Raw genomic sequence first — 57,671 nt, forward strand, 5'->3', positions numbered from 1 at the left:
ACGAGCCGGGTTACCTGATCGGATTGGTCAAAGAAAACCTGATCAATAGTTTCAATGAGGTAAACATTCAGGGATTTATCAACCAGGTGATTTCCACCACCAGCAGCTTTTTTATCAGCATACTGGCCGTGGGATTTATCACCTTTTTTCTTTTGCTGGAAAACGGCCTTCTCCGAAGAAACCTGCTCAATTTCATTCCCAACAAGTATTTCGAGCTTTCGGTAGCGACGTTTCACAAGGTTGAGCGCTTGCTATCCAATTACTTGCTGGGTTTGTTGATTCAAATGTCGGTGATTTTCTCCATTGCCTCTATAGGCCTGACCCTTGCCAATGTAGATTATGCGATGACGATTGCGGTGTTTGCTGCGGTAGCAAATTTGATTCCCTATGCCGGACCGCTTCTGGGAACAATCTTTGGTGTTTTAGTGGGGCTGTCTACAGGTGATTTCAATGCGGCCAATGAGGTGTATTTTTTTCTATTTAAGGTTTTAGCCGTTTTTTCAGTGGTTCAGCTTAGCGATAATGTCATCTTGCAGCCATTTATTTTTTCTAAATCTGTAAAAGCACATCCCCTTGAAATTTTTGTTATTATCTTTGCCGGTGCAAAAATTGCGGGTGTGCTCGGAATGATTTTTGCGATACCTGTGTATACCATTTTCAGGGTTTCGATACAGGAGTTTTACAAAGGATACAAAGAATACCGAATATTTAAAATAGATAAGATTTAACGTTCATGGGATTAAAATGTGGGATTGTTGGCCTGCCTAATGTGGGGAAATCAACTTTATTCAATGCCTTATCAAGCGCAAAAGCCGAAGCGGCAAACTTTCCATTTTGTACCATCGAGCCCAATGTAGGGGTGGTGACGGTTCCGGATACCCGGCTGAAGGTATTGGAAGACTTGGTTCATCCGCAAAAAGTCATTCCGACGGTGATTGAATTCGTGGACATTGCAGGTTTGGTAAAGGGGGCTAGCAAGGGAGAGGGCCTGGGTAATAAGTTTTTGGCCAATATACGGGAGGTGGACGCAATCATCCATGTAGTGAGGTGCTTCGAAGACCCCAACGTAGTCCATGTGGCGGGTTCGGTTGATCCGGTTTTTGACAAGGAAGTCATTGATACGGAATTGCAACTGAAAGACCTCGAATCGGTGGAGAAGAAGATTCTTCGCATCGAAAAAATAGCCAAAAGCGGGGAAGCGAAGGCCAAAAAGCAGATGGAAAGCCTGTTAAAGTACAAGGAAGCACTCAAGGCAGGGAAAAATGCGCGGGCGGTAGAAGCGGACGAAGACGATCTTGAAGCCTTGCAGGACATTCATTTATTGACCATCAAGCCGGTATTGTACGTGGCGAATGTGGACGAAGGCAGTATCCAGGAGGGGAATGCCCACGTAAAACGACTAAAGGAAGAAGTCGTCCTGGAAAATGCCGACGTGATCGTGCTTTGTGCGGCGCTGGAAGCACAGATTGCGGAGTTTGAAGATGTAGAAGAGAAAAACATGTTTCTGGCTGAATACGGGTTGGAAGAAAGTGGGCTCAACCGCTTGATTGCCGCCGCCTACAGGCTATTGAATTTGATCACCTATTTTACAGCGGGCGTGCAGGAAGTTCGGGCCTGGACCATCAAAAAAGGATGGAAGGCTCCGGCTGCTGCGGGTGTGATTCATACCGATTTTGAGAAGGGATTTATCAAAGCCGAAGTAATCAAACTAAAGGACTACGAACAGTATAAAACGGAGGCGGTTTGCCGTGAACACGGGAAAATTGCAGTTGAAGGTAAGGAATATGTAGTTTGTGACGGAGATATTATGCATTTTCGATTCAATGTATAAATAAATTGAAATATTATTGTTATGTTTGCTGCAACTTATTTACCCATAAATTAGTTTGTTCTGTAGTAATGTTGTAATAACTTATTGTTTAACTTTTCATTTTTAATGTCGTGAGAATTAGATTAATATTTTCCTTAAAGAACAAGGGTGCTTACTTACCCTTCCACCACCAGTACATCCTGGCGCAGTTTCTCAAAGGTCTGATCGTAAAGGGAGGACAAGAAACGTTTTTTAACTACAATTACTTCAACTTTTCTGGTCTCAAAGGTCAGACCAAAGTGAGTAGAAGTGGGTTGCACTACTATTCCAGCTTAGTCACCCTGGTCGTATCCGCTCCCGATGAAGCGTTTATCGACTATTTGTTGGAGCAGGTGTTTAAAACCCCGAAAATTGAGTTGGGAAATCTTATTTTATCCCCGGAGTACACAGAAAAAGAGATTGAGCCGCCGTTGGAGACTTCCAACAAGTTCGTATGCATCTCGCCCCTGGTGTTATTAACGCCCACGTTCGATGATGAATCCGGCAAACGGTTTATCAATCCGGACACGGACGAGTTTTCCGATCTGCTTTACGAGTCTACGCTTACCCGAATGGAAAAGTCGGGCTGGTACAATCAGGAGCAGATGGAGTCGTTCTACAAATTTCAGGTTGTGCCGGACATGAATTACGTGAACAAACTGCGTGAACAACAGAAGAAATTCGCCAGAATCTATTCGGTGTATGACATGGACGTAAAATACGAAGTGAGAGGATACACACTCCCCTTTACCTTGTATGCAGCCGAAGAAGTGCAGGATTTTGTGTTCAAATGTGGACTGGGGGCCTTTACCCACAAGGGTTTTGGTATGTTGGATTTGGCCAATAACATGCCCAGCCAGCGAACCGAGCCGTACAAATTCAAGCGAGAGGGTTTTGTCCCCTACCGTTCTCAATCCCATGAGCCCAGACGAAACGACGAGCGGGCAACCGATGACAAAGAGGAATCGTCGGCGTCGGATGATTGAAACAAAAAAACCCGGAGTCATCCGGGTTTTTTTGTTTCAATCATCACCTAAAGCCGTCTTTTGTTTGGGTTTACGACACTGTACCCGATTAATTCATCGTAACGAGAACCCATGTCGCGGTAATAAAAAAAGATTTCGTATTCGTTTTCCGTTTGAAAATGATTCCCTTCAAAAGGCTCCGTTTCCCAGCCCTCCTCGCCCGGAAGCCCATATATGTAGTCGTACCAGCCTTGTTTCAGAAACAACGACGCCTGGTACCGGCCTCCTTTGGCATCGTAGGTCATTTTGGACTCCGGTTTGTTTCCCCATTGGCTCAAGGCTCCCAACACGTACGGTGGACGCGCAAGTTCTTCGGATTTTAGGTTGAACGTAAGCAATACGTATTCGCTTTCCAGGTCGTGGTTTTGCCGCTCGATATTGAATACCCCAAATTGCCCGTTGATATCCAGGTACTCGAGGTAGCCCTGGCCTTTTCTGGACTCATCCATGCCCGCTTCGGCAAACACCACATCTTCTTCCATGGTGATCGCTGCGATGTTTCTTCCTCGGGTGCGCACGTAGCGGAGATCAACAAAACGAAATTCGTTGCCCGCAGGAAAGGTATTACTCCCGTCGAAGAGGCGGTACTGCAACTGCTTCCGATCTTCCCGGATTTGGGTGTAGGGCAATCCGTTAATGGCATTGCCCCAGCGCTGGTTTTGCCGAATCACTAGCCGGGTTTGGTTCAACGGGTCTATTACTTCCCGGTTACCGTAATTCACCGTGACGTCAAGCTGCTGTCGTTGCAACCGGTCTTCATTTAAGCTGGTAGGGACGACCTCTGCTCCAATGGCCACTTGGTTTTCGTACACCATAAATCGTTTGGTGAACAGTGTGGCCGATTTGTCCCTGCCCCGGTATACCTGAATGACGTAATTGCCGCTTCGGATGACTCTGGGAACCCGGAATGTGTAATGGATATACGGAATCCGCGTATTGATGCTGTATTCGTAGGAATTTACATTAAACTCGTTGTATTGTTCCAGAAAATCCGGATCTCGTAGGCCGGATTGCGTCCAGTCTGCATTGCAGTGAATCAGTTTGGCGGAATACCGGTCGGCTTCGTAGGCAATGTCGTCGAACTGCAAGGTTAGGGTAAGTCCGCTGTTTAGCGCGATTACCGGAGCGGTCATCTGCGCTTGAAAATCCCCTGTTTCCGGATACAGCTGTACGGTATGAATGTTTGGATCGACTACCTGGTCTTCGTATACCTGCTGGGCACTCGCCGAGGGCGATGCAAAAGCAAGTCCGGAAATAAACAGCAACATCAATACTACCTGCTTCATGGTAAGGGGGATTGGTACGGCATTATTCCTGCAGATTATCGATCTCTTCGGCCAGGGTTTCCCATTTTTTGTTCAGGCTGCCCTCTATCTTCAAGAGCGATGCGTAGTCCGTCTGCAATTCCTGCATGCGTGCCTCGTTTTCGTAAACGGTGGGATCAGCCATAAGATTTTCCAATGCCGATTTTTTAGTTTCCAGGGCAGTGATTTCTTCTTCCAGTTTTTCCAATGCCATCGCGTTTTCCCGCATGCGTTTTTTTTGCCCGGGATCGGTTGGTGCCCTATCACTTCCTGCCGATCGGGTATCTTTTTTAGGAGGAGCCGCTGCTTTTTCTTCTTTGGGTGCCTGCTGCGAACGCCAGTACACGTATTCGTCGTAGCTGCCCGGGTATTCCTTGATTTTATGGTCTTCGATGTACCAAATTTTATTGGCTACGCCCTGTATAAATAACCGGTCGTGAGATACCGTGACAAAGGTCCCCTCGTACTGTTGAAGGGCCTGTATCAGTATGTTGACGGATTGAATGTCCAGGTGATTGGTGGGTTCGTCGAGCAACAGGAAATTCGCCTCGGAGATCAGCGTTTTGGCCAGGGCTACCCGGGATTTTTCGCCACCGGAGAGTACCTTTATTTTTTTAAATACATCGTCGTTGGTAAAGAGAAAGCAACCCAATACGTTGCGGAGCTCTGTCTCCGTTTTTTTACTACCCGCCTGGGAAAGTTCCTGGAGGATTTCGTTGTTAATGCCCAACGCTTCCAACTGGTGCTGGGCAAAGAAGGATTTGATTACATTGTATCCCTCTTCCCTGCGGCCATCGATGGGCTCCGAACCGTCGATGATCCGTAGCAGCGTGGACTTGCCTTTTCCATTGGCACCGATAAGTGCTATCTTATCTCCCCGTTCGATGCGGGCATGGGCGTTATCGAGTATTTGAAGGCTGCCAAAGGATTTGGAAACCCCGTCCAATACGACCACGTCCCGGCCGGATTTTTGGGAAAATTTGAACTTAAAATTGACGGATACCTCATCCCGAACCACCTCAGAAACCCGATCCAGGCGGTCTAATGCCTTAACCCGGGATTGTACCTGATTGGATTTGGTCGCCTTGGCACGGAAGCGCTCAATAAAGCGTTCCGTTTGCTTGATCATTTGCTGTTGGTTTTCGTAGGCATTTTGCTGGATCTCCTCACGCGCTACCTTTTCCTTTTTGTAGAAAGCATAGTTACCGGCGTAGCTGGTGAGGTTTCCCTGGGATACTTCTACGGTGGTTTCGGTGCAGTTATTTAAAAAGGTTTGATCGTGGGATACGACCACTACGGCGCCTTCATAGGCCTTTAGGTAATTTTCTACCCATTGAATGGAGGGAAGGTCCAGGTGGTTGGTCGGTTCATCCAACATGAGTAGGGAAGGTTTTTCCAAAAGCAGTTTGGATAACATGACCCGCATTCGCCAGCCTCCGGAAAAGGTCCGCAGGGGACGCGCCAGGTCTTTCGTCTGAAAACCAATCCCTTCCAACACTTCCTCTGCCTTTGCTTTGATGGTGTAGCCTTCGTTGGCTTCAAACCTGTCCTGCAAGTGTGCCAACTTTTGTAGAATCTGATCCGAATAGTCTGTCTCCATCTGTTTCAATACCCGGTCAATCTCCTCTTGCAAAGATAGTGTCTCTTTGAACGCCTCCAGCGCCACATCCAAAATGCTGTCTTCGGACTGATACGAAAGCAAATCCTGATTTAAGAAGCCGATACTGCAGTCCTTGGCTTTTTGAATTTCGCCGCCGCTTGGCTGAAGGTCGCCATGGATGATTTTCAGCAGGGTGGACTTGCCCGTGCCATTCAAGCCCACCAGGCCGATTTTGTCCTTGGGCTTGATGTGCAGGGAGGCATTTTCATACAGGGGACGTCCCCCAATGTAATACGATAGGTTGTTGATGGATAACATGGCGCAAAATTAATAAATCTATGCGGTATATGGCAGCCAATACAGAAAAAGGATGTTGCCGGTGGGTGATTTTAATCAAATAGCGTCAGGCCAAACCCCACTTCCTGTACCCCTCCGGGAGAAAGCAACTGCATGCCCCGCTTGTTTTGAAGCTGGCCATCGTGGTCCCAGGCATCGGCAATCCCATTCCAGGGCTCCAGGCATAGAAAACCCGCATTCCGTTGTTTGGTCCATAGGCCCAGCCAGCAAAACTCAGCAAACTCCATGCCGTAGCCTCTTCCCGTCTTCCGGCTACGGACGGAAAGGGAGGTCACCGGACCCACGTCGAAAATCAACGCGTCGTTTTGGAATAGTTCCCAATGCAGGTCCAATTTGCCCGCGTTTAACGAAACTGCCTCTTTTTTTCTTCCGATCAACCCATTTTCAAGGGTATATAGGGAGAGGGAGGACAGGTTTGGCTGCCCGAAATCCAGTTGGTAGTCCTCCAATGATTCGATTTTTGGCTCAAGAGGGCAGTTGAAGCCCGGGTGGGCTCCGATGCTGTACCATAGGTCCGCTTCCGGGTCCGGGTTGCGGACACGGTAGGTTACGTGCATGCCGGTTTCGGTCAGTTCATAAGCAATTTGCAGCGCAAAGGCGAAGGGATAAACGGATAGACTTTGTTCGTCGGATTCGAGCGTGAATACCAGACGGTCTGTAGATTGCTCCAAAACGGAAAAGTTCCGGTCTCGGGCGAAACCGTGTTGCGAGAGGGGATAGCTCTTTCCCTGGTAGCTGTACTGGTCGCTTCGTAGACGTCCAACAATCGGGAACAAGACCGGCGCATGTCGTCCCCAGATCGACGGATTTGCTTGCCAGAGGTATTCCAGCCCGCGAAGGCTGAGACTGGTGCACTCGGCTCCCTGGCTGGAAAAACGGGCTTCAATGGGGCCTTTTTTCAATTGAAACGATTGCGTAGCATTCATGCGGAAGGAAAATTCGGAAAATTTCTGTTCAAAAAAAAACCTTTCCCAAAAAGGAAAGGTCGGGGTGCGCACGAGAAGATTCGAACTTCCACACCCGAAGGCACCACCCCCTCAAGATGGCGTGTCTACCAGTTTCACCACGTGCGCGAAATAGAGATGCAAAAGTAGCAAGATATCACTACCTGTGCAAACAAAATAGCGGACAAAATTTTGGCTTGAAAAATACCAGGAAGCGAAAACACCGGATGCCTGCACCCGCTATCGGGAAAAACGGATGTTTGCGCAGGTTTTGCCGGTATCGCTTTTCATTCGGAGATTCGCTTGGCCAAACTCCCCTGGACTATCGCTGGGTTTGTGGCACGATGCCGGCAACCCCAAAAACAAGGCCACAGGCTCCCGAAGACTGGAATCGATTCAATCATTCGGAGGCATCCCAAGATTCATTTGTAAGGCGCTACGGATATTTTGGTAAAAATTAGACAAGGCTAACATAATTATTCACCCAATAATAAACTTGTATTAGGTAAAGATAAAAATAATTTTTTATCTTTACCGCGAGGTAGTTGGGCCCGGAAAAACCGATTGAATACCTTGACGCAATTTGTCATCCGGGCTGGGCTGCGATCGGATTCGAGCCTCACAGTTGGTCCGCGTAGCCGGGTAATGTGGCGCCGCTACCTGTACAGGAGCGCATCCGATGCCAGCAAATGCATCGAGAGGCGCCGATAAAAACTCCGGCGGAAATACCCGATAAGCAAGTGATAATCAATAACACCTTGAATCTCGGAAAAAAAAACCAATGAAAATCAAACCAACATACCGTAGAAAACTGGCCGTCTGGGCGGTTTTGTTGGTGTATTTTTTTTCCCTTAGCTGCCATGTGGTTTTTGTCCACTCGCATTGGGACGGGGGTCAATTGGTCGCCTTACATGCGCATCCCTATAACCTGGGTACCGAGGGAAACACTAGCAAAAAGAACGATACCCATTCCGAGGAAGAGTACGAATTATACAAGTTGATTTTCGCAAGTCCCCTTCTGGAATTGGGATTTTACGAGGTCATCATTGAGCCGGTTGTCCCTGAGCCATCGGTTACTCCCGCGTTTTTGCCGCGTTTTCATCAGGAGACCTTTCGGTCCCACCGCCCGGTAAGAGGACCCCCATTATTCGTTTAGTTTTACCATGCCTTTCTTTTGCTGCGGTACCGGGGTAACGCGGTAGTCGTAGACCTGCCTGCTTCGAGCAGCGGCACCAATCTTATGTAAACGTTGGGTGAGGGGACCCCTATTCACAGGCATTCACCCGTTTTTAAAAACAAAACAATGAATAAACGAATAGTTCAATTTTACCTGGTGTTTTTTGTGGGTTGTTGTGCGATGGCACAGCAGTCCGGTACGATTCACGGCCTGGTCAGCAGTCCGGAAGGTCCGCTGGTACAGGCAACCATTCTGGTTGTGGATACGGATTTTGGTGCGGTAGCAGATTTTGAGGGACGATTCACCATTCGAAACCTTCCTGCAGGGGATTACAAACTGCAGATTCGGGCGGTTGGATACGCGACCACCACGGCGGATGTAACGGTGGAAGCTGGCAAAACCACCGTGGTTGAGCGGATGATCAACGAAGACCGCTTTGGGCTCAATGAGGTGGTGGTCAGTAGCAGCCGGTACGAGCTCAGCAAAGAAGATGCACCAAGTCTGGTATCCGTGGTGGGTTCAAAGCTATTGCAGGCCACACAGTCCCTGTCGATGGTGGAGGGCCTAAGCTATCAGCCGGGTGTGCGGGTAGAGGCCAATTGCCAGAATTGTGGATTCACGCAGTTACGGATGAATGGATTGGAGGGGCCCTATTCGCAAATCCTGGTAAACAGTAGGCCCATATTCAGTACGCTTACCGGAGTATACGGGTTGGAAATGATTCCTGCCAACGTGATCGAGCGGGTAGAAGTCGTCCGGAGTGGAGGTTCTGCCCTGTATGGGTCGAATGCGATCGCCGGCACCGTAAACGTGATCACAAAGGACCCGGTCGAAAACAATTGGCAAATCGGATCGAATATTGGTCTACTCCGCGGGGAGGTACCGGACCAATCGACTAATTTTAATGCCTCCGTGGTCAGCGAAGACCTGAACAGTGGGGTGACGTTTTATGGCATGCGGAGAGACCGGGAGGGTTTTGACGCAGATGGCGATGGATTTACCGAACTGGTGTCACTCAATAACCTGACATTTGGAGCCAAGGCTTTTTTTAAAGCATCCGAATACAGCAAGCTGACCCTGGACATCAATGCTATCGAGGAGTTTCGCCGAGGGGGGGACCAATTGGATTTGGCACCTCATTTGGCCGACATCGCCGAGCAATTGGATCACAGCATTCTTAACGCAGGACTGACCTACGATCGATTCAGTAAGGACAAGCGAACAAAAGTTTCCACCTACGGCAGCATGCTTACCGGTACACGTAGAAGCTATTATGGAGGACTTGGTGGAGAACGGACACTGGCAGATAGCCTGGCGGCAACCAATGCCTACGGTCTAACCGACGACTTTGCAGGGGTACTGGGCTCGCAAATTACCCATAATTTCAATGGCAGCACTACTTTTGTTGCCGGGATGGAATACCAGGGGAATGCCGTGGAAGACGAAATCTCCGGGTACGAAAAATTAATCGATCAACGGGTGAATACCGGTGGTTTTTACGGACAATTTGAATGTAAGACAAGCGATAAACTAACCGTATTTATGGGGACGAGGTACGATCTGGTAGGGGTTGACGGAATGTATGAAATCGGGGAAATATCCCGGGAGGTCGATTTTAACCGAGGTGTTCTCAGTCCCAGATTTACCCTCCTCTACGACCTGCTCCCGGAAGCCCAGCTCAGAGCTGGCTATGCCCGGGGTTTTCGCGCCCCGCAGGCATTTGACGAAGACCTGCATATTTCTTCGGTGGATGGGGAACAAAAATTCGTTGTGCTGGCGGAGGATCTCGCCATGGAAACCTCGGATGCCTATACGCTTTCCCTGAATATGGGCAATAATACGGGACTTGTACAAAGCAATTTTCTCGTCGAGGGCTTCTATACCAACTTGTATAACCAATTTCAGCGCGTGAATCTGGGTCAGATGGAGAACGGAGCATTTTTGGAAGAGACCAGGAATGGAAGCGGAGCCACTGTTTCCGGTATCAATGTGGAATATGCCATTTCTCCCTCCAGCCGTTACTCCTTTCAGGTGGGAGGGACCCTCCAACAGGCGCTTTATAGCGAGGATGAGGTTCTTTTCGAACCCGAGGAAGGCTCAACGGAGTTTCCGGCAATTACGGTCTCGGAATTTATTCGGACTCCCAACGCCTATGGTTTCCTGAACGCCAGTTGGACCCCAAACAAGGTTTTCGGTCTTGATATCACCGGTTTGTACACCGGCCCCATGCTGGTTCCCCTATTGGTAAATGAGGAAGAATTTATCGAACTGACAGAATCCCCTGCCTTCTTGGATGTGAACATTAGGCTTTCGTACAGGTGGATGTTGGCAAACCGGTTTACTTTGGAAGTGAGTGGTGGCGTTCAAAACATCTTTGACAGCTATCAGGAAGCGTTCGATACCGGCCCCACGCGGGATGCGGACTTTGTGTACGGCCCCTTGCGGCCCAGGACCTTTTTTTTAGGTATAAAAATTGGTAATTTCCTTTGATGAAAGGGCTTATATTCCTAGTGATCTTTTCCCTCCTGAGCGGGTACCTTACCGCTCAGGAGGAACGAAACACCTTTTGGCTAAGCTTTACACAGTTGGAGGATTCTTTGGCGGCACATCCCCGGCCGGTATTGCTGTATTTCCAAACAGACTGGTGCACCTATTGCCGGAAGATGGAGGCGGAAGTCTTTAGCAAACCCGGGATCGCTGCCCTACTTTCAGCCAGGTTTTATGCCGTAAAATTCGATGCCGAACATCCGGATGATGTGGTCCTCGGCAACCGGGTCTTTTCAAACAAGCAATTGGAAACATCCAGAACGCCACTCCACGAATTGACTCTTTTGTTCAATGGAGGTAGTACGACTTTTGCTCCGCCCTTGATTTTGCTTTTTGATGATGCATTCGTTTTGCGTAAGCGAGTCAATTCCTACGTGGATTCCAACAGGTTAGAAGAATTGTTGAATACGGGTCTCTGAGATACCGGAGAAGCTCAGGTCTTGGAAAAGCCCAGGCTAATCCTCACCGGAAAACTGCACTGATTTGGTGCTCGACGCTACTTCCACGCCGATGCCTCGGTGGATCTAGATGGTGGACAACTGCCTAAAAAACAGATAATTAATGGCTGCACTTTGTGTGCTTCAAACCGAAAGGGAAAAAAAGTGTACAAAGAGGACTTTATCCGGTGGAGCATTGCAATGACATTTTTCTAACCTTCAGAAAATCAATCGGCAATAGTTTTTTTCATCCCTTCCGACCGTTTTCCTCGAATAGCGGTGCGAAAGCCGGCTGCCTCAGCGATTTTTTTTCTTTGGTTCCCGCGATTTTTTCTTGCGCCTGGACTTGGCCGGAGGTTCGTTAGCCGACCCATCAAAATGCACCCCGTCGCTGTGCATGTCGGAAATGGTGCGTGTGATGGTACGCTTAAACTTATCCCTACTTTTTTTCGGGATTTCGTCATCTTCAAACAGATCGCTGAGCGCATTGAACAATGCTGCTCTGGTAGGACCGGTTGCTTTTTCGTATTCGTAGGGTTCCTCCTCCATTCGGTTGAATTCCTTTAGCGAAGTCACAATAAACACTACAAAGGATACCACTACCACAATTGTTAAGAGTATTACATCTACATTTTCCATATTATCGTTTCCTATTGAACAATATCAGAAAACCAAGAATGGTCGGACACCACAAGCCGATGAAAATTGCTTTCAATGGCTCGTTTCTGATGAGAAAGTAGTATTCCGAAACCCCGATCAGAATGACAACCAACACCATTAATACGATTTCTGATTTTTTGAATTTTTTCATGATTTTTTGTATTGCGTAGTACGAACTCCCGTTTAAGAATTAGTTGCTATAGGCGGCTCGGGACTGTTGTGTCCCAGGATGGAGTAAGGTGTGCACATTACCAGTAAGGCTTTGTCCTGGAGCAAAAAGATAACCCGCCAAACCGCATTAAGTTTAGATTATTTTGGATTAGACCGGATGAAGTCCTCCCGAAAGTGGGGGGCTATTGGTAACGCATGACGTGAACAAACGGCCAGATAGTAGCCAGCAGCTCGTTCCCGGAAGTTTCCCACCGGTAATTTTCGGAACGAATAAAAAAGGCTGTAATTTTTGTCGGGAATAAATCCGGGAGCTAAAAAACATACTCCATTTTTATATCGCAGCGTTGGTACGTGCCGGGTTCCATGGGGATTTCGCGAAAGCCCAGTTTTCGGTACAATGCCAGTGCCGGTGCCAGGATGGAATTGCTGTAAAGCAGCACTTTTTTTGCTCCGTTCTGCTTCGCCCAGTTCAACGCAGCCTGGCCCAGCAGCCATCCCACCTGTTGTCCCCGGGCTTTCGGGAGCACGCCCATTTTGATCAACTCATACTGCCCGTCGCCCATGTTTTTCATACCGACTGTACCCACGATTGCTCCTTTCCATTCGGCAAATAGTACTTCTCCCCCCGGATTGATGATCGTTTCCCGGGGAGTTTGTAGTTGGGCTACATCAAATGGCTCCATACTGAAATGGCTCTCAATCCATTCCCGGTTGATTGTTAGAAAATAGGGCGCAAGCGTGTCGCTAAAAGTAAGAATTCTGACCGTTTCCATAACCAAAAATACGCAAGTCATTCAGCAAATTAAAAAAAATGGCTTCCTCAGTTAAAAACCCAGATCAAATTGGTTGCCCGGCTTGTCTTTGGCTTCTAGTTGTAACAGTTTCAGTTTTCGCCAAAGACCTCCAGCATAGCCGGTAAGCTCTCCGGTACTGGCGATAATTCGGTGACAGGGGATGATCACCAGAAGTGGATTGGCGCCAATCGCCGCTCCTACTGCCCGAACGGCTGTAGGTTTGGCCAGTGCTTTGGCAATGTCGTGGTAAGAAACAGTGTGACCGAATGGAACTTTGTTTACTTCCATCCAAACCAATTTTTGAAAGGCAGTGCCACCGATTCCTACCGGTATATCGAAAACGGTCAGCTCTCCGTTGAAGTAGGCCCGAAGTTGGGCGATGATGTCCAGAAAAAAGGGGGAATTGGCTTTTTCCGATTCTTTGTCTTCCGTAAAATACGAAGATAAAAGAAAGCCATCTTCTGCGACGAGCCGAATATTACCTAGGGGAGAAGCCATTACCACTGTTTCTTTCATATCCTCTACAACTTTAAAACCAAGGTTTAACCTTTACTGATTCAGCGAATTACTGCTGTCTTTTCCAACTGAGATACTCATTGACTGGCCCTTTTTTAGACTAAAAATTCATGCGATTACTGGCGCCAGGAAGGAAAGCGGCCGGTGCAAGGGGTATGCTGTGTAACAGGTTTCGGTAGAAAATGTTGCCTCAAATTCACACGTCGATGGGCTATCGACGGAGCAAAGGTAGGATTTATTTCAATGGTTACCAACGAATCGAACATTATACGGTCGGTGTGCGGGCCTTTCACATGTCGCACAGGCAATCTGCGGATACCTCAAAGGCCTGGTAGAGCAGGTTGCTCAAGCGGCGGATCAGTTGTTCTGTTCGGGCAACGGGGTATAGGCCCGGTTGGGGGTCAGGCCCTCCGCTGCGCTGAGGATTAGCTCCTTTGATTCATCCCCGAATGCCTACCCGATCCTGTAGGTATTCGGAAAAACTCCAGGCACCCTCGGGGATAGGATCCATTAACTCCCCTATTTTTTTTCTAATAGTAGAGAGGAGAGGTGAATCCGGGCTACTCGGCTATATAATCCGGGTTGGAAAAGCCTGGCAGCCGGCATGTTTTGGCTTTCTGCGACAGCAGGCTATCCGACCCTGGCAACTTTGTAGGGAGACGACTCTTGATCCGTCTAATCGGCCTGTATCGGCAAGCTAGTTCGGGCGAGCTTTCCTATCAATGCGTGTGAAGAACGGCAGGAGTGCCTCGTGCGGTACCGGACCCTTGACCGGATCGATGGGAAATTCGAGAAAAAAAAAACATCTGCCGGAGGACTGGCCTGTACGTGGGCAGCAAGCGGCTCAATCCCTTCGCTGGAAAAGAATGCGACATAGCAGGGATTTTTTGAGGGGGCTTTTGATGGAGGGTAGCAATGGCAGTCCTTTCAATTTGCTGGTGTCTATGGGAAAAATGTTTTAACTTTCGTGCCAAATTCAACGCAAATGGACTATCCCTTTCAGCTTCCCAAGACGATCCGCAATCCCTTCGGGGAAGCGCTGACATTTCAGAAACGAGATGTGGAACAAGGGGTCGAAAAACTACTTGTTTCCAATACCGTGCCCCCGAATGCGGGACCTCCTTTTCATGTGCATTTTAAGCAGGAAGAGTCCCTGACAGTGATTCGTGGAAAAATGGGGTACCAGGTGCACGGGGAAGCCGAGCAGTTCGTCTCAGTCGGTGAAACGGTGCGGTTTCCTGCAGGCCAAATGCACCGTTTTTGGAATCCCGGTCCGGATGAACTCCTTTGCGAAGGCTGGGTCAAGCCCGCAAATACCCTGGATTTTTTTCTAGCGGCCACTTATCAGAGCATGCAAAAAGCCGGTAAGCCGGAGGGCGATCTGTTTGATAGCGCATACTTGACAACACGGTATGCCAGCGAATACGATCTGCCTTCCATTCCTTTTTTCGTAAAGAAAGTACTCATGCCGCTAACCGTGCTGATGGGAAAGGCATTGAATAAATACGCGCACTTCCAGCATGCGCCGGAGCCGATGAAGTAACGTATGCCGCCTCCTGTTTCGGGAGGCGGCGGGGATGCATCGGCGATTATTGACCCTGTCCCAGGGAGTAGCCTTTTTGTCCGTCAAAAGCATAGAGATTCTCGGTTTTGATCACCTCAATGTCTTTTTGAATGGCATGGATCAGCAATTCGGCTATACCGATAGTGGTTTTGGTGTTTGGGGAGGTGAGTTCAAACCGACATCTCCAATGGTCCGTACAAAAGGTTTCTTCAAACCCTTCCGGCCACACCTTTACGCCTCGGTTGGTGATCATCTTGAGTGCAAACGAGGCATGCAAATCCTTAATTTTTTCGGCTAAATCGTCGGGATTGGTCCCTTTCCAGTCAATAAACAAGTCCACTCCGTGCAGGGTTTTCTCGCCCGGAGTCTTTCGCTCGTAGGGAGCGATGTGTATCCGTGCCTCTTTTGCGTAGGAAACCTCGGCCAGTGTAGCCGGCTTTTTCCCCAGCCGTTCGACTACGGCCTTGCCAAAATCACGCGTACCTACTTTTTCTTTGCTGAGACCGGCTTGGTAAATATCTTCGGTATGAATCCCCTCTTCCAGCGTGCAGGACCAGGCGTTGGTAATGGTTTCTGCAACCTCCGGTTGGCCGATATGGTTGAGCATCATCACGGCAGCACGTAAGAGGCCTGAAGGATTGGCCAGGTCTTTGCCCGCCAACGGGGGAGCCGAGCCATGGATGGCTTCAAAGAGGGCGCATTTTTCCCCGATATTCGCCGACCCTGCCAGGCCTACCGACCCGGAAAGCTGGGCCGTGATGTCCGATACCACGTCTCCATACAGGTTGGGCATTACCAAAACGTCAAATATCTCCGGGGTATCTGCCAGACGCGCCGCGCCGATATCGATGATCCAATTTTCTGCCTGAATGTCCGGATATTCCGCAGCTATTTCCTTAAAAACCCGGTGAAACAACCCGTCGGTCAGTTTCATGATATTGTCTTTGGTAAAGCAACTAATTTTTTTGCGTTGGTAAAGGCGTGCGTATTCAAAGGCGTAGCGAACGATGCGCTCGCAGCCCGGTCGGGTGATAAGTTTCAGGCATTGAACCACCTCGTCTGTCTGCTGGTGTTCGATGCCGGCGTAGAGGTCCTCTTCGTTTTCCCGGATCACAACCAGGTCCATTGCCGGATGTTTGGTGGGCACAAAGGGATGAAAGCTTTTGCAGGGTCTGACGTTAGCGAAGAGACCCAAACTCTTGCGAAGGGTGACGTTCAGGCTTTTGTATCCACCTCCCTGCGGCGTCGTCATGGGAGCTTTCAGCACTACCTTGTTCCTGCGAATGCTCTCCCAGGCTTCTTTCCCTATACCGCTGCTGTTTCCGGCGAGGTACTCTTTTTCGCCCATTTCAATGGGTTCCCATTTTACTTTTGCGCCTGCCGCCTTCAAAATCTGCAAGGTGGCTTCCATAATTTCCGGCCCGATACCGTCTCCGTGGGCTACACTGATTGGTTGCATGTACGTTTTACTTTTGATCCGGCACAAAAGTAAAAAGGAATAATTATTAATTTTTATTTATGTTTATAATAAAATACATAAACATATTTAATTAAAAAAACCGCTGTTCCTGGTGGATTTGGTCTCCATTTTGTCAACGAACGCAACTTTCGATGGATTAGCGAAGACTTGCGTTTATGGAATCCAGTACCGCCTGTCCCGGGCAAAGTTCCGCTTCCGAGAGGGAGTTCAATGCGGTATCCGTCGTATGCAGGATTCCGTGCAAATCACCGTAGCCGGTATGGATGTACAACAAGCCGGTAAGAATTTGATCCCTGGCTCGCGCCTGTTGAATCGCGTTGACTGCCGATAGCCGGTCTTCCGGATCCCAGTCGGTAGCCAGTTTGTGCAGGTTCAAGGTCGAACCATCATGCAGGGTGACTTCCGTCTCCGTACCTTCCGGATAGGCCGCGCGCAGGGTTTTCCGTTCGGGTACAAAATCCATTTTTCCGGTAGCTTGCATGTGTTCCCGCACGTAATCATAGGATTTCGTCGATCCGGGATTGTTATTGAAGGTCACGCAGGGAGACATGACGTTAATAAACGCGAGGCCTTTGTGTTGGATGGCTGCTTTGATAAGGGGTACCAGTTGCTGTTTGTCTCCGCTAAAGCTTTGCGCGACGAAGGTGGCGCCTAGTTCCACAGCAAGACTGGCCAAATCCACGGGTTGGAACGGATTGATATGCCCGGATTTACTCGCCGACCCCTGGTCTGCGGTAGCCGAATCCTGTCCTTTGGTCAGTCCGTAGCAGCCGTTGTTCATCACGATGTACACCATGTCCAGGTTTCGGCGGATGGCGTGCACGAACTGCCCCATACCGATGGAGGCGGTGTCACCGTCTCCGGAAACACCAAAGTAGACCATGTTTTTATTGGCCATGTTTGCCCCGGTAGCTACAGAGGGCATGCGTCCATGCACCGAGTTGAATCCGTGGGAATTGCCCAGGAAGTAGGCCGGGGTTTTGGAGGAGCAGCCGATTCCGGAAATTTTTACCACCAGGTGGGGCTCGATCGACAATTCGAAACAGGCCTGTACGATGGTGGCACTGATGCTGTCGTGTCCGCATCCGGCACAAAGGGTCGATATACTTCCCTCGTATTCTTTGAGGGTGTAGCCCAGCTTATTTTTGGGCAGGCGGGGGTGCCTAAATAGAGGTTTCAGATACGTCATGGGACAGGGTGTTGGTTTGTTTAAAATAGTCGGCAATTTGAAGCGCAATCTGATCGGCGGTAATGGGCATGCCATCGTAGTTCAAAACCGATATTAGCTGCCGGGGGGATAGTTGCATTTCCTGAATCAGCAGGCTGCGCATCTGCCCGTCGCGGTTTTGCTCAATGACAAAAATTAGCGGGTGTTCCCGTACAAATGCTTCTGTTTCTGTTCCGAAGGGGAACGCCTTGATACGCAACGCATCCAGGTTCATCCCTCGCGCTGCTAATAAGTCACGCGCTTCTTCCGAAGAAAACGTGGAAGTGCCAAAAAAAACCATGCCCCAGTCACTTTGATTGTGTTTCTGATAGAATTCAGGTTTGGGCACCAGCCCTTTGGTGGTTTCCCATTTCAGGAGCAAGCGGTCCATGTTGCGTTTGTACGCCGCACTGTCTTCGGTGTAGACTGCGTATTCGTCACGGGATGTTCCCCGGGTAGTAAATGCCCCCTTGGTCGGGTGGGTGCCCGGATAAGTGCGGTAGGGAATACCGTCTCCGTCTACATCCAGGTACCTGCCGTACCGTCCCATGGCATCCAGTTCTTCTTCAGACAATACTTTTCCCCGGTCGTATCGTTGTCCTTCCGGCCAGTGAAACGGTTCGCTCAAGTGATCGTTCATGCCCAGGTCCAGGTCTGTCATCAGGATCACCGGTGTTTGTAGCCGATCCGCCAGGTCAAAGCAGGCGGCTGTCATTTCGAAACATTCTTTTGGCGTCGCGGGGAAGAGCAGGGGGTGCTTGCTGTCTCCATGGGAGGCATAGGCGGCCAGGGTAATGTCCGATTGCTGGGTACGGGTGGGCATGCCGGTACTGGGTCCCGCCCGTTGCACGTCTATTAGTACAGCAGGCACTTCAGCAAAATAGGCCAATCCAATAAATTCATTCATCAGGGAGACTCCGGGTCCGCTGGTAGCCGTCAGCGCTCGGGCGCCGTTCCAATTGGCGCCGATAACCATGCCCATGGCGGCGAGTTCGTCTTCCGCCTGAATCACGGCGAATCGGTTTTTGCCAGTTTCCGGATCCACCCGGTAGCGGGAGGCGTACTTTTCAAAAGCTTCCGCTACGGAGGTGGACGGAGTAATGGGATACCAGGCCATCACCGTTGCCCCCCCAAAAACCGCTCCCAAACCACAAGCGGAATTTCCGTCGACCAAAATTTTGTCCCCGATGAGGTTCCTGCGCTCCAGGTAAAAATCCAGCGGGTAATCAAAATGTTCCCGCGCATGGTCCATGCCCAGTCGTAGCGCTTTTAGGTTGGGGGCAATGAGTTTCTCCTTGCCGGCAAACTGCTCCTGGAGCAGGGTTTCCAATACCGCGTAGTCGATCTGCAGCAATACAGCGAGTGCACCCACGTAGATAATGTTTTTAAACAGTTGCCGTTGCCTGGGGTTTGTAAAGTGTTCGTTGGCAAGTTCCATCATCGGGACGCCCAGGTAGTGAATGCCCTCCCGAATGAGTTCGGGGGCAAGTTTCTTCGTGCTGTCATACATCAGGTAGCCCCCCTCACGGACGCTTGCGATGTCCTGCTTCATGCTTTGGGCATTCACCGCCACCAGCAGGTCGATCCCTTCCCTGCGACCCAGGTAGCCTTTCTCACTCACCCGTACCTCGTACCAAGTGGGCAGCCCTTGTATGTTGGAAGGAAAGATGTTTTTTGGCGTGACAGGAATGCCCATCCGAAAGATGGCCTTGGCAAATAGAAAATTGGCACTGGCTGAGCCTGTTCCGTTGACATTGGCAAATCGGGCAACAAAATCGTTGACCCGTGCCTCCGGACGAGGGAGTACGTGGGAGTCGATCATAGGTTTCCGGCTTTGGTGACACTGTAGAAAAATTGCTGCATGTCCCAGGCAGAAGTGGGACAGCGTTCGGCACACAGCCCGCAGTGCAGGCAAACGTCCTCGTCTTTTACCATTACCCGGCCGGTTTTCAATGGTTCGGAGACCAGAATGTCCTGGGATTTGTTTTGAGCGGGAACCAGTAGTTTTTCCCGCAGGCGATCTTCTTCTGTTTCGTTTGTGGTGAAGGTAATACAGGAGGTGGGACAGATGTCCATGCATGCGTCGCACTCGATGCAGCGATCGGCCGTAAAATCAGTCTGTACGTCGCAGTTCAGGCAGCGTTGTGCTTCCTTGTAGCCAGTGGGCGGATCGAAGCCCAGTTCCACTTCTTTTCGCCGGTCCAGCAGGGTCAGGGATTTTTCGGCCTGAGGTACCAGGTAGCGTTGGTCGATGGTGACCGGGCTATCGTAACTCCATTCGTGAATTCCCATCTTGGTACTAAATAGTTTGGTAAAGGGAGCTGGCCGCTGGTGCAAGTCCTTTCCCTGGCAAAACAGGTGCATGGATACGGCAGCCTGGTGGCCGTGCGCCACGGCGGTGATGACGTTTTCCGGACCGAAAGCAGCGTCTCCCCCAAAAAAGACCTTGGGGTGGGTGGATTGAAAGGTGACCTTGTCTACTACTGGCATTTCCCATTCATCAAATTCCAGCCCAATGTCACGCTCAATCCAGGGAAAGCTGTTTTCCTGGCCGATCGCGATCAATACTTCATCGGCTGCTATAAATACATCCGGCTCTCCGGTAGGAATCAATTTACGTTTGCCATTTTCGTCGTAATGGGCGTTTACTTTTTGGAATTTCATTCCTTTCAATAAGCCGTCTTCCACCTCGAAACTCAGCGGAACGTGGTTGTCCAGAATGCTTACGTCTTCGTGCTGGGCATCCTCCTTTTCCCAGGGAGAGGCCTTCATGTCCTTGAAGGGACTTCGCACGACCACTTTCACTTCTTCGCCCCCCAGTCTTCGCGAGGTGCGGCAGCAATCCATGGCGGTGTTGCCCCCGCCCAATACGATTACTTTTTTACCTATTTTGTCCACGTGTTCAAAAGCTACGCTGGCAAGCCATTCGATGCCGATATGAATGTGGGCATCTCCTTCTTTTCTTCCGGGTAATTTTGGTAAATCCCTACCTCGAGGCGCTCCGGTACCGACAAATACAGCATCATAGCCGCCTTCTAGCACCTGTTTCAGGCTTTCAACATACGTCATAAATTGGGTATGGATACCCATGTTTAGCACATACCCCACTTCCTCATTTAGCACTTCTTCGGGAAGCCGAAAAGCCGGGATTTGACTGCGCATCATACCTCCTCCGGCGATCTGTTCGTCAAACATATGCATCTCGTAGCCTAAAGGCGCCAAGTCCCGGGCCACGGTCAAGGAAGCCGGACCCGCTCCTATCAGGGCGATTTTCTTTCCGTTTGCTGGAAAGGGAGCCTGGGGCATCAGCGATTGCACGTCTCCTTTTTGATCGGCGGCTACCCGCTTCAAGCGACAAATGGCTACTGGCTCTTCTTCCACACGGCCCCGGCGGCAGGCAGGCTCGCAGGGTCGGTCGCACGTACGCCCAAGAATACCCGGAAACACATTGGACTCCCAATTGATCATGTAGGCTTCGGTGTATTTTTCTGCGGCAATTTTGCGGATGTATTCCGGCACGGGAGTGTGAGCGGGACAGGCGTACTGGCAGTCCACGACTTTGTGGTAATACTCCGGATTCCGGGTATCGGTAGGCTTCATGGCATTCTGGGTTTATGCTATTTTGTTCGTATTGCAGAATAATTTTATAAAATTAAACCACCAAAGCAAATGAATGACCAATTATTTTCCACTTTTTCGTAAAGAACCTTTTGCCAGCGGATGCGAAAAATAGCTAGTGACCGCGTGTTGAGGAAACCGGAAGCAGGCGGGATCGGCTTCGCGCGATACATTCGCCTCATCGAAACTCCTTTGACACCTCGTCCTTCGGAAAAAAGTACCGGGACCCGTTTTCGCTGCCAATTTTTTTAGTTTCATCGATTTTATTGGGAAACAGAAATAGTTACCGGGAATATTTGTTGCTGCGCTTCCCAAAAAAGACCTATTTTTGAAGCGTTCAAAAAATCGGGCTATGACGCAGGAACACTGGAAGCAAAAATTAGAAGGCAAGTTACCGGATAATGCACTGGCCTATTGTTATGCCTTATGGAAAGAGGATCCTTTTGAGTTACGGATTGCCCGTTCCCGTTCGACCAAATTGGGCGATTTCCGCTATAGACCGGATCAGAAGGTGCAAAAGATCAGCATCAACCATGACCTGAATCCCTATCAGTTTTTGATCACCTTGATCCATGAGATAGCACATCACCGGGTGTTTCGCGATTACGAACGGAGAGGGATTCGGCCGCATGGTCCGGAGTGGAAGCGTTCGTTTCGTCAACTGATGGCTCCCATGCTGGATGCTTCGGTCTTTCCTCGAGATATTCTGATTCCCCTTCGGCTGCACATGGTCAACCCCAAAGCTAGCACTGGGGGGGATTATTTTTTATTTAAGGAATTGAAGAAATACGATGTCACGCCGGGAGAAGCGCGGGGGGTACTCCTGGGAGACTTGAAGCCAGGGAGTTGTTTTGGTCTGAAACGCCGGGTTTTTGAAAAACTCGAGACCCGAAGGAGCCGGGTTTTGTGTAGGGAACGGGCCACCGGAAGGAAATACCTGATTTCCCGGCATGCCGAGGTGGTGGTCCTGGAGGAGGGTGCAGACTTACCCTTTTAATCCTGCTTGCCACCCGGGAGTTGGTTGCGGGCATTCACACCCAGGTTTTTTAATTTTTCGGCTTGGGAAATCAGATTTCCTTTTCCCGTTTTAAGCTGCTTCAGGGCGGTCTGGTAACTTTCCTGAGAACGGTCCAAATGCCTTCCGATATCCTCCAGGTTTTTTACAAATGTGGCAAATTTATCGTACATGCGCCCTCCTCTTTCGGCGATTTCCAGCGCATGACGTGTTTGGTCGTCACGGATCCATAAATCTTTGATTAGTTTCAGGGCGGCTATCAGGTTGCTGCTGCTGATAAGCAAGACCCGTTTTTTGTAGGCGTATTCCCATAGCCGGTCATCGGCTTGCGCCGCAACCATATAGGCGGCTTCCAGCGGAACAAACATGATGACAAAATCCAAGGCCTGTGCGTAGGCCTCGTACTGCTTGCCTGACAGCTGGTCGATATGGGTTTTGACGGCCTTTACGTGCTGCTGCAAAAATGCATGCTGTTCCGAATCCTCGGTGGCATTGCAATAGTTTTCGTAGGCGAGCAGCGATACTTTGCTATCGATGATGACTTTCTTATCGTCCGGATAGTGGATGATGACGTCGGGTTGCATCTTTTTGCCGTCCATTCCGAGGAGGGGATTGCCCGCTTCGTCCCGTAGAAATTCCTGCATGCTGTAATGCCGGTTTTTTTCCAATCCGGAATTTTGAAGGATGGTTTCCAGGATGGCTTCTCCCCAATTTCCCCGGTGTTTGGCATTTCCCTTGAGCGCATTGGTAAGGTTTTGGGCTTCCTGGCTGATTTTTTGATTCAGTTGGGCCAGCTCACGCACCTTGTTTTCTAGCGAAAACCGCTCTTTGGCTTCCATGGTATAGGAGTCCTGCACCTGCTTGCGAAACGCTTCCAGGTCCCTGGCCAGGGGCTGCAGGATACGGCTTAGGTTTTCCTGGTTTTGAAACGTAAATTTCCTCGATTTTTCTTCCAGAATTTTATTGGACAGCAACTCGAATTCCTGTTCGAACCGCTTTCCCATGCGCTCCATTTCGGTTTCCTGAAACCGCAACTTTTCCTGCAGGAGTTGCACCTGGTTTTCTTCGAATTTTTTTTCCAGTTCCAGTTCCAGCTGTTGCCGATCCAGAGATTTTATCTGGTCTTCCAGCGCCTTGTTGCGGGCAGTGGTCCGAACGAGCAGCCAGGATAGGATGCCACATCCCAACAGGCAGAGAAAAAATCCATACAGAGCTTCCATGATTGGGGGGAGTTAGGCCTCGGTCTCCGCCAGCGTCCGCTGACGAATGGCTTCGTAAATAGCCACTCCCGCCGCAACGGACACATTGAGGCTGGCCACCTGACCTAGCACGGGAATTTTAACGAATTCGTCGCAGAGCCCCAGCAATTCGTCAGAAATACCGTCTTCCTCGGAGCCCATGACCAGAACGGTGGGGGCTAAAAAGTCAGCCTGGTACACGTTTCGATGGGTCTTTTCGGTGACGCCGACCACATTTAGACCCATTTTTTTGAGATCTTTTAGGGTATAGTACAGGTTTCTTACCCGGCTTACTGGTAAAAAATTCAGGGCCCCGGCGGAGGTTTTCACGGCGTCTGAACTTATCTGTGCACTGCTTTTTTCCGGAATGATAATGCCATGTACCCCGGCTACCTCGGCCGTTCGGGCGATGGCTCCGAAGTTTCTGACATCCGTGATGCGATCCAAAAGCAGCAGCAAGGGGGCCTGTCCTTTGGTGTAGCAGGCATCCACTACGTTTTCCCAGGAGGCATAGGCAATGGCTCCCATGTACGCGATGACCCCCTGATGGTTTTTGCGGGTAATGCGGTTGAGCTTGTTTTCCGGCACCTTGGTTACCGGGACGTTCTTTTCTTTTGCCTGTCCGATGAGCTCTTTCAGCAGGTCTCCTTTCAGTTCTTTGTTTACCAGTAGTTTGTCGATGTCCTGGCCGGCCTGAAATGCTTCCAGTATGGGCCTGATGCCAAAAATATAGTCTTTTGGGTTTTCATCTCGATTGATCAGAAAACCATCCTTCCGTTTCTCCATGCTGTAATGGTTTTGAACCAAATCGGTTGGTATGCGCGCGACCGGTTCAATGTGTAATAATTGGGGGTTAAAATCGTCTTTACGCGAGCAAAGGTAAAGGTTATTTTTGAATTTGAATCTTCCGCCAGGTATACCCAGGTTTCTTTGTCCAGGTCAAAGTACACTTCCTGCGGTGGTCCCATGATGATGTACACCATGCCCCGGTCCGTCATCCAGCCTTCCTTAAAATCGGTAAACAGGATATTGGCAAATTCTACCTGCCGAAAGTATTCCTTGATCAGGGTTTTTGCGGTTTCTTCATCCCGCGTCATGCGAATCCAGTATTCGTCCAATGCTGTTTTTTTATTCTCTGCCGCCAGCAGGGTCTCGTGTTCTTTCCGGGTGGAAATGTAGGCGACCATTTCGATCATTTCCTCCCAGGTAGCCACCCTGGGAAACGTTTTTCCAGCGGTTCGAAGCAGCAGACCCGTACGCGAACTGGTATCCGACTGAACAAAATAATAGCCCTGCTTATCAAAGGGGACGGGGACGTTTACCAGGAAACTGCCCTCGTCCACGACTTCTGTTTGCTTGGGTATTTCCGGTGATTTGGTCTCCATGGGAGGCAGTGGCAAGGGAAATTGCTGTGGATAATAGTACCGGTGGAGGTTCACGCCCCGTTGCCTCTTAAATAGGAGAGATTCGTCCACATTCAAAAAATTCTGGTCAAAAGGGATATCGTTTCCAAAATAGGCCCCAAAGTCCGGTTGCTCCGCTACAAATGGACTAATCAGATCGCTGTGATACAAGTAGGTATCGTCTTGCCGGGTATCCTGTGCCCGAAACACCAAGTATGCCTGCTCCTGTGACTCCGGAATTTCGACGGTTTCTTCAAAATAATAGTGTTTGTCCGTATCGGCTTTTAACGCTTCCCTGTCTAGCGCTACCAGCAAATCGTCGGATAGCTCCTGTTCAAAATCCCGCACGATGGCATACGAAAAGAGGTAATCATCGAAATCCGGATTTTCCTCAATTTTTTCAGCAAGCAATTGTAGGGTAAAGGTTCGTTCTGCCGTTTTTATGGGGATCACTTTCAAGGAAATTCGGGAATACCTGGAATACCGCAAACTTTGGTTGAGGCTTTTTAGAGTCGTTTGGGCATGTGTGGAAAGGGAAAAGAAGCAACATAGCGCCAGGCATCCAATAATTTTTTTCATGAGCAATGACTTTGTTATTTCCATAGTTGGTTCAAAAATTAACCGTAATTTTGTTCAAAATAAAGAAATTTTACATGGCTACCTATACAACGGAAATTACTTCCGATAAGTTGATCAGCGATAACCCCATTCATCAACGTTTGTACAAGGCTTACATTGTGGCTAAAGACTACGTATCCGGTGATTTGCTGGAAATCGGGTGCGGAGAGGGCAGAGGGGTCGCCGCATTGGGGCCGTTGGTCAATCGGTATCATGGAATAGACAAGATAGGGGAAATTTTGGATAGGTTAAAACAGAAATACCCGGACTATACCTTTGAGCAGGCCCATTTGCCCCCACTGGGCACCATCCCATCGGATAGCTATGACTGTGCGGTTAGTTTTCAGGTGATCGAACACATCCAGCAAGACCACCTGTTTCTCAAGGAAATTTACCGGGTATTGAAACCGGGTGGCTTCGCGCTGATCTCTACCCCAAATATCCGATTTTCCCTCACAAGAAACCCCTGGCATATTCGGGAGTATACCCCCGAGCAGTTGCAGGCACACTGCGAGAAATTTTTCGACCGGGTAGAAACCAAAGGCATTGGTGGCAACGAAAAGGTGTGGAACTACTACCGGGCCAATAAGAAATCCGTCGAGAAATTTACCCGCTGGGACTTCCTGAAGCTGCAATACCGCTTGCCAGCTTCGCTGTTGAAAATCCCCTACGAACTCGCCAACCGGATGAACCGAAACAGCCTTCACCGGAGTCAGGGTAGGGCGGTGGAAGAAATCAGCCACGAAGACTACCTGCTGGTAGATGATCCGGCAGCGGCACTCGATTTGTATTACATTCTTCACAAAAGTCCGGTGGCTGCCTCTGAAACTTCCCGCTAGCGGGTCTGCCGATCGCCTCCGGTTAACCGAATCTGCCCGAAACGTGCAGGACGAACAGCGGTACTCCTCGCACCAGTTTATTCCTACGGATTGGAAACTGCGCGTGATTGCTCATCACCACCGGCAGACCGATTAGCAACGGTCCACCTGTGAATGGAGCTTGTGGAAGGTTCTATCCGGTTACGGGTTCCTTTCCCGCTAGCGGATAGAATGCTTACCTTCGCGGCAGGCGGCTATCCATTTCTCCGAAAAGCCGCTCGTATTCCCGCTGCAATCGATCGGCGTCCTCGTCATATCCCTGTTCGCGCAATAAGGGAATGAAATACCGCATCATTTGCATGGATATGGAGGCCTCCCGGTCCATGGCTCTGCCGGTTTCCGCATAAAAATCGAGCATTTCTACAGATCGATGGGATATTTCGTTGACTACATGCATGGCCTCTTCATCCATGCCTAATTCAAACAGCAAGGGTACCGATTGTCCGCTGGCCAAGTCGTAGGGGATGGCTTCGTGGGGAAACTTTTCCAGACTCAAGCGTAGCACATCTTCTGCCCGTTGCAAATCCTTTTCTTCCAATAAAGCGATCACAACGCTGTTCAATACGCTTCGGTGGTTGGAAGTAAACCGCCGAAATTCGTCGTCAAAATAATTACCCGGGTTATCCATGCCCCGGTAGGCAAAATTATTCATGACATTTTCGTAGGCCAGTTCGGTGTTCACCAGCTCCTCCTGGTTGTCGGGCTTTTGGATCGGCAATAGCCTGTAGGTAAGCCCTTCCATGACCACATGTTGGCTCATATCAAATCCAATCGTTGCCAGTGAGGTATTGTTGAAGTAAATGGGGCGCTCCCAGTTATTGGTGGCAATCAGATCCAGTAACATCAGCGTGCCTTTGGTGACGTAATTGCCCCGCAGCCGAATGGTTAATTGAGGAATTTGCAAATTTCGGAACGCTTCTGGCAAAATTCCCAGCGAGTCGACACGCTGCTGATCTATGGGTAGCGTGAGGTTTCGGGAAGGTACGGTATTGATGTTGCTGGATCGACTGCTCGAAAGTTTCAGCAGCTCGCTATTGTTTTTAAGTAATTTCAGGTAGTCAACCAGGGGCAGGCTTTCCAGGCGGTCGGTGATGTACAGGACATCGTTTGTGCCTTTTTTATAGTTTTCGTGCTGAAGGGTAAAGTCCAGGGCTGGCGATTCGTTGACCGGCCGTGCCATTTGTTTGACGTACCAGTCCGTATCAAAATAACTCAGCACGATCACCCGAACATCCGTGCGAAATCCTTCCACCTCCTGCACGTACCAAAGCGGGAAGGTATCGTTGTCTCCGCCAGTGAAGAGGATGGCGTTGGGTTCACAGGATGCCAGGAAATTACGGGCGGAATCCACCGAGAAAAACCTTCCGGATCGGTCATGGTCATTCCAGTTTTCTCCGGCCATCAAAATCGGTACAGGCAGGGAAATCAATGCCGCATACACGCCAGCCATGGCCATTCCTTTCTTAAGCTTCAGCAGTTGATGGCGGATAGCCAGCACACCAAATCCGATCCATATGGCAAAGGCGTAAAACGAGCCCACATAAATATAGTCCCTTTCTCGGGGTTCCACGGGAGGCGAATTCAGGTAGAGTACCAGCACTACCCCCATCATAAGGAAAAGCATCAATGTCAGCCAAAAAGACCTGGGGTCCAGTTTGGCCTGAAAAAACATACCAATTAGTCCTAGCAACAGTGGCAGCATCAAATAATTGTTATGCCCTTTATTCTCTTTAATGAATTCAGGAAAGTCCGTTTTTAGGCTGCTGAACAGGGTTAAGAAAGGAGCATCGCTAAAATCACTCTCCCGGCCGCTGAAATTCCACATAAAATAGCGAAAATACATGTGCCCCAACTGGTGATCGAGCATGAAATATATATTATCAAAAAAGGTGGGGTCTTCCCCTTCTCTCAGGCCCAGCTTGCTGCGGTAGATCTGCTTGTGCCGTTCCTGCGTGGAATAGATCCGCGGTAAAATGGTCGTCTTTTCCGGATCGTACGTGTTCTCCAACTGGTAGTCGACGATCTCGTATTTTTCGTCACCCTTGGCATATACTGGCGCTCCTTCGGTCTGATCGATCACGTCTGCAGTAAAATACTGCCCGTGAAGCAGGGGACGGTAGCCGTATTGCTCCCGCTTCAGGTAGCTGACAAAGCTGATAATGTCTCTGGGGTCGTTTTCGTTGATTACCGGATCCGCATTTGCCCGAATCACTATCAGTGCATAGGATCCGTATCCGATCAAGATAAAGGTCAGCGAAAGAAGAATGGTATTTAAAATTACCTTTCCGTGCCGATAGGAGTATACCACTGCGTAGGTAAGTCCACCCAAAAACAGCAACGCAAAGAAAACGATACCGGATCCAAACGGAAGCCCCAGACTGTTGACGAAAAATATCTCCAGTGAGCCAGCGATGCTTGGCAGACCGGGGATAATGATGTTATTAATGATCACCAGGGCCACACCACCCAACAAAAAGGCGATGATGCCGCCCTTGACCGTATGGTGGGTGTATTTCTTGAAGTAAACCACCAGGGCAAGTGCGGGCAGCGTAACCAGATTTAGTAGGTGGACGCCAATGGATAATCCCACCAGGTAGGCGATAAATATCATGTATTGGTTTTCGGCACGGGGATCGCGGATTACATCCCACTTTAAAAAAGCCCAAATGACAATGGCCGTAAAAAAGGAGGACATGGCGTACACTTCTGCCTCTACCGCAGAAAACCAAAAGCTATCCGAAAAGGTATACGCAAGGGCACCAATCAGTCCGGCACCCATCAGCGAGAGCGTTTGTTCTTTTGAAGGGTCTTCACCGGCACCGATACCATACAATTTTCTTCCCAATAGTGTAATGGTCCAGAATAGGAACAAAATGGTAAATGCGGAAAACAAGGCACTGCCCACGTTCATCCAGTAGGCTACATCCAACCCTTCTCCAAACGCCAGAAAGCCAAACATGCGGTAAATCAGTAGAAAAAACGGAGCTCCCGGAGGATGTGGGACTTGAAGTTTGTAGGCTACCGCAATGAATTCTCCGGGATCCCAAAAACTCGCCGTTTCCTCGATGGTAAACAGGTAGGTGATAAATGCAATAAGGAAGGCCGTCCAACCGGTTAGGTTGTTTACCCTGGTATATGTTGGCATGTGCTCGGATTATATTTGAAAAGCGAAAATAAAAAATTTATCAGGAATAACGGACGATTTAACGTTTTTTAAAAATCCAGCACGAGGGATTGCCCTTTTTTCGTCTCCACGGGCTTAGGTGAAAATATTTTTTTGTTTTTTTTTATGTCACACAATTCCAAAGGTTATTTTATAATAAAAAAAAATTATAAATTTTTTGGTTTGTAAATCGTCAAAATACCCAATTAAAGAAAGGAGAAATTGCGTTTGCCTTTTGTTCCGATCGATGCCTAAACAAATATTTTTAAAATATTTTTTATGTATTTTAAATACAATAAAATGATTTTTAAATTTTTTTATCTATCTTTATCCCGTCATAAAAAAACAGCAAAAAAATTTTTATTTTATGAGAAAGGCGATCAGCAAAAAACTAAAAGTAGGTATCGTAGGTACCGGAGGTATTGGCAGGGGCCTTGCCAAACTACTCGTGAGAAGGGAGGACATGCTCCTCTCTGGAATCGTGACCCGCCGGAAGGGGCGGATAGACGACCTCGGTGTGAGGCAGGATTATCTGACCACGGAGGTAGAAAAGGTGTTGGACGCGTCGGATCTAATCGTTGTCAGTACGGGCGATCCGATCTATTCTACCGAGGTAATACAAAAAGCGTTTGATTATAAATTACCTGTGGTGACCATGGATGCCGATACGCAGGTGGTCACCGGTTCGTGGCTTTCCCGTCGTGGAGTGATCACCGAGGCGAATGGAGACCAACCCGGCTGTTTGGCTGCATTGAATAAGGAAGTGGTCCAAATGGGTTTCGCTCCGTTGGTTTATGGGAATATCAAAGGATTTCTGAACCAAAACCCATCGCTCGAGGACATGTTGTTCTGGGCGCAGAAACAAGGCTACAGCTTGAGCTCGGTAACTTCTTTTACCGACGGAACGAAATTGCAAATAGAGCAGGCGTTGATTGCAAATGGGCTGGGCTTAGATATTGTGCAGCAGGGGTTGATAGGCTACGAGACCTCGGATTTTGAAAAAGGGGCATTTGCCTTGGGTGAAATAGCGCACAAGGAGAACAAGGTCATCAGTGACTACATTATCTCCAGGGAATCACCTCCGGGTGTGTTTATTACCGCCAGCCATCAGGAAGACCTGGCAGCAGAGCTCCGGACCTACAAAATGGGGGATGGTCCGTTTTACTTGCTGTACAAACCCATGCATCTCTGTTTCTTCGAAATACCCAACACGATTTTGAATCTTGTAAATCAGGGAGAGATTTTGCTCGACAACGGGGAAAGCCCGTCGATTAGCGTGGGTGCCATTGCAAAGAAGAACCTTTCTGCGGGTTCCATCATAGATAAAGGTATTGGGGGCATGGAAGTACGAGGGGAGGCTTTGGAAATCAAAGTCAATCCGGAGCATGTACCCATCGGCTTACTGAGTAAAGTTCAATTGAAACGGAACATTGAACAGGGAGAATTAATCACTTTTGACGATATCAATATACCGGATTCTCTGGCCTTAACTGCCTGGAAAAGTATTCTGGCAGAAAAGGATGTAAAGAAAGAGTCGGTTCGAAGGTAAGCTGTTAATTTTTTTATCTTATTGCTGTTTACAGATCCATTGGCCGGGATTGCATTTCATGTGGTTTTGGTCTAATGGGTCTGTTTTTTTTTTCTGCGATGAGTATACTAAAAAGCAGGGATTTCACCAGATATCTTTTTCAAAACGAAGAAATTACGGACATCCAGACCGATCCCTCCGTTAGGTGGAGTCAGCTATGGTACCAGTTCGAGGTGTTTTTTCGTTATTTTTGCAAATGCAGGAAATGGTCTTCCGTTCGGGATACTGAATTTTCCTGCTGTTTCGAAATTAATTGCAGGTAAACGTTGTTTACGGGTTAACTTAAACCATTTTCGATTTGAACCGGTATCTTTTATACAGTATCTTTTCATTGGCAACGCTGGCTATGCCACTGTCGCAGGCAGCTGGGCAGATGGAAGCAGTGACCCAAATTGGCGAATCGGAGAGTTCGTATTTGTTGCTGGACAAAGGGCTCCAATTCCGGATTACCGATGCCGTCAACAGCATGTATAATTTCGATTTTGAACAAGCTGAGCGAGGCTTTCAGGTGATGCGTTACACGTATCCGGAACACCCGCTGCCGTACTTTCTGATGGGACTGAGTCAGTGGTGGAAAATCACGGTAGCGACCGAAAACGAAAGTTACGACGCACTTTTTTTACGGTACATGGACCAAACCATCGAAAAAGCTGCAAAAATGTTGGAGGAAGACCCGGAAAACAAGGAGGCTGCTTTTTTTCTGGCCGGTGCTTACGGGTTTCAGGGAAGGCTGCACAGCGAACGAAAAAACTGGACGAGTGCTACCTTTGCTGGAAAAAATGCCCTCAAATACCTCGAACTAAGTAGGGGCGAGGAAGAGTTAAACCCCGAATTACTGCTTGGTGATGCACTGTTCAACTATTTTTCCGTATGGATTCCCGATAATTACCCCCTGCTACGCCCCGTCATGCTGCTTTTCCCAAAGGGAGATCAGCAGTTGGGACTACAGCAGTTGGAAGAAGTGGCCGAAAACTCCTTCTATGCCCGGGTGGAGGCCCAGTATTTTCTGTTTCGTCTCTATGCCTCGGAGGAAAAGCAACCTTTCAAGGCGCTGGAAATTACGGCCTACCTGCACGAAAAGTACCCCAACAATCCCTATTTCCACCGTTTTTTTGCCAGGCAGCTGTACGCAGTGGGGCGAGGAAAAGAAGCCATGGAGGTGTCTCTTGAAATCTTGAAACGCATAGAAGCAGGTTGGACCGGCTATGAGGCCAACAGCGGCCGGTACGCCTCCTTTTTTGCTGCGCAATATTTTGATCGGATGGGACAGGAAGAAATGGCCAGGAAGCATTACCTGGAGACCGTGGCTTTTGGCGACGAGCTTAATTCCCAGGAAAGTGGCTATTATTTATTTGCCCTGCTGCAGTTAGGTAAATTGGCCATAAATCAAGGGGACGGTGCCGAGGCGAGACGCTTTTTGGATGCGGTAAAAGCCAACGCCAAAAGAAGGCATCCGGCCCACAAAGAGGCACGAATTTTGTTGAAAGAGAATAAACTTTGACACACACTAAGGCGTTCTTGCAAAGGCTAATCGAGAGGAACGCTACCTTTTTTTAGAAATCACAAAACAGTAAGAGTAATAATTTTAATAAAATAGACAAATTAATAACAATATTTCGTCCTCACTTACGTTTTTTTCGTAAATGTCTTTAAAATAAACATAAATTAGATTACCTTTGTACCACATATAATTCGGTAAATTCTTTACAATATGGATAATAGCATAAAAGTCAAATTTGACAAAATCGACCGTAAAATTTTAGAGATTCTTCAGGCGAATGCAAAGATTACCAATGCACAGCTTTCAAAAGATATAGGTTTATCTCCCGCACCTACCCTGGAGCGGGTGAAAAAGTTGGAGCAGTCCGGGATTATCAAAAGCTACCACGCAAAATTGGATCCGGAAAAAATTGGCTTGGGCGTGAGTACCTTCGTGTTGGTTGGTCTGATCGGTCACAACAAAACAAATATTGATGCCTTTATGAAGGAAATCAATGAAATTCCGGAGGTAATCGAGTGCCACCACATCACCGGAACCGGGGATTTTATTCTGAAGATCATTTCCAAGGATATCAATTCGTACCAGAAATTGATGTTGGAGCAGGTTAGTGAAATCAAGGAAGTAGATTCCATGCAATCCATGGTGATTCTTTCTACCTTTAAGGACAGTAAAGTACTTCCCATACCCGCATAACGTAGTAGTGTACCAAATACATAGGGAGGGTGGCTGTCAGTCACCCTTTTTTTATTACAATTAAATTTTTTATAGCGATGAAAAATCCCTGGACAACCATCTCGACAAAAGAGGTGTACGACAATCCCTGGATACGTGTAGCAGAGCATCAGGTGATCACTCCTACCCAATCCAGGGGGATTTATGGAACCGTTCGTTTCAAAAATCGGGCCGTGGCGATCGTTCCACTCGACCGGGAGCTGCATACCTGGATAGTGGGGCAATACCGCTACACCCTTGATGAATATTCCTGGGAAATTCCCATGGGGGGCGGTCCTCTGGAAGAAGATGTTCTGGATAGCGCCAAGCGGGAGTTGAAAGAAGAAACGGGCCTTACGGCGGGAAAATGGAGCGAACTGATGAAAATTCATACATCAAATTCCGTAACCGATGAGGTTGGTTTTGTGTTTATTGCGGAAGAGTTGGTTCCGGGTGAGACGGAGTTTGATCCCACCGAGGACCTGCAAGTGCGCAGGTTACCTTTTGCGGATGTACTTCGAATGGTGATGGAAGGCGAGATTACCGATGGCATCAGTGTTGCCGCTGTTCTAAAAACGGCCATTCGATTAAAAATGAGTTAATTTTACGTCATGCGCTTTTCGGCATACAAAGAAGATTTTACGACCACCTTTTCCTTGGCATACCCCGTAATGCTCAGTCAGTTGGGGCAGGTGATGGTGGGGGTCGCAGACAACGTGATGGTCGGAAGGCTCGGCGCAGTTCCCCTTGCTGCAGCATCACTTGCCAATAGCATTTTTTTTCTAATCCTGATGTTTGGAATTGGAATTTCGATGGCGGTCACGCCAATGGTCGCCGCCGCAGATGGGGAAGGTAAAACGGGTAAAATAGGCCGTTACCTGAGCCATGGCTTCGTTATCAACGGCTTTGCTTCCCTGGTATTGTTCTTGGTTATCCTGGGACTTTCTCCCGGATTGAAATGGCTGGGGCAACCCGAAGAAGTCGTTGTTTTGGCAATTCCTTACCTATTGATCATTACTTTTTCGCTGGTTCCCTTCATGTTTTTTCAAACGTACAAGCAATTTATTGAAGGACTTTCCCAGACCAAACAAGCCATGTACATCACGGTGCTCTTTAATCTGGTAAACGTGGGACTCAACTGGCTTTTGATCTACGGAAAGTGGGGCTTTCCGGAGCTTGGATTGAACGGAGCCGGCTGGGCTACCCTGGTATCGCGTATCCTGATGGCGTTTGCGATTTACATGTACGTCACGCGTTCCGGTAGGTATACCCGGATGTTGCGCAGTTTTCAATTAAAAAATCTCCGATTTGCTATTCTTAAAAAAATGCTGCGTATCGGTATTCCTACCGGATTGCAGTTTGTCTTTGAAGTAGGCGCATTCAGCACGGCTGCCATTATGATGGGCTGGATCGGGATAAATGCCCTCGCTGCCCATCAGATAGCCATCAACCTGGCCTCGGTGAGCTACATGATGGCCTCGGGCTTATCGGCCGCCGCCATGGTGCGCGTGGGAAACCAATTGGGAAAGAATGACATTGCCCGGTTGCGGCAGGTCGGCTTTACGATTTTCGGAATGGTAGCCGTTTTCATGGCTGTATTTGCCCTGTTTTTTTTACTTTTTAGAAATTACTTGCCCTTGCTCTACATTGACGAGCGGCCCGTCATCGAGATGGCGGCCACCCTGCTCATCATTGCCGGCTTTTTTCAGGTATCCGACGGACTGCAAGTGGTGGGGCTGGGAGCGCTTAGAGGTCTTTCCGATGTCAAAGTCCCCACCCTCGTCACCTTGGTAGCCTATTGGGTGATCGGACTGCCGCTGGGCTATGTGCTGGCTTTTTACCTGGAGTGGAACGAGCTGGGTATATGGATCGGCTTGTTGACAGGGCTTACCCTGACGGCCATAATGCTGATTTATCGGTTTCATTCCTTAAGTTTGCGCCTGTACCGGCAATCCTTGCAAAAGCAATCCAGTCCGGCTTGAAATTTTGAAACAAACATTTCCAATCTCATGCAAGCTACCCATTGTTACATCGTTACTGGGGCAAGTAAAGGCCTCGGAAAAGCACTCGCCGACCGCTTGATCCAACATCCAAAAAACCGGGTAATTGGAATCGCCAGATCATTCATGGAGCCAAAGCCCAATTTTACCGGGCTGGAGCTAGACCTGGCCGATTCCGAAGCCTTGCTGAAGAACACCGCAGGTATTTTCCCGGAGGGGCCATTTGACAGGGTCTGTCTGATTAACAATGCGGGCTGGATCGGAGACATTGCCCACAATGGATACATTGATCCCGAAGCCATCCGTCAGATTTACCTGGTAAATGTGATTGCCCCCGCCTTGCTCATGAATGAATTTATGAAACAATACGACCGCCTTGATGGGGAAAAACTGATCATCAATATCAGTTCAGGAGCGGCAAGCAAGGTCATGGACGGTTGGTCGGGGTACAGCGCCTCCAAAGCGGCCCTTAACCAGATGACAGCGGTGGCCCAACACGAATCAGATCTGAAAAACAGGGGCTTTTCCTTGTATGCACTTTCGCCGGGAATCATCGATACACCCATGCAAGAAGCCATCCGTTCGGCTTCGAAGGATAGTTTTACCAATCTGGAAAAATTTCAATCGTTCAAAACCGAGGGTAGCTTGGATTCGCCCGAGTCCGTCGCCGATAAGGTGCTTCATTTGATAGCGCATTTTCGGGACTTTCCAGAGGTACTGCAAGATGTTAGAAAATTTTAGGCGATTGGTTTTTTGGAAAATCGTACAACCAAAAGGAAGCGTTTTTTCGACCGATTTCTTCCCAGCGGCTGCAAAGGAACTGGAATCCGAAAACGGCTGCGGTAGGGAGGTTATCCAGCCTTTCTCCCAGCGAGTTTATCAAATCGGTGAGGCCCGGATTGTGCCCGAAAACAAACAAGCAGGCAATCCGGTCGGGTGTCTGACGGATGCAGTTCAGGATGTTTCCGGAAGTCGCATGGTACAACGCTCCGGTTTTTTCAAATTCCGGCTCTAGTCTGGCAAATTCTTCCAGAAAGCGTTCGGCGGTTTGCACGGCCCGCACCGCATCGGAGCTGAGTATTTTTTCCGGAAAAATTCGGTTTCCGAGCAATCGTTTGGCCATCCGGGGAGCGTCTCGTTCCCCTCTCGCTGCTAAGGGACGTTGGTGATCCGAAAGTAAGGGATGGTCCCAGGAGGACTTGGCATGGCGGACAAGCAATAGCTTTTTCATGATTATTGGCGTTCAACGATTCCCCGAAAATTCTGCAAGGCAGGCTGGATCAAATTTGATATATTTGTTCGCAACCAGTTTTCTAAGTTAGATGAATATTTTGAAAATGCGAAGCTTTGGGTTTTGGTCGATGGCAGTGAGTGTGCTCCTGAGTTGCCAAACATCTCCCTCTGGAAATCAAGGAGCCGGTGAGGATTGGCCGGTTTATCTGGGAAGTAAAGGCAGTTCCCAGTATTCGACCCTAAATCAGATCAACAAGTCCACGGTGAAAGGACTTGCGCTAGCCTGGGAATACCGAACCGGCGATTTGGGTGAAAAGGGAAACACACAGATTCAATGCAATCCACTGATCATCGATGGGGTTTTGTACGGAACCAGCCCCCGATTAAAAGCCTTTGCGGTAGACGCTGCGACCGGAAAGGAACGTTGGGAATTCGATCCCAACAAAACCTTTGAGATCGGAGGAAGCGTCAACCGGGGCATGATGTTTTGGGAGTCCGGCGAGGAAACCCGTCTGTTTTACTCTGCTGGTCCGTATTTATTTGCGCTGGATCCCAAAAACGGGGAGCTGATCCCGGAGTTTGGAGACGGTGGAAAGGTCTCCTTGAACGAAGGTTTGGGCGATTGGGCCCGTGATCGCTATGTAATTTCTTCCACACCGGGTGTCATTTATAAGAACAAACTTATTCTGGGAACGCGGGTATCGGAAAACTCCGACGCTGCCCCGGGTTACATACGCGCATTCGATGTACGTACCGGTAAGATCGACTGGGTGTTTCATACCATTCCCAAGCCGGGGGAGTATGGTCACGATACCTGGCCCGAAGGAGCCCATGAGTCCGCCGGCGGGGCCAATAGCTGGGCAGGCATGAGTTTGGATGAAGCCAACGGAATGGTTTACATCCCCACGGGTTCGGCTGCTTTTGATTTCTGGGGTGGCAATCGACTGGGGGAAAACTTGTTTGCCAACTCCCTGATTGCCCTAAATGCAGAAACCGGAGAGCGCATCTGGCATTACCAAACGGTACGACACGATGTTTGGGACCGGGATTTGCCCGCCCCACCCAACTTGGTCACCATCAAAAAAGAGAACAGGGAGATTCCGGCGGTGGCCCAAATCACCAAAACGGGTAGGGTATTCGTGTTTGACCGGGCTACCGGCGAGCCCATCTATCCCATCGAAGAGGTCCCCGTGCCTCCATCCAGCCTGGAAGGCGAGGAAGTCTGGGACAGCCAGCCCCTACCTTTGGTACCGCCACCATTTTCCAGACAGGTTTTTACCGAGGAGGAGGTGACGAACATCTCTCCGGAAGCCGAAGCTTACGTACGTGAAAGGATCCAGGGACTTAATTTTGGGCATACGTTTACGCCCCCAAGCAGCGAGGGCACCGTGGTTTTTCCCGGATTCGATGGAGGAGGAGAATGGGGTGGTGCAGCCTACGATCAGGAATCCGGACGCTTGTACGTCAATGCCAACGAAATGCCTTGGATATTGACCATGGTTCCAACGCTGGGAGCAAATGTTTCTCTGGGGAAATCGGCGTACGTTACCCATTGCGGCATGTGTCACGGGCCTCAGCGAGACGGAGACCCTTCGGGTGCTTTTCCCTCGCTTCTGGAAGTTGGGGAGCGGTTGACCAAAGAGGAGATCGGTAGCATCATTGCGAAAGGAAAGGGCCGCATGCCTGCTTTTCAACACCTGAAGCCCGAAATCCGCGAAGCCCTGGTGAACTATTTGTTGGAACCGGATAACATCCAGGACAGCCATAACCGGGGTGCTGAATCCAATCTTTCCGCCGTACCCTATACCACGACGGGATACAATCGCTTTTTTGATCAGGAAGGATACCCAGCGGTCAAGCCTCCATGGGGAACCCTGAATGCCATTGACCTCAACAAAGGGAGTATCGCCTGGACCGTTCCGCTGGGCGAATTTCCGGAATTAACTGCCCGGGGCATTCCCCAAACCGGAACCGAAAATTACGGCGGACCGGTAGTCACTGCCGGAGGACTGGTCTTTATAGCTGCTTCTAAGGATGAATATTTCCGGGCCTTTGATAAGGAAACCGGCGAAGAACTGTGGAAGTACAAATTACCGGCAGGAGGCTATGCAACTCCTGCCGTGTACGCGGTGGATGGCAAGCAATACGTAGTCATTGCTGCCGGAGGTGGCAAAATGGGCACCCCTTCCGGAGATTATTACCTGGCTTTTAGTCTGAATGAATGAGGTTAGGGTAGGGGCGTACCTTTTGGCGATTTCGGCACAAAAGGCTCGTTGGCATAGGTTTCCGGTAGCACCTTCACACCCGTTGTAAATTTGAGCGGAGCGTCTCCGGCATAGGTTAACTCCACAAAATGTCCGGTCCAGCCCTTTTCGGGACTGCTCAGCGGTATGCGGTAGTTGCCGTTTTCTGTAAGAGGAATGGTGGTGGATGTCCATTCAGGACCTAACTCGTCTATTCGGAAATCCCTTTTACTGGGGTTGGTAGCTACCCATAGTTTGACCGATGCCGGAGGATTGTTCGGGTCTGTTTGTACGAGGATGGCTTCGTCGGTTACCTCCCAGCTGTACTGGGGCCGTTGCTGATCGGCCAAAATTTGTGCATAAAAACCAAGCATAACCTGAATGGCGTCCGATCCATCCAGGGAGTGTCCCGCATTGGGGATATAGGCCAGGTGCTTTTCTCCCGTAAGCTCGCTCCAATAAAATTTCCAACTGTCCGGTAAGAAAAACTGGTCACCGGTGGCATTGATCAGCAGTTTAGGGATCTCCCGGTACTCGTCCAGAAATTGATAGGGTTCGACGATTTCCTGCAATCGTGCAAACTCCCGGCTATTGATCCAATCGAAGATCCCTTCCCGCGTGTAGTCGTCCACTGCCGGTGCCCAAAAACCGTAGCTTTGCCAGTGGTGCATAAACGACGGTTGTAAGTTTAGCATATCAATGACAATGGGCACCATGCCAACCACCCGGTCATCTACTGCCGCTGTGGTCCAGGTTGTCCAGCCTCTCTTGGAGGCTCCGGCAACTACATACTTTTCCAGACTTAGGTCAAGGTTTTTGCTTCCGAAATCAACGACAGCATCCATGGCGGAAACAACAGCTTCCGTCATCGGAAATCGCGCCAACCATGTCGCGGCTTCGTCAGTGGCCCCCCGCTCCATAAATTCCCGCCATCCGTAGGCGATCAAACCGTCTTCCGTCCGTTTTTCCGCCAGGCTATCTCCCACGTACTGTACCGGCTGGAAAGGGATGTTGTGAACCTTGATTACCGGAGAACCGGTGAGTAAGGAGGCTTCAAGAATCAATTCATCCGGGTTTTCCGGTAATTTAGTTCCACTGCTTCCCCCGCTTATGACCATCAGGGAAGTTTCGTACTTCAGTTCCTTTGGAATAACAAAGGACACGTAATGCCACCAGGTAGTCGGACTGACCTCCGATTGGCCCAACCAGTTTTGTGAAGTCATCTTCAAAACATAGTACGCGTGGGTCTCTTCCTGTTGTTCGTGCACCAGTTCGTAGGTGAATGCTTCCTGGTTTTTGGCTACATAAGACTTTAGCAGGTCAATGCCCTTTGTAGTGGATACGGCTGTTTGCTGATCCGATTTGGGTTGGCACTGAACCGCCAGTACGGTAAAAAAAAGATAGGCCAGCAATCGTGCTGGTTTTTGTAGAGGGTTCGCTAAACGAGGCATAAGCAAGTTAATTGTATAGGTAAACTACCTGTAAAACAGGAAAAGGACTACTAGTAAAACGGTCCTTCTTCCAAAATGATCTCCATTTCTGGGCGGTGTTGGCGCAAGGCTTCAATCACGGCCTCGCTGATGGGTGTGCCAAAGAGGTATACTTTCTTTAGGTTTGGAAAGGAAAGCAGGTGCAACAGGTGTCCATCTTCCAGTGGGGTAAAGGAAAGATTGAGTTCTTCCAGCGCAGGTATATCGCTCAGGTACGGCAAACCTTCCCCAGTGATCGCTGTTTTTTGAAGGACCAGGCGTCGGAGTTGACTCATTTTTCCGATGAAAAACAAGGCGTCATCGCTGACATCACTTGAGGCCAAGGAGACCCGTGAAAAGTACGGGAAATACCCGGAGAATTGCTGCAATTCCTCACTGCCAAAGGATGCCGGTGGGAATTTCATTTTCATCCCAAAATACTTCCCATTTGCCAGATCGTCCGGAATGATTTCGATACCCGTTTCCGATGCCAGTTCCGCTAATTCGCGTTGGGCTGCCTCAAAGGCTTCTTTTTCCGCTATAATTTTGTGCTGCGCACGCAGAATATCCGGCATGAGTTGCTCCAGCTGTGCTAAAATGCTATCGTTGGTTATTTGGCCCAGTCGCAATTCCTCCGAGGCGCCGGATTCTACCCAGAAGTGTAGCAAGCTAATTTCCGTTTCGGTAAGACCCGGTTTCCCGTCCGGGGGCATGCGCTCGTCGTCCTCTTCGGGCAAAAGCACGCGCTGTAACAGTTCGCTACCGGCTGCATCCCCTGGGATCACCGCCTTTTTTTTGCTTTTGCCCGCTTGTAGCAGGGCAGTATGGCTGGTGAGGAGCAGATCGCCTTTGGACTTATTCTGGTTGTGGCAATTTGCACAACGCGTTTCAAGAATCGTTGCCAGCACATCTCCGTACAGGAGCATTTCTTCCGGAGTTTTCGCAGGCGTTGTGGCGGGCAAAAGGGCCTTCAGGGGTTCGGACAAATAGCTCTCTCCGTGCGTCAACGACCCCCCAACATGGCTGGTGTAAGCCAGAGACGCATTGGTAAGGAGCAGAAAACCAAAAAAAAGCGGGGTAGGCGCTTTTTTCGAGCGAACCTGCCCTTCGTACAGGAAAGCCGTTACGGACACAAAGGTTCCGGTAAGGAGTGCACCATAGAAATGACTGCTCACCAGTGGGCCGGAGTAGGCTTCGGAGACGGATAGTAGGTACCCGGCAAGGATAGCTAAAAAGGAAAACAGCATCGAGGCCCCCAGCAGACCACGGAGGAGCAGGGGATTCACGAATGCTGGTTTTAGGAGGGCCAAAAGGAATAGCACCGTGACCAACAGAATCAATACGATTGGAAAATGAAGCACGAGGGGGTGAAATCTCCCCAAAACTACCCAAAAGGGGTTTTGTGGATCCAGTGAAAACGGTGCCAGATACAGGGATCCGTAGACGGCCACTGTCAAAAGCGAAAACCCTGCAACAGTCCAGGAGGCAAGGAATCGTACCGGGGGTAGCGTTTTCGGTTTTTGGTTATTCATAGGTAATCCTGCAAACAGAAATAGTTTTTCCTGTCGGTTTTTCGGCAAGCTTCTGCTGAATGGTTAAAAATCTCAGGCAAGGATGGAGGATAGGGTTCCGGTACTGTCTGCAAATGTTTCTTTTTCGACGCCCACCGCCTGCATCCAGCTGGTATACAGATTGGCCAGGGGGGTATTTTCCTCGTAGATAAGGTTTTGGCCTGATTTGATTTTTTTACCTCCATGGCCGCCGACGATGATGGGCAAATCACGTGGAGAATGCCGATTGCCATCCCGCAAGCCCGAAGCAAACATCACCAGCGAATTGTCTAGCAAGGTTCCGTTTCCTTCTTTTATGGACTTAAGCTTATCGAGGAAGTAGGCATACTGCTCGAGGTGCCAGCGGGTTATGCGGTCGTATTGTTCCAGTTTTTCCGGGTGATTCATGTGGTGGGAAAGGGAATGGTGGGCACCGCTCACCCCTTCCAAAAAGGAAAAATTACGGTTGCTTACGGAGTTGCCAAACATGAAAGTTGACACCCTGCTGGCATCACTCCAAAATGCCAGCGCCATGATGTCGAACATCAGGCGTGTTTTTTCGGTAATGTCTACACCTCCGTAGACCTCCACGTACTCATCGATGTTTTGGTTTACCCGAACCAATTCTTTCTTTATATCCGGTGTAATGTTACTGGCAAAATCCTTCAGATGGGAGGGGTTGTTGATTCGCTTTTCAATGGATCGGATGGATTCCAGGTATTCCTCCAGCTTGTCTTGATCGGAGCGACCCAGGTTATTTTTCAGCGATTTCGCATCTTCCAGTACGGCATCCAGGATACTGCTTTTAAAGGGATTTTCGGTGGCTTTGTTGCCCGGCACAAAGGATTTGAATAGCCGGTCAAAGGCCAATCGCGGATCAATTTCCTTGGACAAGGGGGTGGTGGCGTTTTTCCAGGAAATACTACTGGCATAGAGGCGGGTAAATCCCACGTTAATATCCACGCCGGTTTGAATCCGGTCCAGACCATATTCCAGGGAAGGAAAGAGTGTCTGTCCATTGAAATGGTTTGCGAGGACCTGATCGATCGATATTCCCCCGCTATTTATATTGTCCCCAGCTGTCTTTTGTATGGGTAGGCAGGTAAGTAAATTGGCGGTTTTGGCATAATGGCCATCGGCTCCCTGAAATATGGAATGCTTGTTCATCAGTTGGCCAAGCACCAAAATATCGTCTTTGAGGTGTGCAAGGGGACTGAGGGTGGGAGAAAGTGTGAAATCTCTGCCAATTCCTTCGGGTGTCCACCTTCCGGGATGCACCCCATTGGGCATAAACAGAAAGGAGGACCGAACAGGAAAACCATCGTTGCTGTACCTTGCGCCCAGGCTAAGCGGAGATGCCATGGCCTCCAAAAAGGGTAGGGCAATGGCAGCACCGACCCCTTTGAGCATTCTTCTTCTGGAAATGTGCCACTTTTTATTCATAATGTATAAGTTACGTATTTTACACGCGTAAAGTCAATGGTTTTCAATCAATTTCATTTACCTTTTTCTGAAAATCTTTGATTTTCATTCGAAACGGATAGCTCTGCACCAATTCGCTAAGGAATGCATCCGGATTGAATTGATTTTCCATTAGCGTGGCGGTCAAATCCCGAATGGCGGTCTCGTCTGTAAATGTCATCCCCCGGCCAATCGCAAAGGAAAGTGCTTTTTTTGAAAGGTTTCTGGCAAATTTTTCTTTTTCTTCCAATAGCAGACGTTTCAGTTCGGCCGGTCCATCGAAGGTTTCTCCGGTGGCAAGGACACCGGAGGGGTCGATGGGGGTGTTGCCATAGCTTTCCCGCCACTTGCCATCGGCACCGAAATTTTCCAGGCCAAGGCCGAGGGGATCCATTTTCTCGTGACAGGATTGACAGGCAGGGTCGGAGCGGTGTTTTTCCAAAAGGGCCTTTAATCCAAGTTCTTCGTGCAATCCTTCGTCTTCCGGAAGTTCCGCCACATCCGGTGGCGGAGGTGGAGGGGACGTCCCCAATAGCTCTTCCAATACCCATTTGCCCCGAAGTACCGGGCTGGTTCGTGTGGGTAGGGAGGTTACCGCCTGCACGCTACCCATGCCGAGAAACCCTCCACGGTTTCCATCGGTAAGCCGTACTTTCTGGAAGTCATTTCCGGAAACACCCGCTATTCCGTAATACCTGGCAAGGGGTTCGTTTAGAAAGGAATACTCGCTGCTGATCAGGTGCAGGAAATTTTTTTCTTCGGTAAGCACGTGGTGAAAAAAAGCCGTGGTCTCACGAAACATGGCTTCGCGTATCGGAGGGGTGAATTCCGGAAATTTTACCTGATCTGCAAGTGGCGCATTTGGGTCTTTTAACCGGGTAATCCCCAGCCATTGGCTTACAAATGATTCGGAAAAACGTATGGATTTGGGGTCCTGAAGCATGCGTTTTACCTGTGCATCCACCACCTGAGGGTCCTGCAGTTTACCAGCCACTGCCAGTTGAAACAAGGTATCATCCGGCATGCTGGACCATAAAAAATAGGACAGTCTGCTGGCCAGCTCAAAATCACCCAGAGGTACCGGCTCGTTGCCGACGGGCTCCTCCTCCATTTTATATAAAAACGAAGGGGAAATTAGAATGGCCTTGAATACTTCCGCTACCGATTGATCGAAGCGAAGGGGGTCGGACTTTTCCGGCATGGACGCATAGATCTTGCCGAAAAGATCCAGGAATTTTTCTTTCTCCTCAACTTTGATCAAGCGTCGAAAAGCCTTGCTTGCAAACGGGAAAATGACCTTTTCTGCCGCTTTTTCCGGTGGATTCAGGGGCTCGAAGTCTGCCATGAACTTTGGCGCAAGCCAGTTTATAAAACGTTGCCAAAGGTTTTGCTGGTAGGGGACAGGCACGAGGTTGGCCCATTTTGAGGGATCTTCGAATGCACGTGTTACAATTTCTTCTGCGGCATCGTAATACCGCTCCATTTTCAGGGGCGTAAAAAACAACGAGCCTCCCTGATTGTCAAAACCACCACCTCCGGATCCATCGGCGGGAAACCTGCTAACCGCATCGTAAGAGATCCCCATTAAATCCTGCACCGTGTATTGGTATTCGGTATGGCTGAGTCGGCGAATCACGACCTTACCGGGCGTTTTCTTTTCGAGGGATTTGATCAGAATTCCGTTGATTCCTTCCACCAACACATGGTATTCTTCTTCCTTGAGTGGAGGTTTGTTGGAAGGAGGCATTTCCTTCGTTCGTACCTGATCTACCACCTTGAGCCAAAGTTGACCGTCTTTGATGATTCGTCCTTCTTCTTCGTAGCGTTCCAGGTTTACTCCCCCCTTAGGGTTTCCTACATTGTGGCAGGAATAACAATTCTTTTTAAGGACGGGGATGATTTCCGTGGCATAGTCCAGGGTTTCCTGCGAAAAGGCAGTCGAAATACTAAGGAATGACAAAACTAGCCAGGTACACGCTTTCATCGTAGCAATAGGTATTCTTTGGGCATCTTGGAATTTTTCAGAGGAAAGTAACTAAAAATATCCAATAATTCCAATCCCATTTTGATAGATGGTCATGCGGGAGCATCTTTCTTCCTGGTCAGGAGAGCGGCAAGCGTCGGGAGTACGGTTGGGAAAGGCAGTTATCCGGGAGATACAGGTTCATTCCCGGACGTGTTTAGTTGGGTAAAAAAAGCCCTTTTGGTATTTCCATCGGGCAAAAAAAAGGAAACTCCGTAAGAGTTTCCTGATTAATGTAGGTAGGCGCTACTTAAGCGTCTACGCCCAGTGCTTTAGCCATCACTTCTCCGATTTCAGCCGGAGACTCGGCCACATAGATTCCGTTATCTTTCATGATCCGCATTTTGGCGGCTGCGGTATCGTCTTTTCCTCCGATGATCGCTCCGGCATGGCCCATTCGTCGGCCAGGAGGGGCTGTTTGCCCGGCAATAAAGCCTACGACGGGTTTTTTGTTGCCATTTTCTTTGATCCATTTGGCAGCTTCAGCTTCGTAGTTTCCGCCGATTTCTCCGATCATCACAATGGCGTCTGTTTCCGGATCTTCCATCAATAGCTGCACCGCTTCTTTAGTGGATGTCCCAATGATCGGATCACCCCCAATACCGATGGCGGTAGAGACACCCAGGCCGGCTTTGGTAATTTGATCTGCTGCTTCGTATGTCAGGGTGCCGGATTTGGATACCACGCCTACCCTTCCTGGCTTGAATACAAAACCAGGCATGATTCCTACCTTGGCTTCGCCGGGGGTAATGACTCCGGGACAGTTAGGTCCGATCAGGGTGGCTCCCTTCTTTTTTACATAGGGTTTGGCTTTCATCATGTCCTTGACGGGGATACCCTCTGTAATGGCAATGATCACTTTGATTCCGGCATCGGCCGCTTCCATGATGGCGTCGGCCGCAAAAGCCGGCGGGACAAAAATTATGGTGGTGTCTGCTCCTTTGGCCTTAACAGCTTCTTCTACAGTATTAAACACAGGTTTACCCAAATGAGTGCTGCCTCCTTTGCCCGGAGTAACTCCACCGACCAGGTTGGTTCCGTACTCGATCATTTGTTGGGCATGAAAAGAACCTTCCGTTCCAGTGAATCCCTGTACGATTACTTTGGAATTTTTATTTACCAATACGCTCATGTGTCTGCTTTTGATTAATTCGCTACAAAAATAGAAGATAAAGGGCGATCACAAAAAGAAATGGCAAACAATATCAATTTAATTTACACTATTGATAAGTTTTTATATTTTTAGGAACAGTTTGACAAGCTATGAATAAATTCTTTCCTCTGGTTTTCTTTCTCCTGTGTCAGTATTTGGTTTTCGGTCAAACGTTTAAGTTTAATAAGCAAATCAGAGGACTGGGAGAAACGCCCAATATCATTTATTCCATTGCCCAGGATCAAAAGGGCTTTATCTGGGTGGCTACTAACCAGGGGGTGAAGTTTTCCGACGGAATTCGTTCCGAATTTCTCCCGGATAGCATCCGCCAAACGTTTACCACAGAGCAAAACGTGTTCGTGGACGCGGACGGGGAGGTCTGGGTATACCAGCAAAGTGGTCGGCCATTGGTCTATCGCCATACCGGTGATTCCTGGCAAAAAGCAGAAACACTGCTTACGGATAGCATGGCTACCGGCAATCACGATTCCATGGTTTTTTTCTCCCTGGGACAAGGACCAAAGAAGGAGCTTTTTCTGGTACTGCCCGATTGGGTGATTCACCAGAAAAGATCCGGCGAGCCGTCCACCGCTTTACCGACCAGTGGGCTGGGAGACTTCTATTCCCATTTTGTCTCTGAAAACGATACACTGTTTCTTTTCGAGCGAGGGGTCTATCGGATGTCAGCTGGTAGCTTTCAACGGGAGCAGCAAATGGATTTCTGGCCTGAGGACGAACCGCTGGTAAAAATGGCCCGCCTGCCCGGAAGCCAGTCTTATTTTTTCCTAACCCGAAACCGTCTCTACGCGGGAGAAAACCCCTATAGCCTGAGCGATACGCTGTATCGGATTACCCGTGACGAGCCAACCGGGCCCAAAGATCGCTTTGACCTTTTTCTAAAAAACGAGAAAGTATACTTCTATTACAACTCGCACCTGTATCAATTCAATACGAAGACCCGGCGCCGTTTTGTGCTGTCGGTGTACGAGGAACTCAGAGTCCGGCAGGTAAACACGGCGATGGTGGACCGGGAAGGCATTATTTGGATTGGGACGTTTCGGGGATTGGCAAATCTTGCCAGCACCAAATTTCAAAATTTTGACGAACAAACGGGGGCTCCTGCGCCGGATATCTCGGCGGCGATTTTATATGGCCGGCAAAAATACCTGGTGGGTTTCGAAAACGGCATTCAGGCCTGGAGAGGGGGATCGCCCGCAGTTACGCATTTCTTCTCGTCGGAAATCGTTCCAGACCGGCGGGACCGGGTGCTGAACTTTAGTTTGGATAACCGTGGCAATGTGTGGTTTTCAGCTTATGACCATGGGTTGGGTTTTTTTGATGCCGAGACCATGGACATGCGCTTGTTTTCACTGCCTGAAAACCAGTTGGTCTCCTACGTATGGACCGATGAGGAACACCTGTGGGTGGCCGGGGACCAGCGGGTGTACCGGGCCCGATTACCGGCGCCTGGCAGTTCACCCGATCTAAACGAATACGATATTGGCTTGCCTCCGGACAAACCCATCGGCTTTATCCGTAAAATCGGCCGGCTGAAAAATGGCAAATGGATGATTTTGGTAGCGGGAGGAACCGTTTCCTCGAATGAACTACGGGTCTATCCGAACGCAATCAAGTTGCAAGGATACGATTTTTTGGAACGAAACGACTCCCTTTTTGTCGGTACGGAAAAGGGGTTTTTCAGCCTTGAGGATACCGTATTGCGCCCTGCACGCATTCATGGACAAACCGTCGATCACCCGGTGTACGCTTTTTTGGAGGATGAAAAGGGCCAGTTATGGCTGGGTACCGATTCGGGGGTACTGTTACAGGAATCGGATAGGCTTCGGGTGTTTACCGAAAAAACGGGCCTGATTGGAAACGATGTGGGTAGGGGTGCGCTGGCACAAGCAGATAAGGGCAGGATTCTTATTGGTACCCAAAACGGCGTATCGGTATACTATCCGGAAGAAGATCAGGAGTCGCTGGAAAGCCCCCTGGTCTTTCTAGAAAAAGTTGCCATATTGGATGCCAAACCTATAGAAACCGAGTTTCTGAAAATCCCTTTTCGGTTAAACAATATTGTTTGTTCGTTTAGCGCGGCTAGTTTTCGAAACGCCCCGGACCTTACCATTTATTACTGGCTGGAAGGCCTTCACACGGAATGGCAAGCATTGGTAAACCCCCATACCAACGAATTGTTATTCAACAATCTCCCGCCGGGAGACTACCGGCTGGCGTTAAAGGCAGGTTTGTCAGGCTATCCGCCATCCGAGGTCGTCTATTCAGATCGGTTTCAAATTGACCTTCCGTTTTACCTGCAGTTTTGGTTTCTATTGCTGCTTGCTGCCTTTCTGTTGGCCTTGGGCTATGGAATCAGCCTCTTGTACCGGCAGGCGAAAAACCAGGGCAGGATGCGGAACACCTTGCATCAGAAAACACAGGAGATAGCCAATCGGGAGGATCGGTTTCGAAATGTATGGAATAGTTCTCAAGACGGGCTGCTGCTTTCGGTTAAGGGAGGGAAAGTGATCGCCGCCAACCCTGTGCTTTGTGAAATGGCTTCGGTGACCGAAAAGGAGTTGCAAACCTATGGCGTCGCTCACCTGTTTGCCGATCCCGGGTTCTATCCGTCCATTCGGGATGAAATCAGCGAGGACCTGGCGAAAATTGACAACAGCGGGTTTACCCGGGAATTAAAAATGCCCTTTCGGGGCAAAACTAAGGAAATCGAGTTGTTTATTTCCCGAATGAAGGAGGATTTTGACGGAAATCCCTTGTACCTCAATGTATTTCGGGATATTTCGACAAAGAAAGCATTTGAACAGGGCCTGAAGCATGCAAAGGAAAAAGCCGAGGAGGTGAGTCAGCTGAAGAGTAGCATCATTTCCAACATGAGTCACGAGCTAAGAACTCCTCTTAACGGTATATTAGGTAGTACGGAACACCTAATCCAACGAAGATCGGAGGATAAGGAACTGCTTGGTCACCTGGATATTATCCGGGAAAGTGGCGAAAGGCTGCTCCAAACAATGACCAATATATTGGATCTTTCCCAAATTGAAGCCGACCGGGTGGATTTCGTATTGGAAAAAACCAATATCAATGATTTTATTTCAAAAATTTTGGTAAAACATAAATCTGCAGGAATAAAAAAAGGTATCTTAGTCACTTCAAAGTTCCCCACCAGACCTTTTTTTGCAAATGTGGAACGTAAATGCCTGGAAATAATCGTTAATAATATCGTTGGTAACTCGATTAAGTATTCCGAGAAGGGCATGGTACAGGTACATGTGGAGAAAATTGAGCACCAGCTCGCGTTGCAGGTTCGGGATCAGGGAGTGGGGATCAGTGAAGACTACCTGGTCAAATTGTTTTATCCGTTTGAACAGGAAAGTAAGGGTTTTAACCGTAAATTTGAAGGAGCGGGAATCGGGTTGGCTATTTCTAAGCACCTGGTCGAACGCCTGGATGGAACCATACTTCTTGAGAGTGAAAAGGGGAAGGGTACCCTGGTAAAAATTTTCTTACCCTTGGACAGCTAAATCTATCATGGAAATGCGTGACTTTACGAATTCTGAACGTATGTTTTCCCTCAAAATACTGATTACGGAAGACGATACCGTGTCGGCACTTTTGCTCAAAAAAGCGCTGGAAAAAAACCACCACCAGATTATTGGAATGGCCGACTCCGGTGAGATGGCCCTGGAAATACTCGAGAATAACCGGGCGGATATTGTCATGATGGACATCAACCTGTCCGGAAAGCTGGACGGTATCAAAACCACGGAGATCATCAACGAAAAATACAACATCCCGGTAGTATACCTTACGGCGAGTTCCGATTCCGAAACCTTACAGAAGGTAGCCGTAACCAATCCCAGCGCCTACGTCATCAAACCCTTCAATATCCGGGAACTGAACATGGTGATTGAGTTGGCCATTTTTAAGGACAAAAAGGAAAAGGAACTGCAGAGTTTGAATAACGAGCTGGAGGAAAAGGTCAAAAAGCGTACCGCCGATCTCAACGAGGCCAACAAAGAGCTGCAAAAAGCGCTCGAAAAGGAACGGGAGTTGAGTGAACTGAAATCCCGTATCGTGCAGAACGTTTCCCATGGATTCAAGACCCCACTGACTTCCATTCTGAGTTCGGCCCAGTTGCTCAAGCTTTATGCCGAAAAAGACCATCCCTTCAAGGTCAAAATAGTGAAGCACGCAACGAAAATCGAAAATTCGGTGCGTAACCTCAACAGTTTGCTTACCAGCGTACTCTTCTTTGGAAAAGCGGATGCCGATAAAATGAACTACAAGCCGGTACGGATTTATACTTCTGCTTTTTTGAACGAAGTCGTCGACATGGTGAAGGCCGGGGTGGAAAACGATGTCAAAATTATCACTGATTTTGATAAGCTACCAAAAATGATCACCTCAGACATGGACTTGCTGTATCAGATTTTGGAAAACCTGCTTTCCAATGCCGTGAAGTATTCCAAGGATGGCGGGACGGTTACCTTTACGGTTCGTCACGAAAACGAAGTGCTCAAGCTTTCCATAAAGGATCAGGGAATTGGAATTTCCGATGGCGAACAATCCCAGCTGTTTGACCGTTTCTTTAGAGCAAAGAACGTTGGCCTACGTGAGGGTTCCGGTTTGGGCCTGTCCATCGTAAAAAAATGCATCGAAGTCATTGGAGGAAAAATTTCTTTTACGAGTAAGATAAATAAGGGAACGGAATTCAAGCTTGAAATTCCGGCAAAAAAATAACGATTGATGATTGCCGCTACGTCTATTCAATTTGCTTACAATAAAGAACAACCATTTTTTATTCCGGATTTTGAGATCAAAGGGGGCGAAGCCGTTTTGGTGCTTGGAAAATCCGGTAGTGGAAAAACCACCCTGCTGAACATTCTGGGTGGGCTGCTGGCCCCACAGCAAGGCGAGGTTCGGATAAACGGCATTTCCCTGTATTCCATGAAAGGAAACACGTTGGATAAATTCCGGGGAAAAAATATTGGAATTGTCTTTCAAAAGCCGCACATCCTTTCCCCGCTGACGGTAGAAGAAAACGTCGCCTTGCCTCGGTTTTTTGTCAACAAGCCCTCGGACGGAATGGTGGACCGGATCTTAAGCGAATTGGGTATCTTCGATAAAAAAAACGCAGGCATCCACACCCTAAGTGAAGGAGAGGCCCAGCGGGTGTCGATTGCAAGGGCTCTGGTCAACGAGCCCAAAATCATCCTGGCCGATGAACCTACGGCAAGCCTCGACGACGAAAACGCCAAAATCGTTGTGAACCTGCTGAAAGAACAAGCAAAGAAACTCAACGCATCGCTCCTTATTGTCACCCACGATCAACGCATCAAAGACGAAATTGAAACGCGTATCACCCTTACCCGGAAAGGTCTATGAACATGCTAAAGCTAAGCTGGAGCTACCTGATGGCAAAACCGTGGAATACGGGGCTGAATATTCTGTTATTGGCCCTGGGCTTATCCATTATAACGGTATTAATTTTAATACAGGACCAGTTTGAAAATAAGATGAACCGGGACGCCTCCGGCATTGACCTGGTCATTGGCGCCAAAGGAAGCCCGCTGCAATTGGTGCTTTCCTCCGTCTACCACATCGATTTTCCTACCGGAAATATTCCCCTGGAAGAAGCAGGAAAGTTGTCCAAAAACCGCCTTATCAAAAATACCATTCCGCTAGGCCTGGGAGACAACTACCAGGGATACCGGATTGTCGGCACTAACCACGATTACCTCGAACTGTATGGCGCGGAATTTGAGACTGGGGAAGCCTGGCGTCTACCTTTCGAGGTGGTATTGGGACAAGTGGCCGCACAAAAGCTGGACTTGAAAGTAGGCGATACCTTTGTTGGATCGCACGGCATTGCTTCTGCCAGCCACGAGCACGACGAGCACCCCTACGTAGTGGTAGGTGTGCTGGAAGCCAGGGGGAATGTGGTCGACCAACTGATACTCACCAGTGTGGAGTCGGTGTGGCTATCTCACGACGAGGAACACGACCACGATAAAATGGAGCAGGAAGTTAGCAAAACAGGGCTTCCGGAAGCCAGGGACGAGGAGGCACGTGAGCTTACCACCCTATTGGTGCAGTATCGAAACCCCATTGCGGCCGTTCAGTTGCCCCGTTTTGTTAACAGCCGTACCGCCCTGCAGGCGGCCTCTCCCTCCTTTGAGATTTCCCGGCTGTTTGAGTTGCTGGGAGTAGGCATATCCCTCATTCAAGGTCTGGCCCTGGTCATCGTCTCCATTGCAGCGCTGGGGATTTTCATAGCGCTGTACAATTCTCTTAAAGAAAGAAAGTACCATCTTGCTGTGATGCGGGCTATTGGCGCCTCCCGGGGCCAGCTATTTGTTCTGATTGTAATGGAAGGGTTGTTATTAACGTTTATGGGTGCGGTATCGGGGCTGCTCATCGGACACTTTTTTCTCCTGGTACTGGTTATGGTAAACGAACAGGGACTGATGTCCGGACTGACGGCCTTTGTTTTCCTTAGCAGTGAATGGTGGATCCTGGGCTATGCCCTGGCGGTGGGGATTATTGCCTCATTGATTCCGGCATGGAATGCCTACCGGACAGATATTGCCACACAACTAACCAAGTAAACAAATTGCAAGCTATGAAGTATCTTATTATCCTATTGACGTTTTTGGCATTGCCTGGACTGGCACAGCAAAATAGCGTATGGAAAGACCTCTCCAAAGTAACGTATGAAATTGGAGAGGATGAATTCGGCGAACTATACCTCCCGGTTTTTGACGAGAAAGTCAAAGAAATGGAAGGGAAAGAAGTCACGGCAGATGGATACATCATTCCGTTTGAAGGCATGTTCAAGCCGGAGCACATCATTCTCTCTTCCCTCCCGCTGGCGGAATGTTTTTTTTGCGGTTCCGGAGGCCCGGAGACCGTCATGGAAGTAATGCTGCAAGACCCGATTAAATACACCTCCAAAAAGGTACAGGTGAAAGGAACCCTGGTTTTGAATGCCAAGGATCCGGAGAAGCTGATGTACATCCTGACGGATGCCCAGCTTATTTCACCCTGATACCGGATGCTAGCGCGATGCGGCGGTAGCGGCTATTTCCAACTCCATTGCCAAAAAATCGGCCATGAGTTTTCTTGTTACCGGACCGGGCTTGCCGGTACCGATTCGAACCTGATCGATCTGTGTAATGGGCAGGATGCGCTTGGTGGTAGAACTGATAAAGACTTCGTCTGCCTGTAGGAGTTCATCCAGCCCAAAGTCGGCAAAGCTCACATCTCCGGCCAATTCGATTACCTTATTTCGGGTAATTCCCCAAAGAATATCGCGGTTGGGTGTGTACAATTGCCCGTGTTTCACCATGAAAATATTGCTTCTAGAGCTTTCCGAAACCCGCCCCTCGTGGTGGTAGACCACGTCCTCTGCCTGCTGGGCTTTCCAGTCCATGCTCAGCCAACATGGATAGGTGTAGTTGGTGGTCTTGATGGCAGCGAGGGGTCGGACATAGTCCACACTTACAAGTTTTACGCCATTCCGGTATTTCTCTTCAGCAGGTAACTGCAGGGATTCGCAGAAAATAAAGAGTTGCCCTTTGGCAGGTAAAAAGTGGTTGGGCGACAGGCCTCCGGTAAGCACCATGCGGATTCCACCGTCAGCATGCGCATTTTTCTCTATCAATTCGTAGATGATTTCCTTTAGTTCCAATGGACTGTAGTCCAATGCCAGTCCGGCTTTTCTCGCGGATTCCGTAAAACGATTCAGGTACGCTTCCAAAAATAAGGGATGCCTGCCCACGGTTCTGAAAAAATCAAAAATGGCATACCCTCGGATCAAGCCAATATCCAGGGGATGCACCCGTGCCTGCTGGCTATCGATGATTTGGTCGGTTGAAAAACAAAATGGTTTCATGTTGTATCTATTTAATAATTAATTTTATTTTAACATTGTATTAATCATATTTACTATAAAAAAGTGGTACTTTTCATTTTTTTTTAATGTTATTTTATGCAGTTTTACGAGACAATTGGCAGCTGTTTTTGTGTTCAATAAACCACGTAAACGATTCAATATGAAAGTAAGACCTTTTCCCTTATTTGTGCTATTTTTTGCACTGCTATTTTCGTGTGCGGCGGAAAAAGATGAAAATGTGGCGTTAAAAGAGCAAGTAATTGCCGTCCACGATGAGGTAATGCCGGAAATTGGAACCCTGAAAAGTCGGCAAAAAAAGTTGGAAGAAAAAGCAGACGCGCTGGCACAGGAGGCTAACGGAGTGGATACTCGAGAGCAGGTTCAGGCACTAAGGGCAGCAGCCCGATCCTGTGAGGCGGCTTACGATGGCATGTTTGTGTGGATGCGGCAGTTCGAGAGCGAGTACGACGGCATGACGGAAGAAGAGATCCGGAGTTACTTGCAGGATCAAATGAAGAAGGTGGAGCAGGTAAAAAAGGACATTCGATCTGCGTTGACCCGTTCCGACTCCCTGCTCAACGGGGGCTTGTGACGTTTTCGAGTGCCTGATTTACCTGTTCGGTGGAGACGATACCCTTTTTATGCCCCCACACATTATAGATATAGGTGGACAATTGAGCGATTTCCAGTGGCGTCAGTCCCGGATTGCCGGGCATGGCTTGGTTGTACACCTGTCCGTTCACCGTCATTTCACCTGCTACGCCATATTTTATCAGCCGAATCGTCCGGCCTATGTCCGATAGCATGTAATCCGAACTGCGGAGCGGGGGGATGAGTTTTGCCAAACCGCTTCCGTCTTCCTGATGGCAGTTGCTGCAATACGTCAGGTACAGTTGTTGCCCTTCAATGGCGTATTGTTTGGTTTTTAGCTCGTCTATGTCCCGGATTCCCTGGTCCCGTTTTTCGCCTGACGGGCTGCAGGCATGCAGGATGGTACCCAATAAGATCCAATAAGCTGCTCGTTTAGCCGTCCTCATCCGATTCATTCAATAACCTGGGAATAGCTTTTATCAGCCGGTTTACCTGCGTTTCCTTGGTACCGTCGTATACCCCACGTATCCGTCCCTTCCGGTCTATCAGCACGAAGGCTCCGCTGTGCAGGTATCCGCCTGGTTCGTCTTTGTCCGACATGGCAGTGGTCAGGTAGGAAGTTTGGCCGATTTCGAATATTTTTTCTTGTTCACCGGTTAGAAAATTCCAGGTTTGGGCATTCTCCACGCCTAGTCTGGCTGCGTAGTCTTTCAGCAGGGCCACCGTATCGTATTCGGGATCGATGGTATGGCTCAGAATTTTAAAATCAGGCTCGTCTTTGAACGCTTCGTATACGCGCAACATCTCCTTTTTCATGATGGGGCAGATGGTGGGGCAGCTGGTAAAAAAGAAATCGGCAACGTATACCTTTCCCCGTACGTCATCGTTGGATACCGACTCCCCTTCCTGGTTGATAAAGGTAAAGTCAGCGATCGTATGGTAGACCGTATCTACCCGGGTGACTCCATCGACGGTGATTTCCTCGGTATGGCGGTTGCCCAAAATGGGCAAGGACTCAGAGGTCGACGGATCCTGGCAAGCTGCCATACCAACCAGCAGCAAGATAGGCATTGCAGAAAAAAACGGTGTATTCATTTTTTGATTATAGGACACCTCAGCAGGGGAATTAGTTCCGCTCGCGGCGCTTTTTGTACCACTTTGTCGCGAGCATCAGCAGTACCGCCAGGCCTACCAAACCCAGCATTCCCCAGAACATATTGACCAGGTTTTTGAGCACGATCAGAAAGACGATGGCGAACAGCAACAAGGTAGCCACTTCGTTCCATAGGCGCAGGCGCATGCTGTTCCAAACGGGCTTCCCTTGCTGGAGCGAGCGATAGATGCGCTGACAACCAAGTTGATAGGCATAAAGAAGGAATACAAAGCCAAGTTTTGCGTGCATAAAGGGCATTTGCAGGTAAGCCGGGCGGTAAAACAAGATGGCAATGCCCAAAATTAGCGTCAGGATAGCCGACGGCCAGGTGATGATGGTCCAGAGCCTTCGGGTCATCAGATCGAGTTGTGGTTTGAGGATAGCGCGCTCCGCTTCGGGGCGTTCCAGTGCTTCGGTCTGATAGATAAACAAGCGGACCACATAAAAAAGGCCTGCAAACCAGGTGACTACAAATATTATGTGAAGCGCTTTGATGTATTCGAATGCCATTGTTGCAATTTTGTGCTAAATTAAGGGTTCACATTGGTTTTTTGATACAATGAAAACAAAATATTGGAGGTACCTGATTGGAGGCATCGTGGCCGTACTGCTGCTGGTGATGGTGTATGCGAGTCTTAGCCAGCAAGGGGTTCAGGACCTGAAAGGAGATTACCGCGAATTGGCCCGGTACAGAAACGAAAACAACACCGGACCGGTCATTCGGATTTTTGCCGTGGCCACCGATGGAAAGCAATGGGAGGAAATGCGGGCTTACGGCGATTTTATGCCCCATACCAAATACGGGAATACCCGGGTATTCTTTTTTGACCGCGACCTGGGGGAAATCGAATTGTCCCCGGAGCCGCCATATTTTGATGCGAAATGGGAGCGGTATTGCATCGCTACCTATGAAAAAACTGCCATGGGACAGGTGAGGTGGCAGCAAGTTGATTGATCCAAGATCTCCGAAAGCGAGGAAGGCAAATCAGCCTTATCGGAGGAATAAGCCTCCCAGACGATGCCTGGGGGCTTTCCGGTATTTTGCCGGATAGGTGGGATCAGGTGAGCATGGCACCGTTTACCTGAAGGGTTTGTCCGGAGATGTAACTGCTCAGGTCCGATCCGAGAAAAACGCAGGCATCGGCCACCTCCTCGGGTTTTCCGCCCCGTTTCATGGGGATTCCGTCTCGCCAGCCTTGCACCGTTTTTTCGTCGAGGACTGCGGTCATCTCGGTTTCAATGAATCCGGGAGCGATGGCGTTGCATCGGATATTCCGGGATCCGAGTTCCAGGGCGACGGATTTGGTAAATCCGATGATTCCGGCTTTCGAAGCCGCATAATTGGCCTGACCGGCGTTGCCTTTGATCCCTACCACGGAGGTGATGTTGATGATGGAGCCGGCCTTTGCTTTCATCATGGTCCGGGTAACCGCTTTTACGGTGTTGAAGCACGATTTGAGGTTGGTACCGATCACCTCGTCCCAGTTTTCTTCGCTCATGCGCATCAACAGGTTG

49 protein-coding genes and 1 tRNA gene (2 of these 50 running past the window's edge) are annotated in these 57,671 nt (G+C 49.1%); 23 read left to right on the plus strand and 27 right to left on the minus strand.

What is annotated here, in order from left to right:
- The 3 genes from GCU44_RS02170 to cas6 form a co-directional block, all read left to right on the plus strand.
- Positions 1-728: the 3' portion of an AI-2E family transporter gene (locus GCU44_RS02170; protein ID WP_092175508.1), read on the plus strand. 364 nt of this gene lie to the left of the window's left edge; the window shows 728 of its 1,092 coding nt (coding positions 365-1,092); its start codon lies beyond the left edge, outside the window; the stop codon is at positions 726-728.
- A 5-nt stretch (positions 729-733) separates the two neighbouring features.
- A complete protein-coding gene (gene ychF / locus GCU44_RS02175) occupies positions 734-1,831 on the plus strand; it encodes a redox-regulated ATPase YchF (RefSeq protein WP_092175510.1) in 1,098 nt (365 codons plus the stop codon).
- Between the two features lie 110 nt (positions 1,832-1,941).
- A complete protein-coding gene (cas6, locus tag GCU44_RS02180) occupies positions 1,942-2,835 on the plus strand; it encodes a CRISPR-associated endoribonuclease Cas6 (RefSeq protein WP_092175513.1) in 894 nt (297 codons plus the stop codon).
- Between the two features lie 47 nt (positions 2,836-2,882).
- On the opposite strand, the gene GCU44_RS02185 is transcribed toward cas6, so the two are convergent.
- The 4 genes from GCU44_RS02185 to GCU44_RS02200 form a co-directional block, all read right to left on the minus strand.
- A complete protein-coding gene (locus tag GCU44_RS02185; RefSeq protein ID WP_154853191.1) occupies positions 2,883-4,160 on the minus strand; it encodes a type IX secretion system plug protein in 1,278 nt (425 codons plus the stop codon).
- Positions 4,161-4,182: 22 nt separating this feature from the next.
- Positions 4,183-6,096: an ABC-F family ATP-binding cassette domain-containing protein gene (locus GCU44_RS02190; RefSeq protein ID WP_154853194.1), complete on the minus strand. Its 1,914-nt coding sequence runs from the start codon at positions 6,094-6,096 to the stop codon at positions 4,183-4,185.
- 71 nt (positions 6,097-6,167) lie between these two features.
- Positions 6,168-7,061, minus strand: coding sequence for an aldose 1-epimerase family protein (locus GCU44_RS02195; protein ID WP_154853197.1), 894 nt, complete (start codon positions 7,059-7,061; stop codon positions 6,168-6,170).
- A gap of 65 nt (positions 7,062-7,126) precedes the next feature.
- Positions 7,127-7,208: transfer RNA gene (locus GCU44_RS02200), tRNA-Leu, on the minus strand.
- A gap of 652 nt (positions 7,209-7,860) precedes the next feature.
- Here GCU44_RS02200 and GCU44_RS02205 point away from each other — a divergent pair.
- The 3 genes from GCU44_RS02205 (at position 7,861) to GCU44_RS02215 (ending at position 11,222) form a co-directional block, all read left to right on the plus strand.
- Positions 7,861-8,235 (plus strand): hypothetical protein, encoded by a 375-nt coding sequence (locus GCU44_RS02205; RefSeq protein WP_154853200.1) that lies wholly within the window; start codon positions 7,861-7,863, stop codon positions 8,233-8,235.
- A gap of 147 nt (positions 8,236-8,382) precedes the next feature.
- Entirely contained in the window at positions 8,383-10,746 is a 2,364-nt protein-coding gene (locus tag GCU44_RS02210) for a TonB-dependent receptor (protein ID WP_154853203.1), read from the plus strand.
- Complete coding sequence (locus GCU44_RS02215; protein ID WP_154853206.1) at positions 10,746-11,222, plus strand: thioredoxin family protein; 477 nt, start codon at positions 10,746-10,748, stop codon at positions 11,220-11,222. The genes GCU44_RS02210 and GCU44_RS02215 overlap by 1 nt, the downstream gene beginning before the upstream one ends.
- Before the next feature lie 315 nt (positions 11,223-11,537).
- Here GCU44_RS02215 and GCU44_RS02220 read toward each other — a convergent pair whose 3' ends face one another.
- The 4 genes from GCU44_RS02220 to GCU44_RS02230 form a co-directional block, all read right to left on the minus strand.
- Positions 11,538-11,879 (minus strand): hypothetical protein, encoded by a 342-nt coding sequence (locus GCU44_RS02220; RefSeq protein WP_154853210.1) that lies wholly within the window; start codon positions 11,877-11,879, stop codon positions 11,538-11,540.
- 1 nt (position 11,880) lies between these two features.
- On the minus strand, positions 11,881-12,051 hold the full coding sequence (locus GCU44_RS23100; protein WP_174238221.1) for a hypothetical protein: 171 nt from the start codon (positions 12,049-12,051) through the stop codon (positions 11,881-11,883).
- A gap of 331 nt (positions 12,052-12,382) precedes the next feature.
- The gene (locus GCU44_RS02225; RefSeq protein ID WP_154853213.1) at positions 12,383-12,844 is read right to left on the minus strand and encodes a GNAT family N-acetyltransferase; all 462 of its coding nucleotides are present in this window, start codon (positions 12,842-12,844) and stop codon (positions 12,383-12,385) included.
- Positions 12,845-12,895: 51 nt separating this feature from the next.
- Positions 12,896-13,381 (minus strand): methylated-DNA--[protein]-cysteine S-methyltransferase, encoded by a 486-nt coding sequence (locus tag GCU44_RS02230; protein ID WP_092175531.1) that lies wholly within the window; start codon positions 13,379-13,381, stop codon positions 12,896-12,898.
- A gap of 985 nt (positions 13,382-14,366) precedes the next feature.
- Between GCU44_RS02230 and GCU44_RS02235 the strand changes: the two genes are divergently transcribed.
- On the plus strand, positions 14,367-14,924 hold the full coding sequence (locus GCU44_RS02235; RefSeq protein WP_154853216.1) for a cupin domain-containing protein: 558 nt from the start codon (positions 14,367-14,369) through the stop codon (positions 14,922-14,924).
- A 46-nt stretch (positions 14,925-14,970) separates the two neighbouring features.
- Here the strand turns inward: GCU44_RS02235 and GCU44_RS02240 are convergent, their stop codons facing one another.
- From GCU44_RS02240 to GCU44_RS02255, 4 genes are all read right to left on the minus strand, one after another.
- Entirely contained in the window at positions 14,971-16,404 is a 1,434-nt protein-coding gene (locus tag GCU44_RS02240; RefSeq protein ID WP_154853219.1) for an NADP-dependent isocitrate dehydrogenase, read from the minus strand.
- Positions 16,405-16,561: 157 nt separating this feature from the next.
- Entirely contained in the window at positions 16,562-17,614 is a 1,053-nt protein-coding gene (locus tag GCU44_RS02245; RefSeq protein ID WP_154853222.1) for a 2-oxoacid:ferredoxin oxidoreductase subunit beta, read from the minus strand.
- Positions 17,589-19,454 carry a 2-oxoacid:acceptor oxidoreductase subunit alpha gene (locus GCU44_RS02250; protein WP_154853225.1) on the minus strand — a complete coding sequence of 622 codons (1,866 nt, stop codon included), beginning with the start codon at positions 19,452-19,454 and terminating at the stop codon, positions 17,589-17,591. Before GCU44_RS02250 ends, GCU44_RS02245 begins: the two co-directional genes overlap by 26 nt.
- Positions 19,451-21,232 carry an FAD-dependent oxidoreductase gene (locus GCU44_RS02255; protein ID WP_092175547.1) on the minus strand — a complete coding sequence of 594 codons (1,782 nt, stop codon included), beginning with the start codon at positions 21,230-21,232 and terminating at the stop codon, positions 19,451-19,453. The genes GCU44_RS02250 and GCU44_RS02255 overlap by 4 nt, the downstream gene beginning before the upstream one ends.
- A gap of 370 nt (positions 21,233-21,602) precedes the next feature.
- Here GCU44_RS02255 and GCU44_RS02260 point away from each other — a divergent pair, with 370 nt between their 5' ends.
- Entirely contained in the window at positions 21,603-22,247 is a 645-nt protein-coding gene (locus tag GCU44_RS02260; RefSeq protein WP_154853228.1) for a SprT-like domain-containing protein, read from the plus strand.
- Here the strand turns inward: GCU44_RS02260 and GCU44_RS02265 are convergent.
- The 3 genes from GCU44_RS02265 to GCU44_RS02275 are packed head-to-tail and all read right to left on the minus strand — an operon-like array spanning position 22,244 to position 25,485.
- Positions 22,244-23,485 carry a DNA recombination protein RmuC gene (locus GCU44_RS02265; protein WP_154853231.1) on the minus strand — a complete coding sequence of 414 codons (1,242 nt, stop codon included), beginning with the start codon at positions 23,483-23,485 and terminating at the stop codon, positions 22,244-22,246. The genes GCU44_RS02260 and GCU44_RS02265 overlap by 4 nt on opposite strands.
- Before the next feature lie 12 nt (positions 23,486-23,497).
- The gene (gene rlmB, locus GCU44_RS02270; RefSeq protein WP_154853234.1) at positions 23,498-24,289 is read right to left on the minus strand and encodes a 23S rRNA (guanosine(2251)-2'-O)-methyltransferase RlmB; all 792 of its coding nucleotides are present in this window, start codon (positions 24,287-24,289) and stop codon (positions 23,498-23,500) included.
- Positions 24,262-25,485, minus strand: coding sequence for a GWxTD domain-containing protein (locus GCU44_RS02275; protein ID WP_241684807.1), 1,224 nt, complete (start codon positions 25,483-25,485; stop codon positions 24,262-24,264). Before GCU44_RS02275 ends, rlmB begins: the two co-directional genes overlap by 28 nt.
- Before the next feature lie 74 nt (positions 25,486-25,559).
- On the opposite strand from GCU44_RS02275, the gene GCU44_RS02280 reads away from it, so the two are divergent.
- On the plus strand, positions 25,560-26,363 hold the full coding sequence (locus tag GCU44_RS02280; protein ID WP_154853240.1) for a class I SAM-dependent methyltransferase: 804 nt from the start codon (positions 25,560-25,562) through the stop codon (positions 26,361-26,363).
- A gap of 214 nt (positions 26,364-26,577) precedes the next feature.
- Here GCU44_RS02280 and GCU44_RS02285 read toward each other — a convergent pair whose 3' ends face one another.
- A complete protein-coding gene (locus GCU44_RS02285; protein ID WP_154853243.1) occupies positions 26,578-29,547 on the minus strand; it encodes a glycosyltransferase family 117 protein in 2,970 nt (989 codons plus the stop codon).
- A 385-nt stretch (positions 29,548-29,932) separates the two neighbouring features.
- Between GCU44_RS02285 and GCU44_RS02290 the strand changes: the two genes are divergently transcribed.
- From GCU44_RS02290 to GCU44_RS02315, 6 genes are all read left to right on the plus strand, one after another.
- Positions 29,933-31,114 (plus strand): NAD(P)-dependent oxidoreductase, encoded by a 1,182-nt coding sequence (locus tag GCU44_RS02290; protein ID WP_154853246.1) that lies wholly within the window; start codon positions 29,933-29,935, stop codon positions 31,112-31,114.
- Positions 31,115-31,499: 385 nt separating this feature from the next.
- Positions 31,500-32,654: a tetratricopeptide repeat protein gene (locus GCU44_RS02295; RefSeq protein WP_154853418.1), complete on the plus strand. Its 1,155-nt coding sequence runs from the start codon at positions 31,500-31,502 to the stop codon at positions 32,652-32,654.
- A gap of 210 nt (positions 32,655-32,864) precedes the next feature.
- Entirely contained in the window at positions 32,865-33,347 is a 483-nt protein-coding gene (locus GCU44_RS02300) for an Lrp/AsnC family transcriptional regulator (RefSeq protein ID WP_092175568.1), read from the plus strand.
- A 77-nt stretch (positions 33,348-33,424) separates the two neighbouring features.
- The gene (locus GCU44_RS02305; protein WP_092175572.1) at positions 33,425-33,967 is read left to right on the plus strand and encodes an NUDIX domain-containing protein; all 543 of its coding nucleotides are present in this window, start codon (positions 33,425-33,427) and stop codon (positions 33,965-33,967) included.
- 9 nt (positions 33,968-33,976) lie between these two features.
- Positions 33,977-35,347, plus strand: a complete 1,371-nt coding sequence (locus GCU44_RS02310; protein WP_154853249.1) for an MATE family efflux transporter — start codon at positions 33,977-33,979, stop codon at positions 35,345-35,347.
- Positions 35,348-35,374: 27 nt separating this feature from the next.
- A complete protein-coding gene (locus GCU44_RS02315; RefSeq protein WP_154853252.1) occupies positions 35,375-36,106 on the plus strand; it encodes an SDR family NAD(P)-dependent oxidoreductase in 732 nt (243 codons plus the stop codon).
- Here GCU44_RS02315 and GCU44_RS02320 read toward each other — a convergent pair.
- Positions 36,093-36,596, minus strand: coding sequence for a SixA phosphatase family protein (locus GCU44_RS02320; protein ID WP_154853255.1), 504 nt, complete (start codon positions 36,594-36,596; stop codon positions 36,093-36,095). The two genes, GCU44_RS02315 and GCU44_RS02320, sit on opposite strands and share 14 nt — an antisense overlap.
- A gap of 91 nt (positions 36,597-36,687) precedes the next feature.
- Here GCU44_RS02320 and GCU44_RS02325 point away from each other — a divergent pair, with 91 nt between their 5' ends.
- Positions 36,688-38,823, plus strand: coding sequence for an outer membrane protein assembly factor BamB family protein (locus GCU44_RS02325; RefSeq protein WP_241684808.1), 2,136 nt, complete (start codon positions 36,688-36,690; stop codon positions 38,821-38,823).
- A 2-nt stretch (positions 38,824-38,825) separates the two neighbouring features.
- Here the strand turns inward: GCU44_RS02325 and GCU44_RS02330 are convergent, their stop codons facing one another.
- The 5 genes from GCU44_RS02330 to sucD all read right to left on the minus strand — a co-directional run bounded on the left by GCU44_RS02330 (position 38,826) and on the right by sucD (position 46,476).
- Complete coding sequence (locus tag GCU44_RS02330) at positions 38,826-40,253, minus strand: PhoPQ-activated pathogenicity-related family protein (protein ID WP_241684809.1); 1,428 nt, start codon at positions 40,251-40,253, stop codon at positions 38,826-38,828.
- Between the two features lie 89 nt (positions 40,254-40,342).
- Positions 40,343-41,842: a c-type cytochrome domain-containing protein gene (locus GCU44_RS02335; protein ID WP_241684810.1), complete on the minus strand. Its 1,500-nt coding sequence runs from the start codon at positions 41,840-41,842 to the stop codon at positions 40,343-40,345.
- Between the two features lie 72 nt (positions 41,843-41,914).
- Entirely contained in the window at positions 41,915-43,303 is a 1,389-nt protein-coding gene (locus GCU44_RS02340) for a DUF1552 domain-containing protein (RefSeq protein WP_154853261.1), read from the minus strand.
- Positions 43,304-43,346: 43 nt separating this feature from the next.
- Positions 43,347-45,305: a DUF1592 domain-containing protein gene (locus GCU44_RS02345; protein WP_154853264.1), complete on the minus strand. Its 1,959-nt coding sequence runs from the start codon at positions 45,303-45,305 to the stop codon at positions 43,347-43,349.
- A 289-nt stretch (positions 45,306-45,594) separates the two neighbouring features.
- Entirely contained in the window at positions 45,595-46,476 is an 882-nt protein-coding gene (sucD, locus tag GCU44_RS02350) for a succinate--CoA ligase subunit alpha (protein WP_092175593.1), read from the minus strand.
- 131 nt (positions 46,477-46,607) lie between these two features.
- On the opposite strand from sucD, the gene GCU44_RS02355 reads away from it, so the two are divergent.
- The 5 genes from GCU44_RS02355 to GCU44_RS02375 are packed head-to-tail and all read left to right on the plus strand — an operon-like array spanning position 46,608 to position 53,566.
- On the plus strand, positions 46,608-50,039 hold the full coding sequence (locus tag GCU44_RS02355) for an ATP-binding protein (protein ID WP_154853267.1): 3,432 nt from the start codon (positions 46,608-46,610) through the stop codon (positions 50,037-50,039).
- A 40-nt stretch (positions 50,040-50,079) separates the two neighbouring features.
- Positions 50,080-51,258 (plus strand): hybrid sensor histidine kinase/response regulator, encoded by a 1,179-nt coding sequence (locus GCU44_RS02360; protein ID WP_154853427.1) that lies wholly within the window; start codon positions 50,080-50,082, stop codon positions 51,256-51,258.
- A gap of 6 nt (positions 51,259-51,264) precedes the next feature.
- Positions 51,265-51,903 (plus strand): ABC transporter ATP-binding protein, encoded by a 639-nt coding sequence (locus GCU44_RS02365; RefSeq protein WP_154853270.1) that lies wholly within the window; start codon positions 51,265-51,267, stop codon positions 51,901-51,903.
- The gene (locus GCU44_RS02370) at positions 51,900-53,126 is read left to right on the plus strand and encodes an ABC transporter permease (RefSeq protein WP_154853273.1); all 1,227 of its coding nucleotides are present in this window, start codon (positions 51,900-51,902) and stop codon (positions 53,124-53,126) included. Before GCU44_RS02365 ends, GCU44_RS02370 begins: the two co-directional genes overlap by 4 nt.
- Positions 53,127-53,140: 14 nt before the next feature.
- Positions 53,141-53,566: a hypothetical protein gene (locus GCU44_RS02375; RefSeq protein ID WP_154853276.1), complete on the plus strand. Its 426-nt coding sequence runs from the start codon at positions 53,141-53,143 to the stop codon at positions 53,564-53,566.
- A gap of 9 nt (positions 53,567-53,575) precedes the next feature.
- Here the strand turns inward: GCU44_RS02375 and GCU44_RS02380 are convergent, their stop codons facing one another.
- On the minus strand, positions 53,576-54,412 hold the full coding sequence (locus tag GCU44_RS02380) for an aminotransferase class IV (RefSeq protein ID WP_154853279.1): 837 nt from the start codon (positions 54,410-54,412) through the stop codon (positions 53,576-53,578).
- A 160-nt stretch (positions 54,413-54,572) separates the two neighbouring features.
- On the opposite strand from GCU44_RS02380, the gene GCU44_RS02385 reads away from it, so the two are divergent.
- Complete coding sequence (locus tag GCU44_RS02385; protein WP_154853282.1) at positions 54,573-55,004, plus strand: hypothetical protein; 432 nt, start codon at positions 54,573-54,575, stop codon at positions 55,002-55,004.
- Here GCU44_RS02385 and GCU44_RS02390 read toward each other — a convergent pair.
- Genes GCU44_RS02390 through GCU44_RS02400 form a run of 3 tightly spaced genes read right to left on the minus strand, consistent with a single transcriptional unit; the run spans position 54,988 to position 56,666 of the window.
- On the minus strand, positions 54,988-55,458 hold the full coding sequence (locus GCU44_RS02390) for a c-type cytochrome (protein WP_241684811.1): 471 nt from the start codon (positions 55,456-55,458) through the stop codon (positions 54,988-54,990). The two genes, GCU44_RS02385 and GCU44_RS02390, sit on opposite strands and share 17 nt — an antisense overlap.
- A complete protein-coding gene (locus tag GCU44_RS02395) occupies positions 55,436-56,074 on the minus strand; it encodes an SCO family protein (protein ID WP_241684814.1) in 639 nt (212 codons plus the stop codon). The genes GCU44_RS02390 and GCU44_RS02395 overlap by 23 nt, the downstream gene beginning before the upstream one ends.
- 55 nt (positions 56,075-56,129) lie before the next feature.
- Positions 56,130-56,666 (minus strand): CopD family protein, encoded by a 537-nt coding sequence (locus GCU44_RS02400; protein WP_154853288.1) that lies wholly within the window; start codon positions 56,664-56,666, stop codon positions 56,130-56,132.
- Between the two features lie 49 nt (positions 56,667-56,715).
- On the opposite strand from GCU44_RS02400, the gene GCU44_RS02405 reads away from it, so the two are divergent.
- Positions 56,716-57,111, plus strand: a complete 396-nt coding sequence (locus GCU44_RS02405; RefSeq protein ID WP_154853291.1) for a hypothetical protein — start codon at positions 56,716-56,718, stop codon at positions 57,109-57,111.
- Positions 57,112-57,214: 103 nt separating this feature from the next.
- On the opposite strand, the gene fabG is transcribed toward GCU44_RS02405, so the two are convergent.
- A protein-coding gene (gene fabG, locus GCU44_RS02410) for a 3-oxoacyl-[acyl-carrier-protein] reductase (protein ID WP_154853294.1) crosses the window boundary here: on the minus strand, positions 57,215-57,671 show its 3' portion. Its footprint extends 290 nt past the window's final position; the window shows 457 of its 747 coding nt (coding positions 291-747); the start codon falls outside the window, past its right edge — the gene reads right to left on this strand; its stop codon occupies positions 57,215-57,217.

Origin of the sequence: Cyclobacterium xiamenense (assembly GCF_009467825.1) — a bacterium.
Taxonomy (GTDB): domain Bacteria; phylum Bacteroidota; class Bacteroidia; order Cytophagales; family Cyclobacteriaceae; genus Cyclobacterium; species Cyclobacterium xiamenense.

Coding starts and splice junctions, on each gene's coding strand:
- GCU44_RS02255 (WP_092175547.1), bottom strand. CDS start 21,232: ATGAAGCCTACCGATACCCGGAATCCGGAGTATTACCACAAAGTCGTG.
- GCU44_RS02305 (WP_092175572.1), top strand. CDS start 33,425: ATGAAAAATCCCTGGACAACCATCTCGACAAAAGAGGTGTACGACAAT.
- sucD (WP_092175593.1), bottom strand. CDS start 46,476: ATGAGCGTATTGGTAAATAAAAATTCCAAAGTAATCGTACAGGGATTC.
- GCU44_RS02400 (WP_154853288.1), bottom strand. CDS start 56,666: ATGGCATTCGAATACATCAAAGCGCTTCACATAATATTTGTAGTCACC.
- GCU44_RS02235 (WP_154853216.1), top strand. CDS start 14,367: ATGGACTATCCCTTTCAGCTTCCCAAGACGATCCGCAATCCCTTCGGG.
- GCU44_RS02220 (WP_154853210.1), bottom strand. CDS start 11,879: ATGGAAAATGTAGATGTAATACTCTTAACAATTGTGGTAGTGGTATCC.
- GCU44_RS23100 (WP_174238221.1), bottom strand. CDS start 12,051: ATGAAAAAATTCAAAAAATCAGAAATCGTATTAATGGTGTTGGTTGTC.
- GCU44_RS02250 (WP_154853225.1), bottom strand. CDS start 19,454: ATGATCGACTCCCACGTACTCCCTCGTCCGGAGGCACGGGTCAACGAT.
- GCU44_RS02395 (WP_241684814.1), bottom strand. CDS start 56,074: ATGCCTATCTTGCTGCTGGTTGGTATGGCAGCTTGCCAGGATCCGTCG.
- GCU44_RS02245 (WP_154853222.1), bottom strand. CDS start 17,614: ATGACGTATCTGAAACCTCTATTTAGGCACCCCCGCCTGCCCAAAAAT.
- GCU44_RS02280 (WP_154853240.1), top strand. CDS start 25,560: ATGGCTACCTATACAACGGAAATTACTTCCGATAAGTTGATCAGCGAT.
- GCU44_RS02355 (WP_154853267.1), top strand. CDS start 46,608: ATGAATAAATTCTTTCCTCTGGTTTTCTTTCTCCTGTGTCAGTATTTG.
- GCU44_RS02390 (WP_241684811.1), bottom strand. CDS start 55,458: ATGAATCGGATGAGGACGGCTAAACGAGCAGCTTATTGGATCTTATTG.
- GCU44_RS02380 (WP_154853279.1), bottom strand. CDS start 54,412: ATGAAACCATTTTGTTTTTCAACCGACCAAATCATCGATAGCCAGCAG.
- GCU44_RS02185 (WP_154853191.1), bottom strand. CDS start 4,160: ATGAAGCAGGTAGTATTGATGTTGCTGTTTATTTCCGGACTTGCTTTT.
- GCU44_RS02315 (WP_154853252.1), top strand. CDS start 35,375: ATGCAAGCTACCCATTGTTACATCGTTACTGGGGCAAGTAAAGGCCTC.
- GCU44_RS02225 (WP_154853213.1), bottom strand. CDS start 12,844: ATGGAAACGGTCAGAATTCTTACTTTTAGCGACACGCTTGCGCCCTAT.
- GCU44_RS02335 (WP_241684810.1), bottom strand. CDS start 41,842: ATGAATAACCAAAAACCGAAAACGCTACCCCCGGTACGATTCCTTGCC.
- rlmB (WP_154853234.1), bottom strand. CDS start 24,289: ATGGAGAAACGGAAGGATGGTTTTCTGATCAATCGAGATGAAAACCCA.
- ychF (WP_092175510.1), top strand. CDS start 734: ATGGGATTAAAATGTGGGATTGTTGGCCTGCCTAATGTGGGGAAATCA.
- GCU44_RS02205 (WP_154853200.1), top strand. CDS start 7,861: ATGAAAATCAAACCAACATACCGTAGAAAACTGGCCGTCTGGGCGGTT.
- GCU44_RS02405 (WP_154853291.1), top strand. CDS start 56,716: ATGAAAACAAAATATTGGAGGTACCTGATTGGAGGCATCGTGGCCGTA.
- GCU44_RS02360 (WP_154853427.1), top strand. CDS start 50,080: ATGTTTTCCCTCAAAATACTGATTACGGAAGACGATACCGTGTCGGCA.
- GCU44_RS02195 (WP_154853197.1), bottom strand. CDS start 7,061: ATGAATGCTACGCAATCGTTTCAATTGAAAAAAGGCCCCATTGAAGCC.
- GCU44_RS02375 (WP_154853276.1), top strand. CDS start 53,141: ATGAAGTATCTTATTATCCTATTGACGTTTTTGGCATTGCCTGGACTG.
- GCU44_RS02320 (WP_154853255.1), bottom strand. CDS start 36,596: ATGAAAAAGCTATTGCTTGTCCGCCATGCCAAGTCCTCCTGGGACCAT.
- GCU44_RS02345 (WP_154853264.1), bottom strand. CDS start 45,305: ATGAAAGCGTGTACCTGGCTAGTTTTGTCATTCCTTAGTATTTCGACT.
- GCU44_RS02230 (WP_092175531.1), bottom strand. CDS start 13,381: ATGAAAGAAACAGTGGTAATGGCTTCTCCCCTAGGTAATATTCGGCTC.
- GCU44_RS02300 (WP_092175568.1), top strand. CDS start 32,865: ATGGATAATAGCATAAAAGTCAAATTTGACAAAATCGACCGTAAAATT.
- GCU44_RS02385 (WP_154853282.1), top strand. CDS start 54,573: ATGAAAGTAAGACCTTTTCCCTTATTTGTGCTATTTTTTGCACTGCTA.
- GCU44_RS02290 (WP_154853246.1), top strand. CDS start 29,933: ATGAGAAAGGCGATCAGCAAAAAACTAAAAGTAGGTATCGTAGGTACC.
- GCU44_RS02260 (WP_154853228.1), top strand. CDS start 21,603: ATGACGCAGGAACACTGGAAGCAAAAATTAGAAGGCAAGTTACCGGAT.
- GCU44_RS02365 (WP_154853270.1), top strand. CDS start 51,265: ATGATTGCCGCTACGTCTATTCAATTTGCTTACAATAAAGAACAACCA.
- GCU44_RS02210 (WP_154853203.1), top strand. CDS start 8,383: ATGAATAAACGAATAGTTCAATTTTACCTGGTGTTTTTTGTGGGTTGT.
- GCU44_RS02215 (WP_154853206.1), top strand. CDS start 10,746: ATGAAAGGGCTTATATTCCTAGTGATCTTTTCCCTCCTGAGCGGGTAC.
- GCU44_RS02275 (WP_241684807.1), bottom strand. CDS start 25,485: ATGAAAAAAATTATTGGATGCCTGGCGCTATGTTGCTTCTTTTCCCTT.
- GCU44_RS02325 (WP_241684808.1), top strand. CDS start 36,688: ATGAATATTTTGAAAATGCGAAGCTTTGGGTTTTGGTCGATGGCAGTG.
- GCU44_RS02190 (WP_154853194.1), bottom strand. CDS start 6,096: ATGTTATCCATCAACAACCTATCGTATTACATTGGGGGACGTCCCCTG.
- GCU44_RS02240 (WP_154853219.1), bottom strand. CDS start 16,404: ATGCAACCAATCAGTGTAGCCCACGGAGACGGTATCGGGCCGGAAATT.
- GCU44_RS02285 (WP_154853243.1), bottom strand. CDS start 29,547: ATGCCAACATATACCAGGGTAAACAACCTAACCGGTTGGACGGCCTTC.
- GCU44_RS02265 (WP_154853231.1), bottom strand. CDS start 23,485: ATGGAAGCTCTGTATGGATTTTTTCTCTGCCTGTTGGGATGTGGCATC.
- GCU44_RS02310 (WP_154853249.1), top strand. CDS start 33,977: ATGCGCTTTTCGGCATACAAAGAAGATTTTACGACCACCTTTTCCTTG.
- GCU44_RS02340 (WP_154853261.1), bottom strand. CDS start 43,303: ATGAATAAAAAGTGGCACATTTCCAGAAGAAGAATGCTCAAAGGGGTC.
- GCU44_RS02370 (WP_154853273.1), top strand. CDS start 51,900: ATGAACATGCTAAAGCTAAGCTGGAGCTACCTGATGGCAAAACCGTGG.
- GCU44_RS02295 (WP_154853418.1), top strand. CDS start 31,500: ATGCCACTGTCGCAGGCAGCTGGGCAGATGGAAGCAGTGACCCAAATT.